Source organism: Neisseria sp. GT4A_CT1, assembly GCF_000227275.1.
Classification (GTDB): Bacteria; Pseudomonadota; Gammaproteobacteria; order Burkholderiales; family Neisseriaceae; genus Neisseria.
This window is the reverse complement of record NZ_JH164965.1, coordinates 295,821-353,491: the sequence shown is the minus strand read 5'-3', so window position 1 is coordinate 353,491 and position 57,671 is coordinate 295,821. Positions and strand designations below refer to the sequence as shown.

The window sequence follows — 57,671 nt, the reverse complement described above, 5'->3', positions numbered from 1 at the left end:
CGCTACATGCAGTCAAGACGAGGCCGATGAGTGCCGCCGCCATTGAAATTTTTTCATGGTTACAGTCCTTTTGTGGAAGGGGGAATTGTTGCAGCGGCGGCAGTCAGTCAAGCGCAGACTGTCCGCATACAAAAGGTTAACTGTGGGGGCGGCCGGCATATGCCTCGGGCCCTTGATTCAGCAGGTTCGCATTAAACGGCAAAATCCCTGTCGGCGCAATAGTTTAGATGGGAAAATTTCTTCGTTTTTTCATTGCTTTCCGCTATGGTTTTCTTCATAAACAAAAAAATATTCAGACGACCCGAAAAGGTCGTCTGAAAAAAGTTGCACTTGCCTTATTTTCAATCTTGAGGCAAGGGAAAAATAGGGATTGTGCCAACAAAATTGCAGAAAGGATGAATATTAAAGATTCCTACGATATCGTGTTGTTGAAATGCAAATTATATTTGAAATAAATAATAATTTTTCTCAAGATAAAAAGAGTTGTCTAATAATCCATAAATCATTATGATTGAGTTTGGTATTTTTACTCAATTTTAAAATTCGAGGAGGACTCATGAAGAAAATATTGATTACTTTAACCGCAGCAGCCCTACCTTTTGCAGCATCCGCCGAAGTTGTCCTGTACGGACAAGTCAAAAGCACCATCACCTCCGGACAGGTGAAAATCAAGGGTAGTGAAGGTACGGAAAAAAGCGCGACCGCAACCCGTATCAATGACAATACCTCGCGAATCGGCTTCAAAGGCAATGAAAAACTTTCAGACGACCTCAAAGCCATCTGGCAAATTGAACAGCGCACTTCCATTTTAGGCGAATCCAACAGCCAGCGTTTCGGCAACCGCGATTCCTTCATCGGCTTGGAAGGCAAGTTCGGTAAGGTACGCGTCGGCAATATGAACAATATGCTCAACGAGATGGATACCATCGACCCTTGGTTGTACAAAACCAACGCGATGGGTTTGGGCATCAACACCCGCACCGGTGTGCGCACCACATCCGTGCGCTACGACAGCCCTTCGTTCGGCGGGTTCAAGTTCAATGCGTCCTACGCGCCGCGCGACAACCGCAATCCGGATGACAAATATAAGCACGAACAACCCAGCAAAGAGCAATATACCGCCGGTTTGACTTATGAAAACAGCGGTTTCACCACCAATCTTGCCTATGGCCATTACAAAGGCGCATACACCGACAAGAACGGTAAAACCAAAGCCGCGCAAATCGCTAAAATCGAGAGTTACTACGACAAAAACAACCTGTTCGTCGGCGTAGGCGCGCAATATACCAAAGGCCATGAAAGCGCAAATAAATATCTGGGTTACTTTACCGATGATTTCAATACGTACAAAGGCACTGACATTACTGCCGATGCCGGTAAAAATGAAGCCGTCAAAGTCGCCGATGCAGCCGTTACCGTGGGTTATACCTTCGGCAACCTGACCCCGCGCCTCACTTACGCCCACGGCTGGGCGGCAAAAGGTGTGAACAGTGGCGAGAAACTGGTCGATAAGTTCGACCAAGTTGTAGTTGGTACCTCCTACAAATTCAGCAAACGTACTTTGATGCTTGCTCATGCCGGCTATATGAAACTGGGCAGCAAAACCCGCCTGACGCCGACTCAAACAGGTTCTGTTGAACAAAAAGCCGTTTCTTTGGGCATGGTTCATAAGTTCTAATGAAGCGGTACGGATAGTCAGAAAATAGAAGAGGTCGTCTGAAAACCTTTATTTTGAGGTTTTCAGACGACCTTATTTATTTTGGTCTTGGTTTCCCTGCATTCCGTTTCCCGATAAAATACATGCTTTCGATTTTGACTCTATCTGCCATGCCGACCGACCTTCAAGCCATCAACCGCCTGCTGCCGCAAACTCAGTGCCGAGAATGCGGCTATCAAGGCTGCCTGCCTTATGCACAAGCTTTGCTGAATGAGGATGCGCCTGTTAATTTGTGCGCGCCTGGAGGAGAGGCGGTGATGGTGGATATTGCCGCCTTATTGGGTAAGCCGCGCGTTGCACCGGTCAAAACGCAGCCCAAAGCCGTCGCCTTGATAGACGAAGCCGCCTGTATCGGCTGTACCGCCTGCATCCGCGCTTGCCCTGTCGATGCGATTATGGGCGCAAGCAAGTTTATGCACACTGTAATCAGCGACGAATGCACAGGCTGCGGACTCTGCCTTCCGCCTTGTCCGGTGGACTGTATCGACATGATACCTTCCGAACAGGAATACCTCCCTGCCGCGCGCAGCCTGAGCCGCTCTTCCGAGGCGCGTTTCGCCGCTGCCGAACACGCGCAAAGCCGCTTTGATTGGCATACCGAACGCAAAGCGCGCGACGAGGCGGAACGCAAAGCCATGCTTGCCGAGCGCGAAGCCGCCGTTAAAGCCAAGCAGGCGCAAATTCAAGCCGAAACCCAAGCTGCCGCCAAACCTGCCTTCAATCCCATGGATTTGATTGCCAAAGCCATGGCGAAAGCCCAATCCCAACAAGACAAGCTGGTTGCATCCGACAACCGCGAAGCATTCAAAAACCGACAAATCGAAGAGGCCAAAGAGCGCGCCGAATTGCGCCGCGCCCAACGCGATGTCAAATATGGCAACGAAGAAGAAAAAGCCGCCGCGCTTGCCTATCTGCGCCGTTACAAAGCAGAGCAAGAGGCAGCCAAAGAAATACGGTGAGGCTGGTGGAGAGACTTTGAAGGTCGTCTGAAATGGGTTTTCAGACGACCTTTAAGCTAAATCAAGTATGGGATTGATGGGGCGTTGAGGAATAACAAGCAACACCTTTTCTGCGAATACCCCAGTTGCTTGAGATGCTTCTTAAACATGTTATTTCCCGTATACAAAATCCCATTTGCGCCAAAGTCAGGGGCTGTCCGGTATGAAAACAGGCTGCACAAAACTGTTTTGTATGGTAAAGTCTGCTTTTAATAACTCGGCGGTTTAAAGCCGTCATTCAGGGGCTGTTTGAATTTAAAATCAGATTTGTTGGAAACGCTGCATCGTTTGCGCGGCGTATTTCGAGAAGCGGGCTGTGTGTCCGTCTGGTTTTAAATTCAAGCAGCCCTTTGCGTTTACAAAAACAGATAGAAGGTAGATTCCCATGCAATCTTGGCAGCTTCCCGAACATGTTGCCGATGTGTTGCCGACCAACGCCCGACAGTTGGAAAGCGCGCGAGAGCAGTTGTTGACTTTGTTCCGAGTGAACGGTTACGAGCTGGTACAGCCTCCGCTGATGGAATACAGCCATTCCCTGCTGACGCACATTGACGCGGGTTTGTCTTTAAAAACCATTTTGGTGGTCGATCAGCTGAGCGGTCGGCAGTTGGGCATCCGCGCCGACATTACGCCGCAAGTGGCGCGTATCGATGCGCATCTTTTGTCCGCCAATCAAGGGATTAACCGATTGTGTTACGCAGGTCCTGTGTTGCACGCGCGGCCGGAAGGTTTGCTCAATATGCGCGAACCTTTGCAGGCGGGGGCGGAGATGTATGGTTTCGCCGACATACGGGCGGATATCGAACTGATTGACCTGATGCTCAAAAGCATGAAGATTGCCGATATGGGCGAGGTTTTGCTGTCGCTGGGCCATATCGGCGTATTCCGCGCTTTGTCCGATGCGGCGCATTTGGATGCGGAGCAGTCCTCAACGCTGCTTGCTTTGATGCAGGATAAAGATACCGAAGCGGTCGAGGCGCAGGTTAAGGCTTGGAAGTTGGACGGTATGTGGGCGAAAGCATTTTCGCTGCTGCCGCGTCTGTATGGTGGACGGGAAGTGTTGTCTGCGGCGCGCGAACGATTGCCGGATCTGTCGGCAGTCGGCAGCGCGTTGGACGAATTGCAGGCAGTGTGCGATGCCTTCCCGAATCAGAAAGTCCATATCGACTTATCCGAACTGCGCGTCGACAATTACCACACGGGCTTGCTGTATGCCGCATACGGTTCCAATTTCCATGACGCGGTCGCTCGGGGCGGGCGTTATGACGGGTTGGGCGAATATTTCGGCCGTGCGCGTCCGGCAACGGGATTCAGTTTCGACTTGCGCAGCTTTATCGGACGGTTGCCCGCCATTGAGCGGCAGCCCGTCGTGTTGGTTGATGCGGACGATGCCGAAGCGGCTCGCGAAGCAGTCGAAGCCTTGCGTGAACAAGGGCAGTGTGTCGTTGTCGACTACGGTATCGGACACAATGCTTCGGAAGAGGTGACAGGTCGTCTGAAAAAGGCGGACGGCGTTTGGCAGGTTGAGAAAATTTAAATACCCATTCATAGCGGATTAAAGGCAAATCAGGGCAGGGCGCAAAGCCGTCTTGGTTTGAAGTTGATTCACGATAATTTTTTAATATTAATAGGTTATATGGCTATGGCTAAAAATGTTGTAGTAATCGGCGCCCAGTGGGGCGATGAAGGCAAAGGTAAAATCGTCGACTGGCTGGCGGAAGAAACCAGCGGTGTCGTGCGTTTCCAAGGCGGCCACAATGCGGGTCATACTCTGGTCGTCGGCGGCAAGAAAACCATTTTGCGCCTAATTCCGAGCGGCATCCTGCATGAAAACTTGGATTGCTTCATCGGTTCAGGCGTTGTCGTATCCCCCGAAGCATTGTTGGGCGAAATCGACGAGTTGAACGCAGCAGGCGTGAAAAACGTTGAAGGTCGTCTGAAAATCGCGCCGACCTGTCCGCTGATCCTGCCTTACCACATCGCGCTTGACCAAGCCCGCGAAGCATCGCGCGGCAAAGGCAAAATCGGCACGACCGGTCGCGGCATCGGCCCAGCCTACGAAGACAAAGTGGCACGCCGCGCCATCCGCGTCGTCGATTTGCTGCATCCTGAAAAACTGCGTGAAAAACTGGATGCCGTCCTTGCCTATTACAATGTCCAACTGCAACATCTGCACAATGCCGAGCCGGTGAAAGCGGAAGACGTGATGGCGGTCATCGAAAAAGTTGCGCCGCGTATTACGCCTATGATTACCGATGTATCCCGTGTGTTGAACGAGAAAAACAAAAACGGCGAAAAACTGCTGTTTGAAGGCGCACAAGGTACGCTGTTGGACATCGATTACGGCACTTACCCCTTCGTTACCTCGTCCAACTGCTTGGCAGGAGCCGCTTCCGCAGGCGCGGGCGTAGGTCCGCAAATGCTGGATTATGTTTTAGGCATCGTCAAGGCCTATACCACGCGCGTCGGTTCAGGCCCGTTTCCGACTGAATTGTTCGACGAAGTAGGCGCAGGTTTGGCGGAACGCGGACACGAATTCGGCTCCGTAACCGGCCGCGCACGCCGTTGCGGTTGGTTTGATGCCGCTGCGTTGAAACGCTCCATCCAAGTCAACGGCATTTCCGGTATGTGTATCACCAAACTGGACGTGATGGACGGCATTGAAACCATCAATATCTGCGTTGGCTACGAATTGCCCGACGGCAGCAAAACCGACATCCTGCCTTGCGGTTCCGATGCGGTAGAAACCTGCAAGCCGATTTACGAAACCATGCCCGGCTGGAGCGAATCGACTGTCGGCGTGAAAAGCTACGACGCATTGCCTGCCAATGCCAAAGCATATTTGAAACGCATCGAAGAAGTCTGCGGTGCGCCGGTAGCCATCGTCTCTACCGGTCCTGACCGCGAAGAAACCATCGTTTTGCATCATCCGTTCGCATAATGGTTTGATTGTAAAAGGTCGTCTGAACACTTGGGTTTTCAGACGACCTTTTTGTATAGGCCTGACGTCAATCGGCAGTCATGAAATGTGGTTTTCTTTGCCGATTATTTTCCTATATTCATGATTTCCTTAGTAATAAGCAGTATTGTTGATTTCGTAACGTTGATGGATTTCAGCATCTGGCAATACAAATTTTTGTCCATCTTTTTGAAGATATGCTTCGGTCAATTCAAAGTGATCATCAAATTTCAATTTCAACGTGGCAAACTGATTTATTGAAGGTGTACTGATATTATGCGCTCGAGTCCTTCCGGGGAACGCCTGTTGAAATATCTTGTATAACCCGTTTAGTCGAGCATCATCGTATATGATTTTATAATCATTCTGCTCTTGTTCTTCAGTCTTAAATGGATGCAATCTGATGCCCCACCGATTACCCGTTTCTTTGTCTATTAACCATATCTTGATGTAAGTTGGCATCGCCTTCATTGCCTTCTTCTCTTCTTCTACCCTCTCCTTACCGATAGCCGTCCAGCGCTCCGTATTAGCGAATTCCATATAGTATTCGCCGTTCCATTCCCCTCCATCGACTTCAACTTCCAAATTCCATGGATATTTCGTTTGCATCTGTTTGTACCACTCCGCACTCACCTTTTTGGGTCCATCTATATAAGTGTGATAGAAATTGGGGTGTTCTTTACGGACGCTGTCTAAGTATTCTTTCCGTTCTTCAAGATTGTGAAAACGTGCGACTCTGTAATACCATATTTCATTGAAATGATGTTTGGCAGCCTCTTCCACAGAAGGCATGATTTCTTTTGCCTGCCAGGACATCAATTCCTTGCGAATAAATACATTGGTAAGGTTCAGCGTCACCCAGCCGTCAGGAGCAACAGCCAATTCAAAATCATTGGGAGATTCATATTGCGGAGTTTCTGTGTCCTCTACTGCATTATTGAATACCCTGTAACTTTTTGCCATCATAGGACGTATCTTGTCGGTTGGAAGGGCTTCATCCAACTGATAAAATTTATTTTCAAACTGAGAGGAATAGGTAAAAGTCAGCCTTTCGGGAAGTAAATCAAACTCTGCCGTTCTTCCCAAATACCCTCCTCTTCCCCATATAGAACCCGTACCAAAGAAATTTCGCAATACTGTTCCGTTCTGCAAATAAAAATCAGAACTGTACTTATTTGATACATCTATTGCTTCTGCATCCAATGTTAAATATGAAGAATTTTCTGGTGTGGCGTTAACCAATATTGCATCTGCCATCGTAATTCCCCAAACCATGCCTTCTCCCTGTTCGGGATTGCTGTTGCCTTCAATCATTCTGTTTAATCCTGTATTTGCCAATGCAATACTGAGATAGCCTGCTGCTACTATTCCTAAAAGGATATTTGTTTTCTTGTGTTTCATTCAGACGACCTGTTGACTAATCTATTGATTCCAATATAGATAAGAGTTAATGATTTCCATCCAATATCTGTAAATTACCCAGCCATTGAGCAAAATAAAAATAACTGCGCAATATTTCCAATGATGGTTTTGATACATTCTGATGATGCAGTAGGCATTGATAATTAGAAAAAACGCATATTTGCCAATTTCTTCCCAAAATACTTGAAGCGCTAACACCCAATATCCCATATCTCCGCCCGTTTAAATTTTTTCAAGGTTTTCATTATCAAATTTAAAAATTATCTCCATGCTGCTGTTAGCAGTGATTGAACACTATGAGTGAGGTTGTCTGAAAACGATATTTCAGTTTTTCAGACGACCTTTTTCCATCATTTAGACCTGATTGACAGCGTTTGTATGAAAAATAGATGCATTATACATTATTAAACGAAAGGCGATTTCGTTCATATCTATATAAATACTTCATCCAACCCTCTGAAAAACTTTTCAGACGACCTGTAAACCTATATGATTGCACGGCAAGACAAACAAAGGAGCAAACACAATGTCAACAAACGAATACACGCAAATCGGCTGGATAGGCTTGGGTCAAATGGGTAATCCGATGGTAACGCGGCTTTTGAGCTCCGGTATCGAAGTCGGTGTTTATAACCGTTCGCCCGATAAAACCGCCGACCTTGCCAATAAAGGCGCGAAAGTGTACGCAAGCACTATCGATCTTATCCGCGCTTATCCCGTTATTTTTCTGATGGTTTCCGACTTCGCGGCTGTGCGCAATATTTTGAGTGAAGAGGTTCGCAAGGAGCTTGCGGGCAAAATTATTGTCAATATGAGCACTATTGCTCCTTCTGAAAATCTTGCCATTAAAGAATTGGTCGAAGCTGCGGGCGGTCAGTTTGCAGAAGCGCCTGTTTCCGGTTCGGTCGGTCCTGCTACCAACGGTACGTTGCTGATTTTGTTTGGCGGAGAAGAAAGTGTTTTAACGCCTCTGCAAAAAGTGTTTTCCATTGTCGGTAAGCAAACTTTCCATTTCGGTGGGGTAGGGAAAGGTTCGGGCGCAAAACTCGTGCTGAACTCCCTGCTGGGTATTTTCGGCGAAGCATACAGCGAGGCTATGCTGATGGCCCAACAGTTTGGTGTCGATACGGATACCATCATCGAAGCCATCGGTAATTCCGCTATGGATTCGCCTATGTTCCAAACCAAAAAATCGCTGTGGGCAAACCGTGAATTCCCACCTGCCTTCGCACTCAAACACGCTTCCAAAGACCTTAATCTGGCGGTCAAAGAGCTGGAGCAAGCCGGTAAGCCGCTGCCTGCCGTCGAAACCGTTGCTGAAAATTACCGCCAAGCGGTAACGGCAGGTTACGGAGAGCAAGACGTTGCCGGCGTTTATTTGAAATTGGCAGAACGTTAGAAATAGCGTTGTCTCAGAATATGGGCTCAAGGTCGTCTGAAAACAGTATAGAAGTTTTCAGACGACCTTGTTATCGCAGGCAATCATCCCACACTGCTTTAATCAGTTTTCAACTTCACACTAGCTGCACCTCTAAAAAGGATATTTCCCATGACGCAAAATGAAAAACAACACACTAAACCACAAGGCGAGCTTTTGCTGCGCACCGTTGCCATGCCGCGCGACACTAATCCCAATCAAGATATTTTCGGCGGCTGGATTATGTCGCAAATGGATTTGGGCGGCGGTATTTTGGCGGCGGAAATCGCACAAGGCCGTATTGTCACCGTAGCTGTTCAGGAAATGAATTTCATCCGTCCTGTGAAAGTGGGGAATGTCGTCTGTTGCTACGGCCGCTGCGTGAGCGTGGGTAATACTTCGTTGCAACTGAAAATCGAGGTTTGGGTAAAAACATTGATGAACGATCATCTTACTGAGGATCGTCAACTCGTGACAGAGGCTGTCTTCACTTATGTCGCCATTGATAGTGAAGGTAACAAACGCCCGATTCCGAAAGAGGGTAACCCAAAACTGGAAGGTTTGATTTAAGCAAAAGGTCGTCTGAAAACGGATTTCAGACGACCTTTTTAATTTGACATTGAGATGAAACGTTATAGTGGATTAAATTTAAATCAGGACAAGGCGACGAAGCCGCAGACAGTACAGATAGTACGGAACCGATTCACTTGGTGCTTCAGCACCTTAGAGAATCGTTCTCTTTGAGCTAAGGCGAGGCAACGCCGTACTGGTTTAAAGTTAATCCACTATATTATTCACTAAAAACTTTCTCTTTAAGGAGGCGTAGTGATGATGCGGGGAAAATTGAATTTTATGGCAAATAAAAAGTCGTCTGAAAATTTCAGACGACTTTTTCATGAAGAGTAATCTTAACTGCCGATTAATTTCAAACGTTGACCGGGTGTCACGCCATTGGTATTTCGATTCCAGCGGCGGATATCGTTTACATCTACGTTGAATCGGTTGGCGATGGTATTTAAAGTGTCGCCTCTGCGAACGGTATAAGAAACGTTTCGGATGCTGTTTCGAGTTTTGGCGGGCGCTGCGGTCACACGCAACAGCTGGCCTTTACGGATGTTATTGCCTTTGATGTTGTTGGCAATAATCAAGTCAGCAACGCTCAAATTGTAACGACGAGAGATATTAAACAGCGTATCGCCATCGGCTACACGGTGCATGCCCGCACCTGCGGTTTGAGATTGCTGCTGATTGCCCGCACGGGCCAAACGTGCCTCAGTGCGGCTTTGTTGTTTGGCGGTATTGGCGGCAATACGCTCGCTACGCGCTTTGACTGCGTCAGATGCGATATTGTGTTCGCTGGAGGCTTGCGCGACTGCTACATTTTCAGTTTGAGTACGAAGATTTGAATCTACCAACGCCATCAGTTCATCGGCTGTTTCAGCAGCTTGTGTCGGAGCAGCTTGAGCAGTAGTCAGCTCAGTAGTTGTATTTGCGACAGTTTGCTCGACAACGGCAGGCTTGCTTTCAGCTTGAGACAATTGGGCAAACACTTCAGGAATACGCTCTTCTTTGACATTTGCCGATGCCAAATCTGCTGAAGAGTTGGTTTGAACGGTGGTTGCAGGTGTGGTTGTGATGTCTGCTTTGGCAACGGTAGTAGGAGTTGCAGAGGCAATTTTGCTTTCTCCGCCAACAGGAGCTGATTGAGCGACAGCAGTTTCGGATACTGCTTTTTTGCCAAGGGCTACATAATCTGTTGGTACTGCTGCAACGGGTTTAATGTTGGCAAAATCCATTGTAGGAATATTTGCTTTTGCCGTTTTAATAGGTGCCATTTCCGGCATATTGGAACGGTAAGTATCCGGTCTGTTATCAACATCGATGAATGAGAGTGTATCAGGTGTCGCCGAATTCGCTGCTTTATTCTTGGCTACCAAAATACTGCGGTCGGAAGACAGGGAGTTATTTCCCAAGCCGTTCAGTCGTTTGATTTCGGCAACGCTCATACCGGTTTCTGCTGCGATGGCGTTCAAGCTGGTATTGTTTCGGGATGTGTATACGTTCCAAGACAACAAAGTATCGGGATTCGCGTTTCGGTAGTTTTTCTCGAAAGAAGCCACAGAATCAACAGGCAGCAACAGGCGACGATTGTTTTTCGGGATGAATACAGGCGCATTGAATCCCGGATTGAGTGTCAGCAATTCGCTTTCGCTGATGTTGGCGAAGCGGGCGATAGTGCTGTTGTCAATCGGCTTGTCGATGCTCAGGGATTTGAAATACGGCTGATTGTTGATTTCGGTGATATTCATGCCGAAAGTTTGTGGGTTGGCAACGATATTGCGTACGGCCAAGAGTTTGGGAACGTAATTCCGTGTTTCGTCAGGCATGCGCAGATTTTCGTAAATCGGCTCCAAACCTTGCGCGCGCGCACGATTGACGGCACGGCCGACATTACCTTCGCCCCAGTTGTAGGCAGCCAGTGCAAGGGACCAGTCGCCGAATAATCCGTGCAGGTATTGCAGGTAATTCAATGCTGCGTCAGTTGCTGCGTAGACATCGTGACGGCCATCATACAAAGGGGTTTTTTCCAAGCCGTAGTGGCGACCCGTTGCAGGCATAAACTGCCACAGACCGGATGCGCCGACATGTGATTTTGCTTTGGTAACGAATGCGCTTTCGATAAACGGCAGCAATGCGATTTCGGCAGGCATATTGCGTTTTCTGACTTCGTTGGCAATATGGTACATATAGGGTTTGCTGCGGGTAATGGTGCGGTCGAAGTAGGCACTATTGGCAGCGAATTTGCTCTCATGGCGGCGAACAAGTTCGGAATTGACCTCGTTCATACGGAAATCCTTGCGCAACGATGCCCAAAGGCTGCCCGTTCCGAAAGTTTGCGCTTTGGCTTGATCCAAAAGAGAGGAATTGAGGCGCATCATTGCCATACCTACTTGATCTGGTGTGGCATTTTGAGCGTATGCTGCGCCGGAAGCAGCGGATAAACTTGAAATGGTAAGTGCGATGGTTTTCAGTTTTGCCATGATGAATCAATAATTATCAATGATATAAGGTTAAATTTAGTCTACCCGATGGTACTGTTTGAAGATGTAGCCGTCAAGGTAAAGGGGGTGAAATTTACATATGCTTGGGTCTTAATGTTAAAATCTGTGGCATAAATACGGCGATTGCATTGTATTTTTCTATCGGACAGTAGAAATGAACGCATGAAACAGTTAATAGGGTAACGACTATGGATGTATGGTTTGAAGATACGGCTATGGGGCGTTATGTTGCTCAGAACGAAGCTGCTTTTTTTGAGCGGCATTTGCAATATTTTGACGGACAGACCGTTGTCCAACAAGGCGGTCAATGGTTAAGGTCGTCTGAAAACGTGGTTGCCGTACCCCGTGATGTATTGATGACGGCGGACGCTATGGCTTGGGAGAGTCATTCTATTGATGTGCTGCTGATGCCGCACAGTCATGAGACTGCCGCGCTGACGCAAGTGCTGCACGAAGCGTCTAGGGTGTTGAAACCTGAAGGGCGGTTGGTTTTGACGGGGTTTAATCCGAAATCTTTGTGGTTTTTCAGTAAGTGGTTTGATGGAGCGCGTTTGCCTAAAAAGGAGCATTGCCTGACTTTGCCTGCTTTGAAGCAGCGGTTGGCGGATTTGGATTTTGAGGTGGAATTCGGGAAGTTTATGGTGTACCTGCCTGCTGTGAATTCGCAAAAGGGGCTGCGGTTTTGGCGTTTTATGGAGAAGGCGGGGGACAGGTGGTGGCCGCAGTGCGCGGCGGTGTACGGTTTGGTTTTGGTCAAGCGTATGGCGGGGGTGACGCCCTTGCCGGAGTTTGAAAAAATATTGGGAACGCAGACGGTGGCTTTGGGCGCGGCGCGGATTTCGGATTGAGAAATTTTGTGTTGGGTAAAACCGGCATGACTGTTTTCAGACGACCTTTTGAGGCCGAACATTTGAAAACGAGAGGTTTGACTCCATAAAAATAGCCTCTTCTATATTTGTCATTCTGCCTTGAATTTGCTGCTTTCTGCCTGTAAAGCTGATTGGTTGCAAATTGTCAGGCCGCTTTGGCATCGGTAGAATCTTAGGTCGTCTGAAAAAGGCGATGTTGATTGTATTAGCTTGAGGATAAAGAAAAATGCCGGAATTGCCTGAAGTGGAAACGACGTTGCGCGGTATCAGCCCGCATATTCAAGGTAAAAAGGTGGCGGATGTCGTGTTGCGCCAAACCAAGCTGCGCTGGCAGGTCAATCCGCAGTTGGCGGAGCTTTTGGCGGGGCAGGAAGTATTGAGTTGTCGTCGGCGGGCGAAATATCTGATTATTGGTTTTGCAACGGGTATTTTATTGATTCATCTGGGCATGTCGGGCAGCTTGCGGATTTTTACGGACGGCGATGCGCGGATTGACCATCCCGACAAACACGACCATGCGGACATTGTGTTTGCGGACGGAACGGTATTGCGCTATCACGACCCGCGTAAGTTCGGCGCGATTTTGTGGTATGAAGGCATTGCCGAGCATCATCCGCTTCTTGAAAAACTGGGCCCCGAGCCGCTTTCAGACGACTTCTCCTCCGATTATCTGTACCAAAAATTTAAAACGCAAAAACGCGCGGTCAAGCTGGCTTTGATGGACAATGCCGTCGTGGTCGGCGTGGGCAATATTTATGCGAACGAAAGCTTGTTTAAATCGGGCATCTCGCCGCACCGCCCTGCGGACAAGGTTAAGAAAAAAGAATGCGCTGTCTTGGTGGAAACGATTAAAGCGGTATTGCAGCGCGCGATTGAAACCGGCGGCAGCACGTTGCGCGACTTCGTCAACAGCGACGGCAAAAGCGGCTATTTCCAGCAGGAATATACGGTGTACGGCAGGCACAACGAACCCTGCGTCCGTTGCGGCGGTTTGGTGCAGAAGGAAGTTTTGGGGCAGCGCGGGACGTTTTATTGTCCGAACTGCCAAAAATAATGTATGAACCTGTTTTCAGACGACCTCTTTGTCATCTGGGTCGTCTGAAAACGTTATTACTATGATTTGATACACATTTAAGACGAAAAGAAAAACAGTTATGCACTCACAAAAAGCCCCGTTTTTTACCCGTTTGGGCAGATTGTTCTGCTTGGCAGGATGGCTGTTCCGAACCGGCAGGCATTTGCGCCGTATCGATGCCGGCAATCCTGCCGAACGCGATTATGCGGTCATCACTCTGGGCAAAGGCGCGCTGGAAGCCTTGGATATCGAATTGGAAATCGGCACGCCACCTGCGGATAATGTGAAGGGTGTTTTGGTGGCGGCAAACCATGTGTCTTGGCTGGATATTTTTGCCATGAGCGCGGTGTATCCGAGCAGCTTTATCGCCAAGCAAGAGATTAAAAACTGGCCGGTCTTGGGCAAAATGGGGCAAAACGCAGGCACGGTGTTTATCAACCGCAATTCCCGCCGCGATGTCGAGCCGATTAACCAAGCCATTTGCGCCGCGTTGAAAGCCGGGCAGAATGTCAGCTTTTTCCCCGAAGCGCGGACTTCTTTGGGCTTGGATATTTTGTCGTTCAAAGCCGCGCTCTTCCAATCCGCCATTGATGCCGACGCGCCTGTTCAGGCGGTTACGCTGCGCTATTATGATGATGCCGGTAAAAGGACGACTGTGCCGTCTTATGCACAAGTCGATTTGGTGCGCTCGCTCTGGCGCATCGTTTCCATGAAAAAACTGCGCATCCGTATCGATTTTGCCGCCCCGATTCGCCCCGGCAAAGACGAAGACCGCTTTATGTTGAAAGACAAAGTAGAAAGCAGCATCCGTGAAGTCGTATTGTCCGACGCACACGATTCCAAAAAATAATTCCAGGCCAGGGGCTTGTTTTCTTTCAGACGACCTCTATTTAAATGAAACGTTCGCAGGTTGGGTTTCATAGCTTCAGATAATTAATATTATTTGAACTATAAATTATACAAATCAAACTCCCTGCGCTAGAATGCACACATTCACTCGTATCATTCCCTAAACCTAAAATTTCAAGGAGATCCAAAATGGCTTTGCAAGATCGTACCGGTCAAAAAGTACCTTCCGTCGTATTCCGTACCCGCGTGGGCGACACTTGGAAAGATGTTTCCACCGATGATTTGTTCAAAGGCAAAAAAGTAGTCGTATTCTCTCTGCCGGGCGCATTTACTCCGACTTGTTCTTCTTCCCACCTGCCACGCTACAACGAATTGTTCGGCGCGTTCAAAGAAAACGGCGTTGACGCAATTTACTGCGTATCTGTAAACGATACTTTCGTGATGAACGCTTGGGCTGCCGAAGAAGAAGCTGACAACATCTACATGATCCCTGATGGCAACGGCGAATTCACCGAAGGCATGGGCATGCTGGTCGGCAAAGAAGACTTGGGCTTCGGCAAACGCTCTTGGCGTTACTCCATGCTGGTTAACGACGGCGTGATTGAAAAAATGTTCATCGAGCCTGAAGAGCCGGGTGATCCTTTCAAAGTGTCTGACGCTGACACTATGTTGAAATTCATCGCTCCTGACTGGAAAGCTCAAGAATCTGTTGCCATCTTCACCAAACCCGGCTGCCAATTCTGCGCTAAAGCTAAAAAAGCTTTGCAAGACAAAGGCCTGTCTTACGAAGAAATCGTATTGGGCAAAGATGCGACCGTTACTTCCGTTCGCGCCATTACCGGCAAGATGACTGCTCCTCAAGTCTTCATCGGCGGCAAATACATCGGCGGCAGCGAAGATTTGGAAGCTTACTTGGCTAAAAACTAATTGCCTGATGCTTAAGACGGTTTGAAAAAGCTGTCTGAACAGAAAAATAGAGTTATTCAGACGATACGCTACACGGTCGTTCTGAATAGCTCTATATTTACAAGTAGAATTTGAGATTATTGTTTTAAATCGAGATTTTAAAAATAGTTATCGATTTTTTATTTTTGATAGTTTATTAAATAGATCGTCTGAAAACCTGATACGCTTCACGCTGATACCGCTTCGGACGCTCAACAAAAAAGGACAAAGATTATGAAAAAAATTCAAGCAGATGTCGTCGTGATTGGCGGCGGTACTGCCGGCATGGGCGCGTTTCGCAATGCCCGTTTACATTCGGATAATGTTTACCTGATTGAAAACAACGTGTTCGGCACGACCTGCGCGCGCGTGGGCTGTATGCCTTCCAAACTCTTGATTGCCGCCGCAGAGGCGCGCCATCACGCATTGCATACCGACCCGTTCGGCGTGCATTTGGACAAAGACAGCATCGTCGTCAACGGCGAAGAAGTGATGCAGCGCGTCAAATCCGAGCGTGACCGTTTTGTCGGCTTTGTTGTTGCCGATGTGGAAGAATGGCCTGCCGACAAGCGCATTATGGGTTCGGCTAAATTTATCGACGAGAATACCGTCCAAATCGACGACCATACCCAAATCACGGCAAAAAGCTTTGTGATTGCTACTGGCTCTCGTCCCGTTATCCTACCGCAGTGGCAGTCTTTGGGCGACCGTTTGATTATCAACGACGACGTTTTTTCATGGGATACGCTGCCTAAGAGCGTTGCCGTGTTCGGACCGGGCGTTATCGGTTTGGAACTGGGTCAGGCATTGCACCGTTTGGGCGTGAAAGTCGAAATTTTCGGCTTGGGCGGCATCATCGGCGGCATTTCCGACCCTGTCGTTTCAGACGAAGCGAAAGCCGTGTTCGGCGAAGAATTGAAACTGCATCTGGATGCTAAAACCGAGGTCAAACTCGATACGGACGGCAATGTAGAGGTTCATTGGGAGCAGGACGGCGAAAAAGGCGTATTTGTTGCCGAATATATGCTGGCAGCCGTAGGCCGCCGTCCGAACGTTGACAATATCGGTTTGGAAAACATCAATATCGAAAAAGACGCGCGCGGCGTACCCGTTGCCGATCCGCTGACCATGCAGACCAGCATTCCGCATATCTTCATCGCGGGCGACGCGTCCAACCAACTGCCGTTGCTGCACGAAGCTGCCGACCAAGGCAAGATTGCCGGCGACAATGCAGGCCGCTACCCGAATATCGGCGGCGGTTTGCGCCGCAGTACCATCGGCGTGGTGTTCACCAATCCGCAAATCGGTTTTATCGGTTTGAAATACGCGCAGGTTGCCGCGCAATACCAACCCGACGAATTTGTCATCGGTGAAGTATCGTTCAAAAACCAAGGCCGCAGCCGCGTGATGTTGGTAAACAAAGGCCATATGCGCCTGTATGCCGAAAAAGCCACCGGCCGCTTCATCGGCGCGGAAATCTTAGGCCCGGCCGCCGAACATTTGGCGCACCTGTTGGCATGGGCGCATCAAATGAAGATGACCGTTCCGCAAATGCTGGATATGCCGTTCTACCATCCCGTTATCGAGGAAGGTCTGCGCACCGCGTTGCGCGATGCCGATGCGAAGTTGAAACAGGCTTGATGGGTTGACTTAATCAGTCTGCTAGAGTGAAAGGTCGTCTGAAAACCTGATTTAAGGTTTTCAGACGACCTTTTTGTCTTTGCGTTGCGAAATAAAATCAGTTGCGGCGTCATTGCTGTGTAATGTGTAGTTCGGATATTTGTATCCGACGAATATTTGATGTTTCTGTTTTCTTTACGTGTTATGGCAGAGGGAGATGTCAGATTCGAGAATCTGACCTACGGCTTGTATCCGACGAATATTTGATGTTTCTATTTTCTTTACGCGTTGTTGCAGATGGAGATGTCAGATTCAAGAATCTGACCTACGGCAGATTTGGTTGCCGAAACGGGAGGTCGTCTGAAAACTCGAATTTGAAGGTAAGAATCCTTTAAATCTTGAGTATTCATTAAAACCTGTTCAGATGGTTGCTATCAGCTGGGTTCTGTATGTTACAGGGCTTGGCTTTTTTCATTTCAAACGGCATTGTCCGCAGTAATCAGGAAAGATTAAAAGGAAAGGGGGGTAATTTTAACCGGCTTTCTAAGCGTTTCTTAAAAATCCATTGCATTTTCGCTCAATCCATTAACATTTAACCTTGTTGGAAACGCAATTTGTTTGTTAGTATTAAGCCATTGCCGTTACGTCCGCATCACGGCGGCGACGGGCAACCTCCAAGACGGACAACCTCCAAATAGAAAGGACACATATCATGGCTAAATTATTGGTCGCTCCGGTATCCGCCGGTTTGGACGTGGCAGCAGCAAGCAAAGCCTTTGCCCAAGCTTTGGGCGCGCAAGTTTTCCAACCGCTCGACGCATCCGCCGAAACCCTGTTGGCGCAAGGCAAAAGCGACGACTGGTTTGACGCTGTGGTCGGCAAAGCCGTCGCACTCAATACCGACAAACTTGTTATCGAAGGCATTGCCCCCGATGCGGACAAACTCTTCCTCTCCGGCAAAAACGTCGAGCTGGCGCTGTCTTTGGATGCAGGCGTAGTCTTGGCATTGCAATCCGACAATGCCGACGCAGCCGAAGCGGCACACCGAATCAACCTTGCCAAACAGCTTTATACCAACGCACCGGGTCTTTTGGAAGGCTTCATTATTGAAGGCGCGGCAGCATCCGTAGGCGAAGAAGTCGCCCGCCTGACCGGACTGACGTTCTACGGCTCAAGCAGCGCGCTCAAAGACGTATCTGCGTTGGCAAAACGCGAAGCCTCCCGCCTTTCTCCCGCTCAATTCCGTTACAACCTGATTGATTTTGCCCGCAAAGCCGATATGCGCATCGTCCTGCCTGAAGGTGCAGAACCGCGTACCGTCGCCGCAGCCGCCATCTGCCACGAAAAAGGCATTGCCCGCTGCGTCTTGCTTGCCAAACGCGAAGAAGTTGAAGCCGTTGCCAAAGAACGCGGCATCAACCTGCCTGACTCTTTGGAAATCGTCGATCCCGCTACATTGATCGAACAATACGTCGAGCCGATGTGCGAATTGCGCAAATCCAAAGGTCTGACCCCTGAAGATGCCCGCAAACAACTGCAAGACACCGTCGTCCTCGGCACCATGATGATGGCGCAAAACGACGTGGACGGCTTGGTATCCGGCGCCGTTCATACTACCGCCAACACCATCCGCCCCGCTTTGCAACTGATTAAAACCGCACCGGGCGCCAGCCTCGTGTCCAGCGTATTCTTCATGCTGCTGCCCAACCAAGTCCTCGTCTTCGGCGACTGCGCGGTCAACCCGAATCCGACACCCGAACAGCTTGCCGATATCGCCATCCAATCCGCCGATACCGCCAAAGCCTTCGGTATTCCGCCAAAAGTTGCCATGATTTCTTACTCTACCATCAACTCAGGCAGCGGCCCTGATGTCGATGCCGTGATTGAAGCGACCAAACTGGCGAAAGAAAAACGCCCGGACTTGGAAATCGACGGCCCGCTGCAATACGATGCGGCTACCGTGCCTGAAATCGGCAAAACCAAAGCCCCTGAAAGCACCGTCGCCGGTCAGGCAACCGTCCTGATTTTCCCAAACCTCAACACCGGCAACTGCACCTACAAAGCCGTACAACGCAGCGCCAACGTCCTGAGCGTCGGCCCTCTGTTGCAAGGTTTGCGCAAACCGGTCAACGACCTCTCCCGCGGCGCATTGGTAGAAGACATCGTCTTCACCATCGCCCTGACAGCGGTTCAGGCAAAACAAATGGCTGGCTGATTACTTGAATTTTTAAAGTAAACACAGGTCGTCTGAAAACTTATCAATAAGGTTTCAGACGACCTTTTTATAGTGGATTAACTTTAAACCAGTACGGCGTCGCCTCGCCTTAGCTCAAAGAGAACGATTCTCTAAGGTGCTGAAGCACCAAGTGAATCGGTTCCGTACTATCTGTACTGTCTGCGGCTTCGGCGCCTTGTCCTGATTTAAAGTTAATCCACTATACATTTTGGCATAACCCAAACAGGTTAAACACAATTCCTTCGTCTGTCTCAATCTTCTTTTCAGCTTTCAAAACGCCGTCCCAAACTCCGTCCCCCGCTTTTCAGACGACCTCCTGCCCGCTATAATACGCTTGCAAATTATTTGCATTATCATTTAATTCAGGAGAAACGCATGAGCACCCGTACCGAACACGACACCATGGGCAATGTCGAAGTCCCGTCCGAAGCCTATTGGGGCGCGCAGACCCAGCGCAGCCGCAACAATTTCAAAATCGGCGGCGAAACCTTGCCGCAGCCGCTGATTTATGCTTTGGCGCTGGTGAAAAAAGCCGCAGCCGCCACCAATGTTTCCCTCGGCAGGATTAAGCCCGAACAGGCGGATTTGATTACGCAGGCGGCGGACGATGTGTTGAACGGCAAGCTCGACGGGCAGTTCCCCTTAGTGGTTTGGCAGACCGGCTCCGGCACGCAGTCCAATATGAACATGAACGAAGTGCTGGCGAACCGCGCCAACGAAATCGCCGGTACGGGTTTGGCGGCGTACCAGCCCGTCCATCCCAACGACCATGTGAACCACGCGCAATCGACCAACGACGCGTTCCCGACCGCCATCCACGTTGCCGCCGCGATTGAAATCAACCGCCACCTTATTCCGGCGGTAAAAGCCCTGCGCGACACGTTGGACAAAAAAGCCAAAGAATTCGCCCCCATCGTCAAAATCGGCCGCACCCATTTGCAGGACGCGACGCCGCTGACTTTGGGACAAGAGTTTTCCGGCTACGTTTCCCAACTCGACCACGGCTTAGGCCGTCTGAACGACGCGCTCAAAGGTTTATACGAACTCGCTTTGGGCGGCACGGCGGTCGGCACGGGTTTGAACAGCCATCCCGAATACGCCGAAAAAGCCGCCGCCAAACTCGCCGAACTGTCCGGCCTGCCGTTTGTCAGCGCGCCGAACAAATTTGAAGCCTTGGGCGGACGCGATGCCGCCGTTGCCGCTTCGGGCGCATTGAAAACGCTGGCGGCAAGCCTGAACAAAATCGCCAACGACATCCGCTGGCTGGCAAGCGGCCCGCGCTGCGGTTTGGGCGAAATCAAAATCCCCGAAAACGAGCCGGGTTCGTCCATCATGCCGGGCAAAGTCAACCCGACCCAATGCGAAGCGATGACCATGGTGTGCTGCCAAGTGTTCGGCAACGACGTCACCATCGGCATGGCGGGCGCGTCGGGTAATTTCGAGCTGAACGTCTATATGCCCGTTATCGCCTACAACCTCTTGCAATCCATCCGCCTGTTGGGCGATGCGTGCAACAGCTTCAACGAAAACTGCGCCGCCGGCATCGAACCCGTACCGGAAAAAATCGACTATTTCCTGCACCATTCCCTGATGCTCGTTACCGCGCTGAACCGCAAAATCGGCTACGAAAACGCCGCTAAAGTCGCCAAAACCGCCTATAAAAACGACAAATCGCTGCGCGAAACCGCCGTTGAGTTGGGCTTGCTGACAGGCGAGGAGTTTGACGAACTGGTCGTCCCCGCCGATATGGTTCATCCGCGCTGATTAAGGGTTTGAAATACGGCAAAGGTCGTCTGAAAATATTTCAGACGACCTTTTTTGATGTTTGAAACCGTCAAACGGCTTTTATTTGTCGTGGCGCACCATTTTCGGCGCGTAGCGTCCGGCGCGTTCTTTGAGGCGTTTGACCAGACCTTCGGTGGTGTTCGGTACGCCGTCGGTACAGAAGGCTTGGTAGAGGACGGCACGCATCTCGTCGTTTTTGTTGAAGGTTGAGCCTATGGGTTTCCATTCGGCTTTGCGCGGCTCGATCCAGCGGCGGTTGACGGTGTCGCCGTAGCCGAACACTTTATAAGACGAGCGTTTGTCTTTGCCGTATGTGAAGGAAGAGCGGGCGCAGAAGAGGCCTTCGACGGTCAGGTTGTCATGGCCTTTGTCGGAACGGACGTTGAGGATGTAGCGGATGCTGCCGTCCGGAGAGGGCATGATTTGCAGGCTGCTGAGGAGGATTTTGGGCTGCTTGCCGTAGTCTTCGCTGACGTAAAGGTCGAACCAGTCGCCGGATTGGGTGTCGGGCAGGGGCGGGAGCGCGGTTTTTTGTTCGGCGAACTCGCGGGCAGCGGCTTCTTCGGGGCTTTCTTTGTAGCGTGTGTTGAAGGGGGTATCTTTTTCGCTGAATCCGGCGGCGTTGACTGCCGTGGCGGCGAGGCAGAGGGTCAGGAGGGCGAGACGGCGCATGGTGTGCTCCAAAGTGAAAAACGGCTTTATTTTATGGGTTCGGCGGGGTGGGGTGCAAGTAAGTACGGTATAATTCATGTTAATCCTGTTAACGGAACATCGGAAAATATGAACGCACACACCTTAGACTTGAAGGGGCTCAGATGCCCTTTGCCGATTTTAAAAACCAAAAAAGCGTTGGCGCAAATGGAGGCAGGCGAAGTCCTGACCGTGTTGGCGACCGACGGCGGCGCGCCCGGCGATTTTGAGGCGTTTTGCCGCCAGACCGGGCATGTCTTGCTCGAATCGCGCGAAGAAGACGGCGTGTTCACGCTGGTCGTGAAACACAAATAGAGGTCGTCTGAAAATGGCGAAACGTCCGATTTCAAGGCTTTTTAACGCCTTCTTGTGAAGCTTGTAGTTTGATTTTATTAAGTTTTACAAGTGAATCATTATTAGATAAAGGAAAATGATGAAAAAGCAACTTTTTCTACTCTTTTCGGTTTTGCTGGGATATTCCGAACTTTCTTTTGCATACGACCCAACCCGCGGAGCGTTGCAGAATGCGCCGGAATTGCGTATTTACGGCTATAACCAGCAAGATATTTATAATAAATATCACCCATCGGTGAATGTCGGTAATTCTTATAACAATAACGGCAATTCCTATAACAATACCAATCCGGTTATTGTCAATCTGCCATCAAAGTACGGAGCGATAGTGTTAAATAACAAAACCGGATATATTACAGATTCCGTAAATGAGGATTCATTGGAGCAAGCTAAGCGTGTTGCCATCCAGAGATGTGAAAAAAGGGGGGATGGTAAATTTTGTAAAGTTCATGATTGGATTAAGGACGGCTGTCATGCGCTTGCTACAGGCTGGGACAATGGTGTACTTCATATTTTGAAAGGGTATTCTAGTACGGAAGGAAATTCAGAAAGGTTGGCTTTAGAAAATTGTAGTTCTCATAAATACAAAAAGTGTGTAATTCTTGTCCCTGAACGTTGTTCCCTTCCAAATGAGTGATTACAAAATTTACTTTGAACGCTGTTCCCTGCCTACCCCGCTTTTTTAAATCTATATGAAAGGTCGTCTGAAAATGGCGAAACGTCCGATTTCAAGGCTTTTGACGCTTGCCGCTTTCTCCGTTTTATTGGCGGCGTGCGGCAGGGAAGAAGTGCCGCCCGAGCAGATGGCGGATCGTGCGAACGCGGCAGCGGAATTGTTCCGTCAAGGCTGCGTCGCTTTTGACGGGGCTGCCGATAAAGTGCGCTCTTTTGCCGATAATGAAAAGCTGACGGCTTTGAACGCGGAAGAAATCGGCAGGCTGCCCGCAGGTTTCATCGAGCCGGATGCGCTTGCCGTTTGGAAGAAAACGCAGGACGGCGCGGATTATTATTTGAGCCTGACCGGCGACAGTTGCAGCGTGAAAACGGCGCGGGCGGACGAAAACTTGATACGCAAGCAGTTTATGGTGTTGGTGGAAAACCCGCCGAAGGGCTTGAACAACGAATTGCGCACCGATCAAGCCTCCGAATCGCCGATAGCGATCCGTCAGCTTTCTTATGCGTGGCGAGCTTCGGGCAGCCCGGAAGAAACCCTGCTGACCGTCAAAACCACCCCGTCCGACCAGTTGCCCGTGCAGGCGGTGTTTTACCTGACGCATCAGTCCTACAACGGCAAGCCTGTCCTTGTGCAATAGTTTTTTCAGACGAGCTTTGGGGCTGTCGCCATTCAATAGTTTCCGTGTCTTTTTATCCTCAAAGCGGCATCTTCCACGTTGGAAATCCTCACAAGGTGTCCAACCTTGTTGCGGTTTCCGCCTTGAATCTTCCGCTTTGTGAACAAAAATCCACTGGGAAAATTAAATGTTGACAGCCCCTAGGAAACATCAAGGGGTCGTCTGAAACCCAAAAATCTAAAAAGGAACACTCATGCAAACCCTGACCATAACCCGCCCCGACGATATGCACCTGCACCTGCGCGACGGCGGCGCGCTCCAAGCCGTTGCCACCTATACCGCCCGCCAGATGGGGCGCGCCGTCATCATGCCCAACCTCAAGCCGCCCGTCGTCAGTGTTGCCGACGCGCTTGCCTACAAAGCGCGCATCATGGCGGCGTTGCCCGAAGGCAGCGCGTTTGAGCCGTTGATGACGCTTTACCTGACCGACCAAGCCACGCCCGAGCTGGTGCGCGAAGCCAAAGCCGCCGGCATCGTCGCCTTCAAACTCTACCCCGCCGGCGCAACGACCAATTCCGATTCCGGCGTAACCGACCTGTTCAAACTCATCCCCGTTTTGGAAGAAATGGCAAAACAGGGCATTTTGTTCCTCGTTCACGGCGAAGTAACCGATCCCGAAATCGATATTTTCGACCGCGAAGCCGCCTTTATCGAGCGCGTGATGAAACCCGTTTTGGCGCAAGTGCCGAATCTCAAAGTCGTGTTCGAACACATCACCACCGCCGAAGCCGCACGCCTGGTTTTGGAAGCAGGCGACAACGTTGCCGCCTCCGTTACCCCGCAACATCTCCTGCTCAACCGCAACGACCTCTTGGTCGGCGGCGTGCGCCCCCATCATTTTTGCCTGCCCGTACTCAAGCGCGAAACCCACCGTCAGGCATTGGTCGCCGCCGTTACCGGCGAGAAGGCGCACAAATTCTTCCTCGGCACCGACTCCGCGCCGCACGCCAAATCTGCCAAAGAAAACGCCTGCGGCTGCGCCGGCATGTTCAGCGCCATGACCGCCATCGAGCTTTACGCCGAAGTGTTTGAAAAAGCAGGAGCGTTGGACAAACTTGAAGCCTTCGCCTCGAAAAACGGCGCAAGGTTCTACGGCATTCCCGAAAACGCCGACACGATCACCCTCGTCAAACAAAGCCAAACCGTCCCCGCAAGCGTCCCTTACGGCGACGGCGAACTCGTCCCGATGCGTGCGGGCGGCGAGATAGGCTGGACAGTCAAATACTGAGCCGCACATCATGACCGCATGAAAATGCCTGCCCGAAAAGGGGCAGGCATTTTGGTTTGATAAGGGAGCGGATAAGGGCATCCTGAGGCTGTTTCTTAAACCACTTATGTTCTGCAAGAAGACAGCGGCTTGATTACGTTTGATATTGTCAAAAAGGTCGTCTGAAAACGGGTATGGCGGATTTTGCGCCAACCTGTTTTCAGACGACCTTTTTGTTTTTTTAAATTTTAAACATCAATCTTTCAACAAAGCCCCCGCCAGCCAAATATTGAACACTACGCCGACCGTGACCGTAATGCCGAAGGCGGCGACGGCGGGCGTGCCGCTTAGGGCGAGCAGGGCGAAGGAGATGGCGGTGGTAGCGGCGGCAAGCAGCATCCCGCCCAGCCGCGCGGGTGCGCTGTGTCGCGCGGTGAGGGCATAGACGGCGTAATCGACGCCGATGGCGGACACCAAAAGCAGGCCGAACATGGCGAACAGGCTGACTGGGATGCCTGCCAGACCGAGTACGGCGACGGTGCAGACGGCGGCGGCAAGCGGTACGGCAAGGATTTTGGTGCCGCGCTTCATGCCGAACATGCGCCATAAAACCAGCAATGCCAGCGCGTAGGATGCCAGTTTCAACCATGCCGCCTGATTGCGCGTGTGGTGGAAAAGGTCGTTCAGGTGGGCGCGTTTGTCCGCCCAATGTACGCCCGCTACGCTTTGCGCGGCGGAGCGGACGGCGGTGTCGTCGGTCATGCCGTTCAGGCGCACGATGGCGGCGAAACGGCCTTTTTCGACTTCACCCAAATACAGCGGCCGCCAGGCTTCCGCCAAATCAGTTTTCAGCGCGTCGGCAAGCGTCAGCGGCGGCGCATCGGCGGCTTGCAGCAGCGCGTTGCGTAGGGTTTTGTGCGGAATGCCGATATCGACAAGCGGTTGGCGGCTTTCGGGCAGCTTGGACAGCTCGCGCAGGCGGTTTTGCAGTTTTTTCTGTTCGGATACGGGCATCAGGAGCTGGTCGGGAGATTGGAAGCTGACGAGCTTGCCTTGCGCGACTAAAGGTTGCAGCGCGCGGCCGAGTTCGGCGGTTTTCATCAACAAAGCGTCTTCGCTCGGCGCTTCGGCAACCAAGTATTTGCCGCCGAAATCCGCGCCGCTCAACTGTCCGATGCGTTGCACTTCCGCCAGCATTTCAGACGGCATGTTGACCCACTGGCGGATGTCGTCGCGCCAGTCGCTGCGCCACAGCCCGACCGCCAGCAACACGCCGCCGACCATCAGCCAGCCGCGTTTGTGCAGACGGATTTTCAGACGACCCGACAGCGCGTAGAGCCGTTCGGTCAGCGCGGCAAACGGCACGGTTTTGGCGCGGTAACGCTGAAACAGCGGCGGCAGCCACAACACCGTCGCGCCAAACGCGCCAGCCAGCGCAAATCCTGAAAACACGGCGGTCTGCCGCAATACGGGCAGCGGCGTGAACCACAAGAGCGCGTAGCCCAATACCGTAATCAGCAGGCTGACGGTAAAGCTCGGCAAGACGTGTTTCATGGCGGGTTCGGCCTGCCAGACGGGGTCGTCTGAAAAAGCCGTTTTGCCGTTTTTCGCTCGTGTGCCGAATACCGAAGGCGCGAGCCAGTGCAGCGGGAAATCCACCAACATCCCGACCAGACTCGTGCCGATGACGATGGTCAGGATATGCACTTCGCCGAAGACCAGCAAAGCCGCCGCCAGACCGGTCAGCATACCCGCCGCCAAAGGCAGCGTCAGCCAGAACACGCGGACGCTGCGGAATACCCACAACAGCAGCGCGAACGTCAGCAACATCCCCACCGTACTCATCGTCCGGCTTTCCTGCTCCGCTTCGGTTTTAGACGCGGCGGCAAACAGCGCGCCGCCTGCTGTCAGCGTGTCCGCGCCTTTGACTTTTGCCAGTTTGCGGCTTTCCGCTATCAGCGGCAGAAGGGCGTTGTTGCCTGAAAAATTGTCGCCCGCCGCCAGTTTTCCGCGCAGCCAGACCCAAGTTTTCCCGTCATCGCCTTCGGTGAACAGCATGCCGTTGTCCATGTTCCACTGCAAACGGCTTTGCGGATTCGCCTTGCCGGCGACAAAACGCCCGAAGCCCAGCCAGTCTTGTTCCAAAGACAAAGGTGAGGGCGCGGCAAACGGGTTGACTGCCGCTTCCGCACGCGCCTGAAAGTAGGCTTGCGGATGCTCAAACAGCAGGCGCACCTGTTCGTTCGGCAGCAGGGCGAGTCCCAGCTTGCCGATGTCCTTGCGCACCTTGCCCAAGTCGGGCGTCACGCTGCTGTCCACTTGCTCGAACACGCCGCTTTTACGCCACAAAGCCGCAATCTCGGAGGTCGTCTGAAACGCCGTTTCCGCGTCTTTGCTGCCCGCCAGCAAAATCACCTGCGTGTTCAACTGTTCTTCGCCCGCCTTGTCCGCCGCCGTCAAAAGCGCGTCAGGCTGCTGTTCGCTCGGCAGCAGCGCGGTCAGGTCGGTTTGCAGCCAATTTTGCGTGGAGACGGTGTAGATGAGGAACAGGGTCAGCAGGGCGGTGAGGACGGTGTAGGCGCGGCGGTAGGTAGTCATCATTTTTCAAATGGGTTTGAAGTGTGTCTACGGCATTTTATGGGGAAGTCGGGTGCATTGACAATCCGAATGGATAATCGGCAGGGGAAAGAAACAGGTCGTCTGAAAATGTGTTTGAAACAGAAGACAGTTTCGGATTTTCAGACGACCTGTCGGCGCGGAGGCAGCGGCGTATTTCGGAACACGTTTCGCGTGTGCAAACTCACAGGATTTCTGCGCGCGCCATCATGATTGGGTTGGGTTTGCCGGATGATAAACCGTCGGCAAGGCACAATGTTTCTAAAAAATCGGCGATGTCCTGCCAATAATATCCTTGCGTTTCAGAGTGCGCAGCCTCTTGAAGGGACAGCCTTTCCGCTTCCTCGGCTTCCGTATTTAAGGTAACGGGAACGCCGTGTTCCGCGCCGTGTTCGAGCAAAATCCAAATGCTGCCTTCGCGCGTATCGGCGTGGGTGGCTTGGTGTTCGTATGCCCAGCCGACTGCGGCCTGTCCGCCGCTTTGCAAGGATTGTGCGGCGAGCAGCAGGGGATGGAAACGGGTTTCCAAATGGCGTTCGGTGGCAACCGCCAACGTCGCGCCGTGCGTGCCTAGGGTTTGTGCGGCATGAAAAACGGGTGCGTTGTGCAGGTTGGCGATGAAGTCGAAAGGCATTGCGGCATGGTGGTTGAGCACGTTGTCCGCCATTTTTTCAAACACGGAAGGGGAGGAAAACGGCGTGCCGAGGAAGACGGCGCAATCGGGGCGGATTTCGCCTTGTCCGCGCAGCAAGCCTGCGCCGAGTGCGGCAATCAGGCTTAGGCGGCTGAGGCGGCGGGCGTCCGTGCCGCTTTGCTGTTGCAAGGTTTGTTTGAGGATTTTGTTGCCGACGGCGGCTTCGGTATCGAAACGCGCGGCGGCAATGATGCGGATGTCGGGATTTATGATTGCCATTGCCATACCATAGCTGTGTTGCTGCCGCCGAAACCGAAATGGTTGGCGAGACAGAAAACGTCATCTGAAAAACGGATTTCGCGTCCTTGATAATCGGTGCTGCCGCCTTGTTTCAGGGCGGACAAGAGCAACGCGGTTTCGAGGGCGGCAGTTGCGCCGAGGGTGTGGCCGATTTGCGCTTTGAACGCCATCAGCGGCGGCAGGGTGCCGAACACGTTTTCCAGCGCAGCCAGTTCGGCGGCGTCGCTGTCGGCGGTGCCGATGCCGTGGGTTTTGACGGCGGCGATGTTTTCGGGTGCAACGGCGGCGATGTTTAAGGCGCGGCGGATAACCTGTTCCAATGCCTTACTGTTGCTTTGAATCAGGTCGTTGCCGGTATTGGCGGCGTGGCCGACGAGTTTCAGACGGCCTGCACAGTCGGGCGGCGTAGCAGAGAGGGCGAGTGCGGCGACACCTTCGCCCAAAATCAGACCGTTGCCGCCGAAGGGCCGATAGCGTTCGGTAAACAAACCCAAGCTGTGAAAATGCAGCAGGGTCAGGCGGTTGAGGTTTTCGATACCGAGGACGAAGGCGCGTTCCGCCCCGCCGCGCAAACAATTGTCTGCCTGAATCAGCGCATGGGCGGACGAGGTGCAGGCGGTCGCCAAACTGAAAATCTGCCGGTTGCCGCTGCGTTTGCGCAAATCTTCGGCAAGATAGAGCAGGCCGTGTTCCCCAATGTCCGTATTGCCCGCGCGGCGGCGGTTTTCGTATTCGGCGATGGCGTAGGAACTCGAACCGATAAAAACCGGCGCGTCGTGCCAGCTTTCAGACGGCCACCCTGCATCTTCGGCGGCGCGGCGCAAATGTTGTTCGGCAATATCTGCAAAAGCGGTGCTCCCCAAGCTGTCGTCGGCAAAAGCGCGGAAATAAGCGGCCTGCTGCGGCTGGTTTAAAAACGTATAAGACACCGCATCGGGTCGTCTGAAATCCGCCTGCGGATTCAGCGCGGAGGTGGCCGCCGTACCGCAAACCCAGCTCACGCCCCATGCTCCGCGCGGACGAACGCCGCCAAATCGCGCACGCACATCATATGCTTGCGCACCATACGGTCGCCTTGCAGCCGCACTTGGAAATACTGTTGCAGCGCGACGCAGATTTGCAGCGCGTCGAGCGAATCCAAATCAACAGGGCTGCCGTCGCCGAACAACGGCGCATCGTCGGTAAAGTCTTCAGCAGCAACATCATCGGTCTTGTCGGCTTCTTGCAGAATCAGCTTTTTCAATTCCGCTTCCAGCGCGTGTTCTGCCAAGGTAAAGGTGTAGGACATTTTTTGCTTTCGTGTTTGGGGTGGGGATGGATGTCGGCTTGTGTTTTAGTGCAACCCGCCACACTCGTTTTTCAGACGACCTAAAACCGCACCTGCGTCTGCAACTGCCTGCGGTAAACCAGCGCGGCGGCGGTCAGGGTGGTGGCGGAGAAGGCGGACAGCAGGATGAGGTAGCGGCCGATTCCGTCCAGTCCGCTGCGGTTGAGCAGCAGCTCTTGAAAAGCTTTCAAGCCCCATGCCATCGGGGACATCCAAGTGAGTTGCTGCATGGTTTCGGGCATGACGTGGGCGGGGACCATAATGCCGCCGATTGCCGCCATCAGGATGATGCCGCCGCCGCCGAGGACGACGGCGTGTTCGGTGGATTTGGCGCAGACGCTGATTAGAAGCGCGTAGCCGAGTGCGGCGGCGCTGACGGCGGCGGACAGCAGCGCGTAGGGAACAAGGCTGCCGTTGAGTATGAGGGCGGGCACGCCGATTTCGGGCAGAAGGTAGCGGCCGAGCAGCAGCATTCCGGCAAATTGGAGCTGGTTAATCAGGAAATAGGGGACGAGTTTGGCGGCAATCAGGCCGGACGCGGAGGCGCGGGCGAGACGCAGGCGGGTGATGGTGTTGGTTTGGCGTTCCAGAGCCATGACGTTCGACAGCGGTATCATAATGAAAAACATACCGAAAATCAGCCATGCGGGTACGCTGTGCTGTACGGCGTTGGGTTTTTCCACCGTGCCGCTGCCTGCGCTCAGATAGTGTTCTTCCAGCATTTTTTTATCTAAAAAGGTTTGCACTGCGGCGAATTGTTCGTCGTTTTTTTCATCGACTTTTTTCTGGATGTCTTTGCGGATGGAACGGGGCAGTTTTTTATTGTCGATTTTGATGCCGTCGTTGCTGTCGAAATAGGCGTCCAGCCGCGTTTGGGTGTAATGCTGCTGCAAAACGCCTTTGACCGCCGCCAGCCATGAAGGCTCGGTATCGGGCGGTACATAGATTTGCAAGGCTTTGTTGTCGGCGATTTTGCCGGAAGCGGGGTTCGGGTTGTGCAGCACCAGTTGGAAACGCTTGTCGTGCAGGCCGTTTTGCGCGTCAATCAGTTTTTCAGACGACATCCGCGTGACATGAATCTGCTCTTTTTCCAGCGCGGCGGCCAGCGCGGTATTGACGCTGTCGTTTGCCGCGCCGACCAGCGCGATGCGGCTGTCGGTGTGTGGATCTTGGTCGCGGCTCAGCGCCAACGACATAATCAGCATGAAGGCGATGGGCATCACAAACAACACCGCCAAACCGTGCAGGTCGCGGCAGAGCAGTTTGAGTTCTTTGAGGAGGGAGGAAGTCGTCATTGTGGGTTTTGCTTATCTGTTGCTGGCTCGTCTTTGCGCAGGAAATCAAGGTAAAACGTTTCCAGCGAGCCGTGTCCCTGCTGGAAGTAGCGGATTTGCGCGCCACTTTGTTGCAGGGCGGCGTAAACGGCGGCAGCATCGTGCGCCGTTTCCATCATGCCGCGGCTGTCCACTTGCTTTGCACCCAAAGCGGCCAGCGTTTGAGGCGGCAGCGGCGGTTCGACGGTAAAACGCACGACACCGGTTTGTGTACTCAGAAGCTCGTCCAAACCGCCGTGGTACACCAGCTTGCCGTGTTGCAGCAGCGCGATTTTGCCGCAAAGCTGCTCGATTTCCGACAGATAGTGCGAGGTGTAAACCACCGTTACCCCCTGCCGTGTCAAATCTGCCACGCTGTCGAGGATAAAGCGGCGCGACTGCGGGTCGATGCCGACCGTGATTTCGTCGAGGAACACCAGTTGCGGTGTGTTAATCAGGCCGATGGCAAAATTCAGACGACGTTTAAGCCCACCCGAAAGATGCTTTGCCGCTTTGTTTTTGTGGGCGGTCAGGTCGGTCTGTTCCAACAGCGCGTTCAGACGGCCTTTGTCGCGTACTTTGTAAAGCGAGGCGAAAAACAGCAGGTTGTCCCACACAGAAAGCTGCGGATAAAACGCGAAATCCTGCGGCACCAAACCGATTTTCTGCCGCTCGCTGCGGCTTAACAGGCGCAACGGCTTGCCGTCGAACAAAATTTCGCCCTGCCGCACTTCCTGCAAGCCGGCCAAAAGCGACATCAGCGTTGTTTTCCCCGCACCGTTGTGGCCGAGCAGCCCCAAACATTCGCCGTCGGCAATATCAAACGACACATCGTCCAGCACGGCAGTTTCGGCCTTGGGATAACGGTGGGAGAGGGATTGGATTTGAATCATGGTTTCAGACGGCCTTAGTATGGGTGGAGCATAGTGAAATCGCTACGGCATCGGTTTACCTGCGCGCAAACGTTTACAGAAAATTTATCGATACCGCATGATTCCCCATTATTTCAACAATCCCCGCCACAACGCTTCTTCATCATCCGCAATCTTGCGCAAAAATGCGGCGATTTCGCGGCAGCCGTTTTCGGACGGCTTTTTGCACTGCTTCACGCACATCGCTGCAAACTGCCGCCATTGGTCGCCGATGGCGGTCATTTGTTCCGAGGCCGTCTGAAACGCGGGGTTGTCGCAGATACGGGCGGCCTGTTCGAGGAAATAGGCGTAGATATAGCGGAAACCTGCGCCGCCGGTGCCGATTTCTTCCTGCATCCGCACGAGATGGCCGAGGAACAGCTTTTGGTATTTTTCATTTCGTTTGGCGGGCAGGGCTTCGATGTTTTTTGCCAACGTGCGGATGCCTTTTACGCCGACGAAAAAAACGGGTGGGAGCATTTGTTTGGCGTTTTTGCGTATGGCCTTGCGGATGATGGCGGGTAAATCGGCCTTAACTTTTTCAGACGACCTGTCGTTTTCCAGCGTGTACATCATGCCTTTGGCGGCCAATACGCCTTTGGCGAAACGCGCCCGCTGCAAATCTTCGGCGGCGCAGCGCTGCACCGTTTCAAATACGGGGTCGCTGATAAGGTAGTCGCCGCCGTCTTTGCCGTATACCAAGAGATTGTGTGCGTTGAAATGGAAACGCATTTGCGGCGGGAAATACGGCAGCCAGAATACGGAGGTCTGCAAACCCGCCAGTTTGCCCGATGAAAGCGCGGCATCCAGCGCGTCCTGTCCCTTTTGGGCATTGGAAAATTTGCGGGCGGACAATTTCAGCCCCAATGCCTTGCAGGTGTTTTTGATGATGCCGCGCGGTGCGATGCGGTAGGAAACCAGCGGCATGCCGCCCAGTTTGACGACGGGTAGCCAGACAAAGGTCAGCGCATGGGCGATGCCGAAAATCATGGCTTCGTCCAAATCGTGGCCGTGGTATTTGAGCAGCGTGGACATTACGCCGCTTTCGCAGTGGGCGGTATGCTGGTGTGGGAATTCGGTCATGGGGTTATCAATCAGATATCTGTTTAGAAGTATTTTTATAATTAGGCGGCTGCGTTTCAAACACAGACGAGGTCGTCTGAAAAAACAAATCAGGGCAGCTTGCCGCCGTCAGTAAGGGCCGGTTCGCCTTAATCCGCGTCCGTCCGCTTCAATTCGTCTATGCTGATTTGCAGCGCGTCGGCGTATTTTTGCAGGGTTTTGTCTGGCAGCTTGGCGAAGATTTCGGGACGCAGGTGGCGGCGGAGTTGCCATTTCCATACGCCCGCGGCCATTGCCAAACCGGCTTCGTCGTGGCGGAAGCGGAACATATGGTAATACAGCGGCGAATATTCGCCCCGTGCCACCGCTTCGCGGGCGGCGCGGGTTTGTTCGTCGAGTTCGGCGACCGCCATTTCGGTGGCGTAGGCTTCGTCCTGCCAGCCGCTGCTGGTACCGGCTTCGTAACGCCCGTCGCGCGTGCCGTAAATGACTTTCAGATGTCCGTGGTAGCTTTCGCTGTCATCTTGCGGGATGTCTTTGATTTCCATAGTTTCAGACGACCTTTTTTCAGTTTGCTATACCGCTTCCAAAAGCATAAAGCAAGTTGAGAAACGCCCGCTTTCGGGAACGTAGCACAAAACTTTTTGACCGCGCTCCAATGGGAAAGTGCGCATAAATTCTTCAAGGATGATGTAAATCGATGCCGAGCCGGTGTTGCCTTTGGTGTAGAGGTTGGTAAACCATTTTTCCTGCGGGATTTCAAAGCCGATGTTTTTCAGGCCGTCTGAAAGACGGTCGCGGAAAAAGCCGGAAGAATAGTGCGGCAGGAACCAGTCGATTTCGTCGGTGCGGATGCCGTGTTTGGCGGCGATTTGTGCGAGCGGTTTTTCCACCGTGTAGCGGACGATGTTTTCGTTCAATAGTTTTACGTCCTGCTTGACCGCCATCAGGCTGTGGCGGCGGCTGTATTCGGGGTCGGCGTGTTTCCAGCCTTCGAACACGCCGTCGCGGAATTCTGCGCCGGCATACATGCAGGGCGGCATTTCGTTGGCGTAGGAGAGCAGCTCTATCCAGCGGATTTTCAGGCTGAGGCCGTCTGAATTGGGGCGGTCGGACAAGTATGCCGCGCCCGCGCCATCCGACAGCATCCAGCGCAAAAAGTCTTTTTCAAAACCGATTTCGGGGGAGGCGTTTTCCAGCTTTTTATGGTCGGTTTCGTGTTGGAACACTTCGCCGCGCATCACCGCCGAAGCGTTTTCCGACGCGGCGGCGACGGCGTGGGCGTGTTCGCCGGTGCGTACGGCGTTGTAGGCGTGTTTCATCGCCGCCATGCCTGCCGCGCACACGCCCGCCATGCTCAACACTTCGCAGGAGGGCATATCCAAAAGGCCGTGTACCATCACGCCGTGTCCGGGCATGGTTTGGTCGGGGTAGGACGTGGCGCAGGACAGGCTGGTGATGTCTTCGGGCTTGATGCCTTGTGCGAACAGCCGGCGGACTGCTTCGGCGGCAAGTTCGGCATTGGTATGCGTGGCGCGGCGGCTGTCGGGGTCTATGGCGTAGTGCCGCGTTTGGATGCCGTTGGAACGCAAAATCATGCGTCGCACGCGCGAGGGCAGTTCGCCCGCCATGCCGAGTACGGCTTCTATCGCATCATTGCCGACGGGCGTGTTGGGCAGGAAGGCGGCGGTACGGTTGAGGTAAACGTTTTTGAGTGTGTTATTTGGAATCATGGTTCTTTGTTATATGGCGAAACAAAATATGGATACTACGGCGTTGCCTTGCCTTATTTTGTCTCACTATGATAAGTGGTCAGCCGATAAACCGCGCCGCGTAATCGCAGCTTGCGGTGAGCGGGATGCCGTGTGCTTCGGCATATGCCGTTAACGCATCCACCAGCATTCGGGCGATGCCCTGATTGCGGAAATTGGGCGAAACTTCGGTATGGTCCACGTCCCAGCCTCCGTTGTGTTCGGTATAACTGATGTAGCCTGCTTCCAAACCGTTGATGTCGATTTGGAAGCGGCGGCGTTCGGGGTAATGGATCACTTCGGGCATGGAGTGCTTTCTGTATTTGAGGCCGTCTGAAAAGCAAAACTGTCGTCGGCCGTTGCTGTAAAACATTTTGGTCGTTTTCAGACGGCCTCTGCCAACGTCGGTGCGGCTTCCGGCGTCAAGCCTTAACCGCTTTGGCGAGTGCCGAAGCGGTCAGCATCTGCGTGCCGAACCAGCCCCAATAAATGCGGTGGTGCTTGATTTTGCCGCTTTCCAGCCGCATCACTTCCAAAATATCCACCTGATCGCCGTCGGGCGTCTGGCGCGGGTATTCCCACACCAGCGTATCGCCCGTAACGAAATAGCGGCCGTCCCGATACCAGCGCACCAAATCGTTGGGACGGCGGCGCGTGCCTTCCTGTAAGAAACGCAGGATTTCGGCCTTGCCGCACAGGATGCCGCTGTCGGTATCCATAATCGCGGGCACCAGCGGGCTTTCAAATACGGCGTCGTCGGCATACAGCGCAATCAGCGCGTCGGTGTCGCGGTTTTTGGCATATTCGTGCCAGTCGCGGTAAATGCGTTCAAAATCGTCCATATACAGTCTCCTTACAGGTTGCCGCCCGCAATCCGGTTCATCCGCCGGAAGGTTGGCCGTAATAATCCGCCAGTTTTTTCAGACGGCCTTTGAGCAGCGGATGCAGCAGTTTTTTCACCAATACGCTTACCGGTACCAACACCAGAATCATCGCCAGCAGAAACAGGATATAAAAACACAGCAGGGCGCGGCGCAGCAAGGGGGACACACGTCCGGCGGCCATCAGCAGCCTGCCCCACAGGAAAAAGCTGCGTCCGGCGGCTTTTTCGCTGAAAATCAGTTTTTCGTTCACCTTGGCCGCACCCATGTTTTGAAACAGGGTTTCGTCCAAGGTTTTGTTTTGCAACAGGGTATCCCGCATTTTCGCGCCGAAGCGCGCCGCGTCGGCCAGCTCTCCGTCTGCGATGCCGGCGGAAGGCAGGGCGCGGAAGTATTGTTTGTCGCCTGACAGTAGCCATGCGGGGGTGGTGATGAAGCTGGCGGCGCTGTTGCATGCGTCGATTTTAACGATGTTGCCGATGAGTTTCGCGCCGTTGCGCGCTAAAAGCGACTTCATTTTTTCCTGCGCGCCCAACCACATATTGCGGCAGCCGATAAGCGTTACCACGGGTTTGCCATTGAGCAGGCAGCGGGTTTCTTCCCGTTGCAGAAAGGCGGTAATCGGCTGCGCGGGCGAGAGGAACCAGACGGTATAGGCGATAACCACTGCGTCGTAATCGTCGGCGGGAATGGCGGGCGGCAGAATCGGCGCGGGTTTCAGGTGGACGGTTTCGGGAAAGGTGTTGAAAAACCGCCAAAACGACCACGGAAACGGATACGGCTCTTGCGGCTCAAGGTTCACGCAATCCACATGGACGCCGCCCTGCTGTAAAGGCTCGGCGAAATTCCGCACCAGTTCCGCCAGCTGTCCGGTTTGCGAGTAATACACCAGCAGCACTTTTTTCACGTCGTTTCCCTTTATGTATTAACAAAAATTATTTGATGATTGGTTATTATAGCTTTTTTGTAAAATTATTTAAAGAACAATAGGGTGGGATAAATGGAGGTCGTCTGAAAAGGGCGGTAGGCGTGAAAGTGGAGGCAAATGGCATATCCTGAAATCACTGGGCTTAGGGCAAAAATATCTGCCTGATAAAATGCAAACCTGCGGCTTACCGCCCTCGCTCAACCTCTCATGCGGAGAGGAAAAACGCGGGCGGCAAGCCGACAGGTAAGTTCTTCAAAAGTGGACAGAATGACTTTGCAGGTCTGTCGGATGATGCCGCTTACAGGGCTTTTTTGGCAAAGTCGTCCAGCGGTTTGCCGGTTTGCACTTCTCTGAACTGCATCACGGTTTTGTCGCCTTGTTTTTCGTCCAACTCGATTTTGCGCACCACGCTGTCGCCGCTGATGGCGATGCGGTTGAAAATTTGGCGGGTAACGGCGGTTTTCGGCGTCAAATTCAGCGTCCATTGCTTTTCAGTGCCGGAGAGGGCGAGGTTGAATTGTTTTTCCAAGCCTTGCGTGTTGCCGCCGAGCAGGTCGAGGAAGAGCTTGATTTGCTGACTTTGTCCAACCTTGCCTTGGTTGGGGTTGGTCCATGCGCTGCCGTTCCACTGCATGATGCCGTCCGAGCGCACGCGCAGGGTGGTTTCAAACGGTTTCTGCATTTGCCACAACAGGCCTTTTTTCGGAATCAGGACAAATTTCCCGCCGGTAACCATCGGTTTGTTCAGGGATTTCAACTGCCGCTGCTGGGTAAACGCGCCCTGTACGTTGGACGGTTTTTGCAGGGTTTGGGCGAGTTCGGCGGTGGAAAACGCCCACAAGGCGGGGCTGGCAAGGGTCAGGAAGAGGGCGGTAAGTGTTTTTTTCATGTTGTTCCTTTTCAGGTTTGTTTTTCAGACGACCTTAAGGGTCGGGGTCGTCTGAAAACGGGAAGGTCAGGCGGGGGTAAAGGTCGGATGGGTTTGCACGGCATCCAACCAGCTTTGCGGGGTCTGAAACTGCATCAGGCCGTCTGCCAGCGAAACGGCGGCTTGGGTGGTCGAAGCGCGGTTGAGCTTTTCGTTGGTTTGCGCATCATAAATCGTATAGTCGATGCGCAGGCAGCTTTCGATTTCGACGATGTCCATATCGACGCGGATTTTCTGACCGAAGCGGGCGGGGCGGATGTATTTGAGGTTCATCTGCACAATCGGCCAACTGTATCCCTGCCGCGCCATTTCATTGTAGTCGTAGCCGATGGCGGACAAAAAGGCGCAGCGGGCGGTTTCGAGGTATTTCACATAGTTGCCGTGCCAGACGATGTGCATGGCGTCCACATCGAAAAACTGGACTTCGATTTCAAAGCTGTGGCGGCAGTAGATGTGTTTTTTCATGAGGTTCCTTGTGTGGGGCGCAAGCGGCATAGATTATATAGCGGATTTGCCGCCAAACGGTAAGGCGTTGTTTGCGCGGATGCAATGTGGTGCGATGTTTGAGGTGTGTTTTATAGTGGATTAACTTTAAACCAGTACGGCGTTGCCTCGCCTTGTCCTGATTTAAAGTTAATCCACTATATTTTACTACACTATGACGATATGGTTCGGCATCTGCTTTAAGCCGGGAGTGCCTGGGGTATGGTTGGTTTGCAAAAAGGTCGTCTGAAACTTTTCAGACGACCTTTGGCGATAAACGGATTTATTGGGTGCTGATAATCCGGTTGATCTGCCATTCAAGAAACGGCGTATATGCCGAGGCGCGGCGGATGATGGCTTGGTCTTCGTTATCCGGCGTGCTTGGGCGGCTTTCGGTAGTTTGGATGTTTTTGTTGTCCCATTTGTGGAATGCTTTGCTGTGTTGATGATAGAAACCGCGTTCGGTGATGATGACTTCGGGGTTGTAGCCGTAGCCACACCATGCGGAATCGGGTTGCGGGGCGGTGAGGTTGCAGCCGGTTTGGTAGTAGCGCGATTTGGACAGGCTTAAGTTGTAGAGGGTCGGCAGGATGTCTTTGTGCGAACCTGCGCGTTCGGGATGGTATTCGGCGCTGCCGCGGTAGGCTTGCGGAACGTAAAGGTAGAAGGGGACGCTGTGGCCGAGTGCGGCATCGGCGGATTCGGGATAGCCGATGGCGCGCATATTGTGGTCGCCGGTGGCGGCGATAATGGTGTCGGGCGCGATGGTTTTCACTTTGCCGATAAAGCGGCCGAGTTGGTCGTTGCTGTATCGGAAGGTGTTGAAAATTTCATTCAGCTCTTTGCCTGAGGCGAGGTTGGCAAGGCGTTTTTGCTCTTGTTCGTCCAAACGGAAGTTTTTCGCCTGATGCGGCGCGGGCAGGCGGTAGGGCGGGTGGTTGGTCACGGACATCATCATGATGAATACGGGCGTGCCGCTTTTTTCGGCGCGCGCGAGTTCTTCTTCGGCATAGCGGAACATGAATTCGTCGGGTACGCCCCATGTGTCGGATTTTGCTTCGGGATAGTGGGTTTTGAGGGTGTTTTCATCGATGATTTCGTTGACGCCCAAGTGCCGCAGGAAGGTGTCGAAATCGCGCCAGCCGCCGTTGCCCGCCGTAATATAGACGACGCGGTAGCCGGCATCGAGATAGGGTTTGAACATATTGCCGGGGAAGGTTTGTTTTTAGCAAGGGATTGGCTGAGGTTGAGGCGCGGGCTGCGGACGAAGAAGCGGTGCAGGGTGTCGCTGGTGCCGTCTCCCTCGGAAACGAATTTGCGGTACACCCAGTCTTGCTGCCAGTGTTTGCCCAGTTCGCCCAAGAGGTCCCGTTCGGGATTGTCCATGTTCAAGAGATGTGCGCTCATGCTTTCCATGACGGTGAGAACGACGTTGGGACGGTGTTTTTCGACGGCGGCGTTTGCGGCGGTTTGGGCAAAGAGCTGCGTCAAGTCGGCGTCGGTTTTTTTATCGAGCAGGGTACTGATGAGCCGGCTGCCGTCTTCGTCGGAGACGGGATGGAAGTCGTTGCTGTTGCGGTATTCGTTGACTGCCCAGCTTAGGGAGGTCAGGGCGTTGGGAACGAGTTTGTTGATTTGCGGTGCGGCAGAAATCTGCATGGCGGTCTGACGCAGGGGGAATTTGCCGAACGAACCGCGTATGCCTGCGGCAAGCGCGAGGATGGGTAAGAGGATGGCGGCAATCCAAGCGGTTTTCCCCCATGAGGTCGTCTGAAAGCGGGTGCGGCGGCGGATGAGGCTGAAGATTTTGCCGAAAACGAAAGCTGCGGCAATCAAGGCGACAAGACAGGGGATGACGGGATAGTCCGACCAGACGGTTTTCAGGACAGCGCGGGTATCTTCGTCCGCCAGCCCGAAGACGAAGACGTCAAATTGACGGTCGTAAACGCTGTAATAGAACCAGTTGCCCAGCGCGGCGGCAAAGACGGTCAGGAAAAGGACGGTTGCGACGGTAGGTAGAAGACGTAGGGTAAAGGCGGCGGTTTTCTGCGTAGCCAGTCCGAACAGCCCGATCAGGAAGGGGAAGGCGGTGGCAACGGAGGTGATTTTGATGTCGAACAACAGCCCTTTGGCAAACAAAGCCGCCAAATCGCCCGCATAACGGCTGCGGATGTCGTCTGAAACGAAATGGTGCAGCATGAAGAAACGTTCGGCGGAGAAAACGGCGACGATGGATACCCATAAAATCAGGCAGATGAGGAGGGTTTTCCGATAGGCGGCAAGGCGGGTCATCATAATTGGCGGGTAAGATGGGTTGGATGTAAATTTATATCAAATTTAGTAAGGTTTAATTTTACGGTTTAGCGGTGCGGCTTTCAAGATATGGCAAAAGATTATTTGGAATGAAGGGGGCTCAGCTTGCTAAAACGGTAAAACGCACACAGTCAACACTGCACCTTATCTATAAAATTAGTGTTTTAGGCTACGGTTCGTTATAGTATTTAAATGAATGAATTAAAAAAGAAATATCAGATACTTCGTACAAATATGTTTGGATTTTATACAAGCAATTTTTATGAGTAAACTTTATTTCTATACTATCTTCTTTATCCTTAAAGGTGAAAGCACTATCAAATATAACCCATTCAATACCATTAATAAAAATTGATATTTCTTCTAATGGCTGATATTTATGATGACCATCTACTATATTTTTATATGAGAGTCAATGTGTGATTCATCATTAATCCAATAATTTCTGAATATAAAAATCTCACTAGCATCTTGTTTATGTACCGCAAAAGTTGGTAAAGGTTCATCTCCTAAAATAATAGTTTGTACACCTTCCACAGATAAAACAGATAAATAGTTATGCTGAGAACAAGCTAAAGAATAATGCTCTTCTGGTTTTAAATCTACACAGCCCTGCCATATATTGGCATCTGATTTTGGTAACATGACTAATGGGCCACCATAAGTGCTAATATTATGCGTTTTAAAAAAATTCATTAAAAAACCTTTATGTATTAAAAATTTAAATTTTATCTAGCTAAAGTTACTTCAAGCAAAAACTATATTCGAGACTTTTGTAATAATATAAGTTACATAAGTTTATGCTCAATGCCATTTCCAAAATGAAAAATTTCTCTTACTTTTCCTAATGTTGGCTCAATATCAGAAGGTTTTTATTCGATTAAAAATTTTTTAGCAAATTTTTATGTGTCAAATTTCGTTAACAGACTATTTTTGCAAAGGTCTCAGGTGATGTCTTAACAAAATTTCTGTGTTATTTCGTCTGCGTAAGAAGGGCTGCATAGCTGTATGGATATTTGGATTTATTCGTTAAGCCGATTTTGGCAGTTTTGAATGAAAAAGGTCGTCTGAAAACCTTATCTTCCGTTTTCAGACGACCTTTGATGCGATGGCTGCCGCTTACAGCACTGATTTCACAGCATTCACCACATTTTCCACGGTAAAGCCGAATTCTTTGAACAGCAGTTCGGCAGGGGCGGATTCGCCGAAGCGGTTGATGCCGACGACTGCGCCGTTCAGTCCGACGTATTTGTACCAGCCGTCGGCGTGTCCGGCTTCTACGGCGATGCGCGGCAGGCCTTCGGGCAGGATGGCGGCTTGATAGGCGGTGTCTTGGCGGTCGAATACGTTGGTGGACGGCATGGACACGACGCGCACGGCGATGTTTTGCGCGGCGAGGGCTTTTTGCGCTTCCAAAGCCAGTTCGACTTCGGAACCGGTGGCAATGATGACGGCTTGGGCGTTGCCTTGGGATTCGCTGATGACGTAGCCGCCGCGTTTGATGTCGTTCAGTTGTTGTTCGTTGCGCGCTTGGAATTTCAGGTTTTGACGGCTGAAAATCAGGCAGGACGGATGGTCTTCGGCTTTTACCGCTTCCGCCCATGCCAACAGCGATTCGGCGGTGTCGCACGGACGCCATACGTCCATGTTCGGAATCAGGCGCAGGGTGGCGGTTTGCTCGATGGGTTGGTGGGTCGGGCCGTCTTCGCCGAGGCCGATGGAATCGTGGGTGAAGACGAAGACGGGGTTGATTTTCATCAGCGCCGCCATGCGCAGGGCGTTGCGTTCGTATTCGCTGAACATCAGGAAAGTCGCGCCGAAGGGTTTCACGCCGCCATGCAGGGCAAGGCCGTTCATGATGGCACCCATGCCGAACTCGCGCACACCGTAGTGGATGTAGTTGCCGCCTTTGTCGCGGGTAACGGAGACGCTGCCCGACCAGTCGGTCAGGTTGGACGGAGTCAGGTCGGCTGAACCGCCCACCAGTTCGGGCAGCTCTTTAGCGAGGATTTCGATGCTGTTTTGGCTGGCTTTGCGGGTGGCGATGGTTTCGGCTTTGGCGCACACTTCTTTCAATGCGGCTTGAACGTATGCATCGAAATTGTCCGGCAGTTTTTTATCCATGCGGCGCACGAATTCTGCGGCTTCGGCAGGATATTTGGCTTGGTATTGCGCGAACAGCTCGTTCCATTCCTCTTCCAATTTTGCGCCTTGTTCTTTCGCGCTCCATGCGTCGTAGATTTCTTGCGGAATTTCAAAGGCGGGGTAAGCCCAGCCCAGATGTTTGCGCGTGGCTTCGATTTCGTCCGCGCCCAAAGGTGCGCCATGGGTTTTGTGGCTACCTTCTTTGTTGGCGCTGCCTTTGCCGATTAAGGTTTTGCAGCAGATGAGGGACGGTTTGCCGGTTTCTGCACGGGCGGCTTCGATGGCGGCTTGAATGGCGGCGGTGTCGTGGCCGTTTACGTTGGGAACAACGTGCCAGCCGTAGCTTTCAAAGCGTTGCGGGATGTTTTCGGTAAACCAGCCGTCCACTTTGCCGTCGATGGAAATATTGTTGTCATCATATAAAACAATCAGTTTGCCCAAGCCCAAAGTGCCGGCGAGCGAACAGGCTTCGTGCGATACGCCTTCCATCAGGCAGCCGTCGCCCATGAAGACGTAAGTGTAGTGATCGACGATGTTCAAACCGTCTTTATTAAATTCGGCGGCCAGGATTTTTTCCGCCAATGCCATACCCACCGCGTTGGCAATGCCTTGTCCCAACGGGCCGGTCGTGGTTTCCACGCCATCGGTGTAGCCGTATTCGGGGTGGCCGGGGGTTTTGCTGTGCAGTTGGCGGAAGTTTTTCAAGTCTTCAATGCTCAGGTTGTAGCCGGTCAGGTGCAGCAGGCTGTACAACAGCATGGACGCGTGGCCGTTGGAGAGGATGAAGCGGTCGCGGTTGTAGAATTTGGGGTTGGCAGGGTTGTGACGCAGGAATTTCGTCCACAATACTTCCGCCATTTCCGCCATACCCATGGGTGCGCCGGGGTGGCCGGAATTTGCTTTTTGAACGGCATCGGCCGAGAGGAAACGGATTGCGTTTGCCAGTTGAGACATTTTGTACCTTCCTTGCTGTATTGGTTTGAAACGGTAACGGTAAAGAAAATCCCGTTGATTATCGCCCGATTCGGGCAGGCTTTCAAGGATGCGGGCGTCTTTCAGACGACCTTTCCGCCTATCGGAAGGACAACTTCAAACCGGTACGGCATCGGTTTCGCGTTGTCCTGTTTTAAAAGTTGTCCGCATAAGGGGTCGTCTGAAACAGGCAAAGCAGATGAGATTAACTGTTATTCCGTTTTGAAACAGTAGTTTATAAATTTTTATCAGAGATATAGCGATTCGCTATAAGCATAGCGTCATCGGTTATATGCAACTGCTTGAATATCGCCGATTTCGGACTCGGACAACAGAAAAATCAAAACGGGTGGCATATAAAAGCCAAGTAGGGCTTTTTGCTTTGGTCAAGTTCAAATGATATGATTCCGACGCATATAAAAGGTCGTCTGAAAAACCAATCAAACCAGTAATCAGAATAAAAGACCTGCGCGCAAACACACGAAGGAACACTGAAAAATGTCAACAGAAAACCAAGCCGAAAACGCTGTGTCAGAAGAAAAAAACGCTGCCTCGAAAGAGCAGTCCGAGAAACCGGCAAAAACCGCTCCTCCCAAACCCTCAAAACCCAAATCCAGCGTCATCCAAATCCATCCCGAAGGCGAACGCATCCATCCGAAAAAAGCGGAAGGGCGGTTCGCCAAATTGCGTATAGCCGCCGTATTGGCGACGCAGTTTGTGTTTTATGTGATTCCGTGGTTCAACTGGAGCGACCGTCAGGCGGTACTCTTCAATATCCCGGACCGGCATTTCTTCATTTTCGGGCTGTCGTTGGGTATGGGCGACTTGATTTACCTTGCCCTGCTGCTGATGATTTGCGCCTTCGGGCTGTTTTGGTGGACGACGATTGCCGGACGCTTGTGGTGCGGTTATTCCTGCCCACAGACGGTTTACACCGAAATCATGCTGTGGATCGACAACTTGGTCGAAGGCGACCGCAACAAACGCCTGAAGCTGGAAAAATCGCCGTGGAATTTCACTAAAATCCGCATTAAGGCAACTAAAGCCCTGCTGATTTTCCTTGTCTGCGCGTGGACAGGCATTACCTTTGCGGGCTGGTTTGTCCCGATCCGCCAGTTCGTTCCCGATTTGTTTGCCGGAGCGGCGGGCGGCGGCGCGATGCTTGCCGCAGCGTTTTACGGCTTCATGACCTTCTTCTTTGCCCACGTTATGCGTGAGAAAGTGTGCCTGCATATGTGTCCGTATGCACGCTTCCAAAGCGCGATGTTCGATAAAGACACGCTGATTATTTCTTACGATACCGAACGCGGCGAACCGCGCGGCGCACGCAAGAAAACCGCCAATAAAGAAGACAGCGGGTTGGGTGACTGCATCAACTGCACCATGTGCGTACAGGTCTGTCCCGTCGGTATCGATATCCGCGACGGTTTGCAATACCAATGTATCGGCTGTGCGGCGTGTATTGATGCCTGCGACGAAATCATGGATAAAATGGGTTATCCACGAGGACTGATACGCTATACGACCGAAGGCGCGTTGGAACACGAATATCCTGAAAGCGACATCAAAAAACGCTTGAAACGTCCGCGTGTGGCGGGATACGGCGCTGTTTTGCTGGTGGTTATTATTGCTTTCTTGGTCGGACTTTCCACCCGTAAAATGGTCGAAGTCGATATTTTGAAAGACCGCGGCGTGATGGTGCGCGAAAACAGCAAAGGTTGGCTGGAAAACGCATACAACCTGCGCATTATCAACAATAGTGAAAACGAACAAGTGATGACTGCGGCAGTCAAAGGCTTTGAAGAAATTGCCCTGACCGGATTGCCGGAAGGCGGCGTGAAAATCGCACCGCGCCAAACGTTGACCATCCCTGTCCAAGTTTCCACCATTCCCGAATACGCCGACAAGGGCAGCCATCCGATTGAGTTTACCTTCACTTATCGCGAAACCGGCAAAGCAGATGGCAAACCCACTATCTTGGAAGAAGAAGCAACCTTTATCGGAGAATAAAACGTGTCCGAGCAAAAACAAGTCAAACCTTGGTACAAACACATTTGGCCGTGGGTGTTGATGGCGGGGCCTATTTTCGTCGTGATTGCCAGTGTCGCCATGTTCTTCGTCGCCAAAGAACATGCAACCGATTTGGTAACGGACGACTATTACAAAGACGGCAAACACATCGACATTCAGCTTCACCGAGATGAAGAGGCAGTGAAGCGGCATATGCAGGTGCAAGTGCTGATCAGTCCGGATAAGGATGCGGCCAAAGTGTTTGTCAGCGGGGAATTCGATCCCAAACAGCCTTTGAATCTCCTTTTGATGCACCCGACTAAAAAATCGGAAGACCAAACCGTCAAACTGCACCCCGTCAGTGCGGAAATCCAAAACGGCCGTATGGAGTATGAAGCGACTTTCAAACCCCTGCCGCCGACCAACCACTGGTATCTGCGCGTGGAAGATACCTCGGGCGTTTGGCGGGTGGAGGATAAATGGATAGTCAGTCAAGGCAATGCAATCAATCTGACCCCTATGAACAAACTGTTTGAGAACGCCAATCAGAAGCCGAAAGATTCAGGACAATAGTTTGACAGGCTCAAAAGGTCGTCTGAAAAATTTCAGACGACCTTCATGCTGTAAGGTTTGTGATGATGTTGGTGCAAATAAAGCGGGTAGGATAGGGCAATATCGGTTTAAACGTAGCTGCATGACTGATAAGGCAGAATAACCGCTTTCAGACGACCCCGGTCGTCATGAAAGTAACAAGGACAAGGTATGAGCAAACGCTGGCGTAGGCTGACGGACAATGAAATCAAAATGGCAAAGCTGATTTTTGCCGACAGCATTGATTACGCCCGCGTCAAAATCTATCAAGGCATTCCTTGCCTGCCGACCATGCAGGTTGCCGTTTCGCCCAACGGGAACATCTATTTCCCGCGCAATAACTGCCCTGACGACTTCGTCCTCGCTTCCGAGTCCCATCAAATATGGATGATTCATGAATTGACCCATGTTTGGCAGTACCAGCAAGGATTTAAAACCTGGTTGGGCGGATTGTTTTTGTTCGTCAGCGGAGGCTACCGCCGCCGCCGTGCCTATCTCTATCCCAATCTGTCCGATATTTATCATTTTGGTATGCTGAATATGGAGCAGCAGGCGGATTTATTGGCGCATTATTACGCGTCGTGTTATCTAAAAGGCAACATATACAACGCCCAAAATCAAACCTTTCAAAAGATTTTAAAGTCGTTTATCGACGACCCGTGCCAAAAAGAATGGCTGCCTCAATGCAGGTTTTATCGAAAAAACAAACGGACTTGAAGGCTTTTGCTGTCTGAAAGATGGTTAAAACATATGCTTTCAGACAGACAAGTCCGTTATAATAGGCAAATTAACTATCATAACCACATCAAAGGTAAATCATGCCTTGGAACATACCGATTTTTCTGACTTGGATGCGCGTTTTGCTGATTCCGGTCTTTACTTTGCTGTTTTTCCTGCCAAAAGGGTGGATTGCACCGGAAACCGTCAATTGGACTGCCGCTATCATTTTCGCACTCGCAGCCGTAACCGATTGGTTTGACGGATTTTTAGCAAGGCTTTGGAAGCAAACCTCCGATTTCGGCGCATTCCTCGATCCCGTTGCGGATAAATTGATGGTAGCGACCGCATTATTGCTGCTGGTCAGCCTTGGCCGTACTTATGTTATTTTTGCCATTATCATCATCGGCAGGGAAATTACCATTTCCGCCTTGAGGGAATGGATGGCGCAAATGGGCAGACGCAGCAGCGTTGCCGTTGCCACGATCGGCAAATTTAAAACCGCCGCGCAAATGGTTGCCATATTTTTATTGCTCTTAGCCTCCAATCGATTTGACAATATTTTTTACCTGACAGGTAACATATTGATGTTTATCGCATCTGTATTAACCCTCTGGTCAATGTTTTATTATCTGAAAATGGCGTGGCAGGAAATCAAATAAAAAATAAAACAAACCCCTTGACGACAAGTTTTAAATCCATAATAATTGCGTCTTCTTCAGAAACAGCAGCAAGAAACAGACATTCGGCGGGAATAGCTCAGTTGGTAGAGCGCAACCTTGCCAAGGTTGAGGTCGCGAGTTCGAGACTCGTTTCCCGCTCCAAACGAATCCTGTCTTAAGTTGCTATAAAGTTTCTCCGATGCGGGAATAGCTCAGTTGGTAGAGCGCAACCTTGCCAAGGTTGAGGTCGCGAGTTCGAGACTCGTTTCCCGCTCCACAGTTTAATTTCAGATGTGTCCCATGCGGGAATAGCTCAGTTGGTAGAGCGCAACCTTGCCAAGGTTGAGGTCGCGAGTTCGAGACTCGTTTCCCGCTCCATCCTTCAGGCATATTTGGATATGCGGGAATAGCTCAGTTGGTAGAGCGCAACCTTGCCAAGGTTGAGGTCGCGAGTTCGAGACTCGTTTCCCGCTCCAGTTTGAACACTACCTGGTAGTTTGTTTGGCGAGATAGCAAAGTGGTAATGCAGCGGATTGCAAATCCGTGGACGCCGGTTCGATTCCGACTCTCGCCTCCACTCATTTCATGGCGGGGTGGCAGAGTGTTTATGCTATAAGGGGTGCAACCCTTATATAGGCCGGTTCAAATCCGCGCCCCCGCCTCCAAATTTCAATATAAAACAGTCTGCGCCCGGATGGTGAAATAGGTAGACACAACGGACTTAAAATCCGTCGGCCCTAAACCGGCCGTGCCGGTTCGATTCCGGCTCCGGGCACCAATAAATCTATGAATTTATTGAATAATCTAAGACTCTAAATTACCAAAAGACAGCTTATAATTCAGGCTGTCTTTTTGCTTTGTGTCCAATTTGTGTCCAACTTGCGATCTTTACACAATGTAATTGCATGAAATCAAATACCTAAGGAAAAGCCCTGAAAACCGGATAAGTTTTCAGGGCTTAATTTTATATTCTACACTTGTTTACACGCTAAAGGCTTGAAAAATAAAATGTAGTTTTAAGTAATAACTGTTCTCATTGATGTAAGTCAAAAAAATATCGGGTAAACGTTCACATCTTCGCCAATCGTTACACTTCATAGAGCTAAAGTGCTATTCTGCAAAGGTAAATTTCTTCTACCTATAAATTCTATCTGACAAATTAGGAGCTTGATATGTCAACCGATGTACAGCAACGCCCTGCCGCTTGGGAAGGTTTTGTCGGCGGTAATTGGGAAACCAATGTCGACGTGCGCGATTTTATTCAGAAAAACTACACGCCTTATGAAGGCGATGCGTCTTTCCTCGCGCCTGCGACCGAGGCGACGACCAAACTGTGGGCGGAAGTGATGGAAGGCATCAAAGTCGAAAACCGCACACACGAACCTTACAAAATCGACGCGCAAGTCGTGTCCGGCATTACCAGCCATGCACCGGGCTATATCGATAAAGATTTGGAAACCATCGTCGGCCTGCAAACAGACGAGCCTCTGAAACGCTCGATCATGCCGTTCGGCGGTTTGAAAATGGTACAAGACGCGTGCAAAGTGTACAACGTCGAGTTGAACCCCGAAGTCAGCGAAATCTTTACCAAATACCGTAAAACCCACAACCAAGGCGTGTTTGACGTTTATACGCCCGACATCCGCCGTTGCCGCAAATCCGGTGTGATCACCGGTTTGCCGGATGCTTACGGTCGTGGTCGCATCATCGGCGACTACCGCCGTGTGGCATTGTACGGTATCGACTTCTTGATGAAAGACAAACTCAACCAGTTCAACTCGCTGCAAGCCGATTTGGAAAACGGCGTGGATTTGGAAGAAGTTATCCGCCGCCGCGAAGAAATCAACGAACAATACAAAGCCTTGGGTCAAATGAAAGAAATGGCAGCCTCTTACGGCTACGACATTTCCGGTCCTGCGAGAAATGCACAAGAAGCCATCCAATGGACTTACTTCGGCTACCTTGCCGCCGTTAAATCGCAAAACGGCGCCGCCATGTCGTTCGGTCGCGTGTCTTCATTCTTGGATATCTACATCGAGCGCGACCTGAAAAACGGCGTAATTACCGAAACCCAAGCGCAAGAATTTATCGACCATTTGGTGATGAAACTGCGTATGGTTCGTTTCCTGCGTACGCCCGAATACGACCAACTCTTCTCCGGCGACCCGATTTGGGCAACCGAATCCATCGGCGGTATGGGTTTAGACGGCCGCACGCTGGTAACCCGCACCAACTTCCGCGTGCTGCACACCCTGTACAACATGGGTCCATCTCCCGAACCGAATATCACCGTGTTGTGGTCCGAACAACTGCCGCAAGGCTTTAAAGAATTTTGCGCCAAAGTGTCCATCGACACCTCGTCCATCCAATACGAAAACGACGATTTGATGCGTCCGGACTTCAACAGCGACGACTACGCCATTGCCTGCTGTGTCAGCCCGATGGTGGTCGGTAAACAAATGCAGTTCTTCGGCGCACGCGCCAACTTGGCGAAAACCCTGCTGTACGCAATCAACGGCGGCGTGGACGAAAAATCCAAAGACCAAGTCGGTCCGAAAACCGAACCGATTATGGACGAAGTCTTGGACTACGACACTGTCTTTGCGCGCATGGACAAATTCATGGATTGGCTGGCAACCCAATACGTTACCGCGCTGAACATCATCCATTACATGCACGACAAATACAGCTACGAAGCCGCGCTGATGGCGCTGCACGACCGCGACGTGAAACGCACTATGGCCTGCGGTATCGCCGGTTTGTCTGTGGCCGCCGACTCACTGTCCGCCATCAAATACGCCAAAGTCAAACCGATTCGCGATGAAAACGGTATTGCCGTCGACTTTGAAATCGAAGGCGAATATCCGCAGTTCGGTAACAACGACGACCGCGTGGACGATATTGCCTGCGACTTGGTAGAACGCTTCATGAAAAAAGTGGCAACCCACAAAACTTACCGCAACGCAACGCCGACCCAGTCCGTGTTGACCATTACCTCCAACGTCGTGTACGGCAAAAAAACTGGCAACACGCCGGACGGCCGCCGCGCAGGCGCACCGTTCGGTCCGGGTGCCAACCCGATGCACGGCCGCGATGTCAACGGCGCCGTCGCTTCGCTGACCTCCGTAGCCAAACTGCCGTTCGAGTTTGCCAAAGACGGTATTTCCTACACCTTCTCCATCGTGCCGGGCGCATTGGGCAAAGACGAAAACTCCCGCGAACGCAACCTCGCAGGCCTGATGGACGGCTACTTCCACCACGAAGAAGGAGAGGTGGAAGGCGGCCAACACCTGAACGTCAACGTATTGACCCGCGAAACGCTGGAAGACGCGATGAACAATCCGGACAAATATCCGCAACTGACCATCCGCGTGTCCGGTTACGCCGTACGCTTCAACTCGCTGACCCGCGAACAGCAGCTTGACGTGATTACCCGTACCTTTACACAAACCATGTAAAGCAAAGGGTTTACAGTAAACCAAGCCGGGGGACGGATTATCCGGAACCCGGCTTGATTTTGCCTGAAGCAATGGTTTGATAATATCAAAATCCAGTGGATTAACTTTAAATCAAGACGACCGAAAACAGTACAATAGAGCTATCACTAAAACGCGTTTACCTATTCCAAAACAGCCCATAAACTTCTCACAACAGGGAACGCAATGCCCGCATATTAATCCAATAAGAAGAACCCTCTGCAACACAAAAACAAGTTTTCAGACGACCCCAATATCCGGTACATCAGACACCATGCAGACATCCATCGCCATCAACCCCGAAACACCCGCCCCCGCCAAAGACCTCGGACACCGCCATTACAACGGCAAAGGCATCGTCCATTCCGTAGAATCCTGCGGCGCGGTGGACGGTCCCGGATTGCGCTACGTCCTCTTCCTGCAAGGCTGCCTCATGCGCTGCCTCTACTGCCACAACCGCGACACATGGGACTTGCACACCGAACAAGCCCAAGAAATGACCGTGCCCGAAGTCATGAAGCAAGTCATGTCCTACCGCCACTACCTGCGCGCCACAGGCGGCGGCGTTACCGCCACAGGCGGCGAACCGCTCCTGCAATACGAATTCGTGCGCGACTGGTTCACCGCCTGCCGCGAACACGACATCCACACCTGCCTCGACAGCAACGGCTACGCCCTGCATTACGATTCCATCCTCGACGACCTGCTCGACCATACCAACCTCGTCATGCTCGATTTAAAACAAATCGACCCCGAAATCCACAAAGTCCTCGTCGGCATCCCCAACACCAAAACCCTCAAATTTGCCCACTACCTCGCCGAACGCAAACAGCCCGCACGCGTCCGCTACGTCGTCGTCCCAGGCTATACCGACGACGACCGTTCCGCCCACCTGCTCGGCGAATTTATCGCCGATATGGACAATATCGAAATGGTCGAACTCCTTCCTTATCACGAACTGGGCGTGCACAAATGGGCATTGTGCGGCGACACCTACAAACTCACCGGCGTACATCCGCCTCCCAAAGAAACCATCCTCAAAATCAAATCGATTTTGGAAAGCTACGGCAAAAACATTATTTATTGAGTTCCAATCCAAAAAGGTCGTCTGAAAATGAAATATTCGCTTTCAGACGACCTTTTCGCCGTTCATCCCATTTGTTGCAGCCCATTGCATCAATCAGTTACCATATAAATCTATTGTCATTTTAAACCTTCAGTCGCAATCTTTGGGCTACGTTGAGACAACGCGGTACGGGTTCAAACTTGGGCTGTTAGACCATTCTTAATCTTTAAAAATTAACTTAGAAAAGAGCAGTATGATGAAAAAGTTTTTATCTGTGTTTTTACTTTTTATACCCTTGTCAGCCTATTCAGGGACATATCGAGTAAACAAAACAGGTCTATTGCTTCAGACAAAGCATTTGAAAAATGGAAATATACAGTTTGATATATATAACCCGCGGAATTCAGGGAAAAATTCTTTGGTGCAGGGCGTGGCAAAATTAAAATCAGGGGATTCGGAAATTAATACAGATGAAGAAACGGGTGTGGGTTATGATGTAGATGAATATATTCATGATAAAAATCAATGCTTCATATCGATACGCCTAGATGTAGAAAAAGGTAAGAAAGGCTCGTTAAAGACCTCATGTCCGAAACAAAATGAATTAAGACATCTTAATCTTCCAATTTTGAAAATTAAGTAGGCGTAACCAGTGGCAGGGTTGAAACCCACCATTTAAAAAGGTCGTCTGAAAACCTGAAAACCCTGTTTCAGGTTTTCAGACGACCTTTCGTCTTTATTTTTCGTTTTGTTTGTACCAGTTGATGAATTCGTCCGGTTTGGCGAAACCGAGCAAGGGGTCGCTGCGGCGGCCATCGGCGTGGATGGCGAATATGCCCGGCGGGCCGTAGATTCCGTATTCTTTGTAGAGTGCCTGATGTTCGGGCGTGTTGGCGGTTACGTCGATTTGGAAGAAGCGGTCCATATCGACGGCTTCATGCACTTGCGGCTGGTTGAGCGTGTAGTTTGCCATTTCTTTGCAGGAAATACACCAGTCGGCGTAGAAATCCAAAACGACGGGTTTGTCGGGGTTGGCTTTCAATGCGGCGTCCATGGCGGCTTTGAGTTCGGCGACGTCGGTGAACATTTTGCCGTGGTCGGTGGTTTTGCCTGCTTCGGACGGGGGAGAGAGCGTCAGGAAGTGGTGCAGGGCGGTGGTTTGTTTGTTTGCGCTTTGCCAGCCGAACCATGCGCCGCCGATGATGAGCAGGAAGCCTAAAACGGAGGAGGCGGTTTTCAGACGACCTTTTTGTTTGCCGGATTTAACCAGCAACATGACGGCAGGGACGATCATGAGCAGGGTGTAAAGCGCGACAACGAGGTAGTAGGGCAGGTGCGGTGTGGCGAGATAGACGGCTACGGCAAGCAGGATGAAGCCGAAGGCGTATTTGATGCCGTTCATCCAGTCGCCTGCTTTGGGCAGGACGTGGCCGCCGAATGTGCCGATGAGGATCAGTGGAACGCCGGTGCCGAGTGCCAAGACATACAACGCCAGTCCGCCCAAAACGGCATCGCCGGTTTGTCCGATATAGCCCAAGGCGAATCCGAGCGGTGGGGCGACGCAGGGGCCGACGATCAGCGCGGAGAGTATGCCCATGACGAAGACGGAGAAGATTTTGCCGCCGGAGAGTTTGCTGCTTTGGTTTTGGAAATAGGATTGGACGGCGTTGGGCAGTTGGATGTTGAAGAGTCCGAACATGGAAAGCGCGAGGACGACCATCAGGCCTGCGGCGGCAAGGACGACCCATGCCTGTTGCAGCCATACGGTCAGTAGCGCACCCGTCAGGCCTGCGATGACGCCGACCAGCGTGTAGGTCAGTGCCAAACCTTGCACATACGCTACGGACAGCGCGAAGGCGCGGCCTTTGCCGGCGGTTTTATCGCCGACGATGATGCTGGAAACAATCGGCAAAAGCGGATACATACAGGCGGTAAAGCTCAAGAATACCCCTGCGGTAAAAAACGCCAACAGGTTGGCGTTTAATGTGTCCCACGATAATTTGAAGCGGCTGCTGTCGTCGTTTTGCGAGGCTTTAGGCGTGGCGGCGGGGGATGGTTTGGCGGAATCGGGTTGCAGGAAGCGGTCTTTGGCGGATATGGGTCCGTCGCTTTGCGGCTGGTACAGGCCGTTGCCATTAATCTCGAAAGACGTGTCCACGGGCGGGTAACATACGCCGGCTTCGGCACAACCTTGATAAGTCAGCGTCAGCTTGTAGGTCGGCGCGGATTTTTTGTAAGGCCAGTTGACCTGAGCAGCGCGGTGGAACACGGTTTGTTTGCCAAAAAACTCATCTTCTTTGGCTTCGCCTTTGCTGAAAACCGGTTCGCCCAATACGCCTTCAGGCGCAGTGGCGGCGACGATTTTCGATTGGTACATATAGTAGCCGTCGGCGATTTTGAATTCGACGTTGATGCCTTTGTCGGTAACGTTCACTTGCGGCACAAACGCTTTTTCAGGCGGCAGCAAATCGTCGGCATTCACAGCAAACGCGCTGGAACACAGGGCAAAAAAGGCGGTAAAGAAGTAAAGGAGTTTTTTCATGGCGTCTTCTCGGTGGAAGGGTTGAACAGGCGCATTATAAACGCAGCAGCCGTTTATAGGCCTTAATTTATATTAAAAGCAGCGATTGTTTTTTATAGTGGATTAACTTTAAACCAGTACGGCGTTGCCTCGCCTTAGCTCAAAGAGAACGATTCTCTAAGGTGCTGAAGCACCAAGTGAATCGGTTCCGTACTATCTGTACTGTCTGCGGCTTCGTCGCCTTGTCCTGATTTAAAGTTAATCCACTATATCGTTGCGAGGGGGGATTATCGGACTGCTTGATAGATGATGCCCGTCGGATTGTCTCTTTTTCATAGTCGATTGGAACGGGAAAGGTCGTCTGAAAACTGATTTTCCGGTTTTCAGACGACCTTTTCGATTTTTTGCTTGTTTAAGGATAAGCAATATAAGCGTAAGCCGAGTGGTTGTGTATCGATTCGAAGTTTTCGCTTTCGATGATGAAGCTTTCGATGCGTCCGTCCGCAATCAGCGCAGTGGCTACGTCGCGCACCATGTCTTCCACGAATTTCGGGTTTTCATAGGCTTTTTCGGTAACGTATTTTTCGTCGGGGCGTTTGAGCAGGCCGTAAAGCTGGCAGCTTGCCTGCGCTTCCACGCAGTCGATGATTTCCTCGATACCGACTTCGGCGTTGGCGGTCAGGCTGACGGTAACGTGTGAACGTTGGTTGTGCGCGCCGTATTGGGAAATTTCTTTGGAACACGGACACAAAGAGGTTACGGGCACCATGACTTTCAAATTATGGCTGTATGCGCCGTTTTTGATTTCGCCCGTCAGGGTAACGTCGTAGTCCAGCAGGGATTGGATGCCGGAAACAGGTGCGGATTTTTTGCGGAAGAAGGGGAAGGAAACGCTGATTTTGCCGGAATGAGAGTTTAAAAGGGCAACCATTTCGGCAGTCAGTTTGTGCAGCCTGTCGAAATCCAAAGCCTCGGTTTGTTGCTCCATCAACGCCACGAAGCGCGACATATGCGTGCCTTTTTGGTCGGCGGGCAGGAAAACCGTCATGGTCAGGCGGGCGACGGTGGATTGGCTGCCTTCGGCGGTATTTAAAGTAATCGGAAAGCGCAGGTCTTTAATACCGACCTGGTTAATCGGCAGATTGCGTAAATCTCGGCTGGATTGCACGTCTGCAATGGCGTTCATGCGTTGTTTGTCCTTAATTGTCGGATTGTTGGGGTGTGTGTCGTTTGGAAACGGATTCATGCCGTCCGTTTTGCAAATGCGAGATTATATCACTTGCAAACCGTGTCCGCATTGATTGTTTCTATTTTTCGGATAGTGATAAAATCCTGAATTATTCATATCTTTATAAGGTTGAACCGAGATGAAATTCGCCACCAAAGCCATCCATTCCAGCTACGATTGCGACGAACACAACCGCGCGCTGATGCCGCCGATTTATCAGAACAGTATGTTCGCGCTGCACGAAATCGGCGAGCAGGTTCCCTACCGCTATTCGCGCCTGAGCAATCCGACCCGTCAGGTTTTGGAAGACACGGTTGCCGATTTGGAACGCGGGGCGGCGGGTTTTGCCTTTTCCAGCGGCATGGCGGGCATTGATGCCGTGTGGCGTACCTTCCTGCGTCCGGGCGATACCATCGTTGCCGTCGCCGATATTTACGGCGGCGCGTATGACTTGCTGGTTGACGTATATAAAGCGTGGGGCGTAAACGTCGTCTTTGCCGATTTGGGCAACCCCGACCGCTTGGACGAACTGCTTGCCGCGCACAAGGTGAAACTGGTTTGGCTGGAGACCCCGTCCAATCCGCTTTTGAGATTGGTAGACATCAAAGCGCTTGCCGCCAAAGCCCACGCCGCCGGCGCATTAGTCGGTATCGACAACACCTTCGCCACGCCGTATCTGCAACAGCCGTTGGAAATGGGCTGCGACATCGTGTTCCACTCCGCCACCAAATACCTTTGCGGACACTCCGACGTATTGATGGGCATCGTCGCTGTCAAAACCAAAGAACTGGCGAAACCTCTGCACGACATGATGGTGCATACCGGCGCGATTGCCGGCCCGATGGACTGCTGGCTGGTGTTGCGCGGCATCAAAACGCTCGCCTTGCGCATGGAAGCGCACTGCAAAAACGCGCTCGACATCGCCCGCCGCCTCGAAGCCCATCCCGCCGTAGAAAAAGTGTTCTACCCCGGCTTACCGTCGCACGAACATTACGAACTGGCGAAAACCCAAATGCCCAAAGGCATAGGCGGCGTGGTAACGGTTTACCTCAAAAACGACACGCGCGAAGCGGCAAACAGCGTGATTAAAAACATGAAACTGGTCAAAATGGCGTCCAGCCTCGGCGGTGTCGAAAGTCTGATCAACCATTGCTATTCCCAGTCCCACAGCGGCGTACCACACGACGTGAAAATGGAAATGGGCATCAAAGTCGGCCTGCTGCGCTTCTCCATCGGCATCGAAGACGCGGACGATATTTGGAACGATATTTCCAAGGCTTTGGATTCGACGCTGTAAGATAAAGAGGTCGTCTGAAAAGTGCGTAGCGGGTTTCGCTGAAGCGGTTTCAGACGACCTTTTAGCTGATCCCACGTTAGAAAGGCAAAATCATGAAAACCCTGATCCCCACCCTTATGACCGCAATCATTCTGACCGCCTGTACTTCGCCTGCTGAAAAACCGCAGCCGTCCCAACCTGTCACGTCGTCTGAAAAACCATCCGAACCCCGTCAAGCGTCAACGCCGGCTTTGGCAGCGAAATGGTTTGTGGTTTCTTTCGACAAATTCACCGAAAAAGATTTGGCGGGCAGAACCGCTTTTTTTGGATTTGAGCAAAATGCCCAAGGCGCATGGCAAGATGGGTTGCAATCATTTGACGCTTCAAGCGAAGGAAGCCGGAGCGGGCAAAATTGATTTTGGTCCGATTGCCACGACGATGATGCTGTGTGAAGACATGAAGCTGGAAGAGGCTTTCTTGAACATGAAAAGCGTGTGGAACTATCGTTTCGACGGCAATGATTTGATTTTGGAGCAAAACGGCAAAACCATGCGCCTGCGCCGTCAGCCGTAAAATTTGAATTTCAGTTCCGCTTCAAGGTCGTCTGAAAACCGGACAATCAGGTTTTCAGACGACCTTTCGTCAAGCGAACGGGTATAATATAGTGGATTAAATTTAAATCAGGACAAGGCGACGAAGCCGCAGACAGTACAGATAGTACGGAACCGATTCACTTGGTGCTTCAGCACCTTAGAGAATCGTTCTCTTTGAGCTAAGGCGAGGTAACGCCGTACTGGTTTAAAGTTAATCTACTATACCTTCCATTTTCCATCCCGCACACACAAGGAATCCCATTATGGCAGCCTCGCCCGAAGCCAAGTTTACCGAAGAAAAAGTCTTGTGGATTAAACACTATACGCCCAAACTGATGACTTTTGCCATCAGCCGCCCTGAATCCTACCGCTTCTCGGCGGGGCAGTTTTCGCGGCTCGGTTTTCGCGAC

General features: G+C 51.7%; 47 protein-coding genes, 7 tRNA genes and 4 pseudogenes (1 of these 58 only partly in view). 34 read left to right on the top strand and 24 right to left on the bottom strand.

Going from position 1 to position 57,671, the window contains the following annotated elements:
* Positions 1-43 carry the beginning of a polyamine ABC transporter substrate-binding protein gene (locus HMPREF1028_RS04315; RefSeq protein WP_009311588.1) on the bottom strand. It extends 1,079 nt beyond the left edge of the window, so only the first 43 of its 1,122 coding nucleotides appear in the window; its start codon is at positions 41-43; its stop codon lies beyond the left edge, outside the window.
* A gap of 513 nt (positions 44-556) precedes the next feature.
* Here HMPREF1028_RS04315 and HMPREF1028_RS04305 point away from each other — a divergent pair.
* The 4 genes from HMPREF1028_RS04305 to HMPREF1028_RS04290 all read left to right on the top strand — a co-directional run bounded on the left by HMPREF1028_RS04305 (position 557) and on the right by HMPREF1028_RS04290 (position 5,656).
* Positions 557-1,678, top strand: a complete 1,122-nt coding sequence (locus HMPREF1028_RS04305) for a porin (protein ID WP_009311587.1) — start codon at positions 557-559, stop codon at positions 1,676-1,678.
* Between the two features lie 149 nt (positions 1,679-1,827).
* Positions 1,828-2,676, top strand: coding sequence for an RnfABCDGE type electron transport complex subunit B (locus HMPREF1028_RS04300; RefSeq protein WP_009311586.1), 849 nt, complete (start codon positions 1,828-1,830; stop codon positions 2,674-2,676).
* Between the two features lie 424 nt (positions 2,677-3,100).
* Positions 3,101-4,252 (top strand): ATP phosphoribosyltransferase regulatory subunit, encoded by a 1,152-nt coding sequence (locus HMPREF1028_RS04295; protein WP_009311585.1) that lies wholly within the window; start codon positions 3,101-3,103, stop codon positions 4,250-4,252.
* 105 nt (positions 4,253-4,357) lie between these two features.
* Complete coding sequence (locus HMPREF1028_RS04290; protein WP_009311584.1) at positions 4,358-5,656, top strand: adenylosuccinate synthase; 1,299 nt, start codon at positions 4,358-4,360, stop codon at positions 5,654-5,656.
* A 129-nt stretch (positions 5,657-5,785) separates the two neighbouring features.
* On the opposite strand, the gene HMPREF1028_RS04285 is transcribed toward HMPREF1028_RS04290, so the two are convergent.
* Entirely contained in the window at positions 5,786-7,075 is a 1,290-nt protein-coding gene (locus HMPREF1028_RS04285) for a DUF2931 family protein (protein ID WP_036529079.1), read from the bottom strand.
* 547 nt (positions 7,076-7,622) lie between these two features.
* Here HMPREF1028_RS04285 and HMPREF1028_RS04275 point away from each other — a divergent pair.
* Together HMPREF1028_RS04275 and yciA are read left to right on the top strand one after the other, a co-directional pair.
* Positions 7,623-8,495, top strand: a complete 873-nt coding sequence (locus HMPREF1028_RS04275; protein WP_009311581.1) for an NAD(P)-dependent oxidoreductase — start codon at positions 7,623-7,625, stop codon at positions 8,493-8,495.
* A gap of 150 nt (positions 8,496-8,645) precedes the next feature.
* Entirely contained in the window at positions 8,646-9,083 is a 438-nt protein-coding gene (yciA, locus tag HMPREF1028_RS04270; protein WP_003759083.1) for an acyl-CoA thioester hydrolase YciA, read from the top strand.
* 338 nt (positions 9,084-9,421) lie between these two features.
* Here the strand turns inward: yciA and HMPREF1028_RS04265 are convergent, their stop codons facing one another.
* Positions 9,422-11,554 (bottom strand): LysM peptidoglycan-binding domain-containing protein, encoded by a 2,133-nt coding sequence (locus tag HMPREF1028_RS04265; RefSeq protein ID WP_009311580.1) that lies wholly within the window; start codon positions 11,552-11,554, stop codon positions 9,422-9,424.
* Positions 11,555-11,763: 209 nt separating this feature from the next.
* Here HMPREF1028_RS04265 and HMPREF1028_RS04260 point away from each other — a divergent pair, with 209 nt between their 5' ends.
* The 7 genes from HMPREF1028_RS04260 (at position 11,764) to fumC (ending at position 20,933) form a co-directional block, all read left to right on the top strand.
* Entirely contained in the window at positions 11,764-12,423 is a 660-nt protein-coding gene (locus tag HMPREF1028_RS04260; protein WP_036529076.1) for a methyltransferase domain-containing protein, read from the top strand.
* 247 nt (positions 12,424-12,670) lie between these two features.
* Positions 12,671-13,498 (top strand): bifunctional DNA-formamidopyrimidine glycosylase/DNA-(apurinic or apyrimidinic site) lyase, encoded by an 828-nt coding sequence (gene mutM / locus HMPREF1028_RS04255; RefSeq protein WP_009311578.1) that lies wholly within the window; start codon positions 12,671-12,673, stop codon positions 13,496-13,498.
* Between the two features lie 100 nt (positions 13,499-13,598).
* Complete coding sequence (locus HMPREF1028_RS04250) at positions 13,599-14,369, top strand: 1-acylglycerol-3-phosphate O-acyltransferase (protein ID WP_009311577.1); 771 nt, start codon at positions 13,599-13,601, stop codon at positions 14,367-14,369.
* 188 nt (positions 14,370-14,557) lie between these two features.
* Positions 14,558-15,295, top strand: coding sequence for a redoxin family protein (locus HMPREF1028_RS04245; RefSeq protein ID WP_003759091.1), 738 nt, complete (start codon positions 14,558-14,560; stop codon positions 15,293-15,295).
* Between the two features lie 252 nt (positions 15,296-15,547).
* Positions 15,548-16,954, top strand: a complete 1,407-nt coding sequence (locus HMPREF1028_RS04240; RefSeq protein WP_009311576.1) for a dihydrolipoyl dehydrogenase — start codon at positions 15,548-15,550, stop codon at positions 16,952-16,954.
* 691 nt (positions 16,955-17,645) lie between these two features.
* Positions 17,646-19,148, top strand: coding sequence for a phosphate acetyltransferase (gene pta / locus HMPREF1028_RS04235; RefSeq protein WP_009311575.1), 1,503 nt, complete (start codon positions 17,646-17,648; stop codon positions 19,146-19,148).
* A 396-nt stretch (positions 19,149-19,544) separates the two neighbouring features.
* Positions 19,545-20,933 carry a class II fumarate hydratase gene (gene fumC / locus HMPREF1028_RS04230; protein WP_009311574.1) on the top strand — a complete coding sequence of 463 codons (1,389 nt, stop codon included), beginning with the start codon at positions 19,545-19,547 and terminating at the stop codon, positions 20,931-20,933.
* 81 nt (positions 20,934-21,014) lie between these two features.
* Here the strand turns inward: fumC and HMPREF1028_RS04225 are convergent, their stop codons facing one another.
* Positions 21,015-21,626, bottom strand: a complete 612-nt coding sequence (locus tag HMPREF1028_RS04225; protein ID WP_036529159.1) for a CNP1-like family protein — start codon at positions 21,624-21,626, stop codon at positions 21,015-21,017.
* Positions 21,627-21,734: 108 nt separating this feature from the next.
* Between HMPREF1028_RS04225 and HMPREF1028_RS04220 the strand changes: the two genes are divergently transcribed.
* The 4 genes from HMPREF1028_RS04220 (at position 21,735) to pyrC (ending at position 24,578) form a co-directional block, all read left to right on the top strand.
* Positions 21,735-21,959 (top strand): sulfurtransferase TusA family protein, encoded by a 225-nt coding sequence (locus tag HMPREF1028_RS04220; RefSeq protein WP_009311572.1) that lies wholly within the window; start codon positions 21,735-21,737, stop codon positions 21,957-21,959.
* A 118-nt stretch (positions 21,960-22,077) separates the two neighbouring features.
* Positions 22,078-22,635 carry a DUF4189 domain-containing protein gene (locus HMPREF1028_RS04215; protein ID WP_009311571.1) on the top strand — a complete coding sequence of 186 codons (558 nt, stop codon included), beginning with the start codon at positions 22,078-22,080 and terminating at the stop codon, positions 22,633-22,635.
* Positions 22,636-22,708: 73 nt separating this feature from the next.
* The gene (locus tag HMPREF1028_RS04210) at positions 22,709-23,311 is read left to right on the top strand and encodes a hypothetical protein (protein ID WP_009311570.1); all 603 of its coding nucleotides are present in this window, start codon (positions 22,709-22,711) and stop codon (positions 23,309-23,311) included.
* Between the two features lie 232 nt (positions 23,312-23,543).
* Positions 23,544-24,578 (top strand): dihydroorotase, encoded by a 1,035-nt coding sequence (pyrC, locus tag HMPREF1028_RS04205; protein WP_009311569.1) that lies wholly within the window; start codon positions 23,544-23,546, stop codon positions 24,576-24,578.
* A gap of 234 nt (positions 24,579-24,812) precedes the next feature.
* On the opposite strand, the gene HMPREF1028_RS04200 is transcribed toward pyrC, so the two are convergent.
* From HMPREF1028_RS04200 to tkt, 17 genes and pseudogenes are all read right to left on the bottom strand, one after another.
* The gene (locus HMPREF1028_RS04200) at positions 24,813-27,158 is read right to left on the bottom strand and encodes a membrane protein (protein ID WP_009311568.1); all 2,346 of its coding nucleotides are present in this window, start codon (positions 27,156-27,158) and stop codon (positions 24,813-24,815) included.
* Positions 27,159-27,357: 199 nt separating this feature from the next.
* On the bottom strand, positions 27,358-28,092 hold the full coding sequence (locus HMPREF1028_RS04195) for a hypothetical protein (protein WP_036529073.1): 735 nt from the start codon (positions 28,090-28,092) through the stop codon (positions 27,358-27,360).
* On the bottom strand, positions 28,074-29,108 hold the full coding sequence (locus tag HMPREF1028_RS04190) for a beta-ketoacyl synthase N-terminal-like domain-containing protein (protein WP_009311566.1): 1,035 nt from the start codon (positions 29,106-29,108) through the stop codon (positions 28,074-28,076). The genes HMPREF1028_RS04195 and HMPREF1028_RS04190 overlap by 19 nt, the downstream gene beginning before the upstream one ends.
* Positions 29,105-29,395, bottom strand: a complete 291-nt coding sequence (locus HMPREF1028_RS04185) for a phosphopantetheine-binding protein (RefSeq protein ID WP_003763573.1) — start codon at positions 29,393-29,395, stop codon at positions 29,105-29,107. Before HMPREF1028_RS04185 ends, HMPREF1028_RS04190 begins: the two co-directional genes overlap by 4 nt.
* An 80-nt stretch (positions 29,396-29,475) precedes the next feature.
* The gene (locus HMPREF1028_RS04180; protein ID WP_009311565.1) at positions 29,476-30,729 is read right to left on the bottom strand and encodes an ABC transporter permease; all 1,254 of its coding nucleotides are present in this window, start codon (positions 30,727-30,729) and stop codon (positions 29,476-29,478) included.
* Positions 30,726-31,640 carry an ABC transporter ATP-binding protein gene (locus HMPREF1028_RS04175; RefSeq protein WP_009311564.1) on the bottom strand — a complete coding sequence of 305 codons (915 nt, stop codon included), beginning with the start codon at positions 31,638-31,640 and terminating at the stop codon, positions 30,726-30,728. Before HMPREF1028_RS04175 ends, HMPREF1028_RS04180 begins: the two co-directional genes overlap by 4 nt.
* 108 nt (positions 31,641-31,748) lie before the next feature.
* Positions 31,749-32,741, bottom strand: coding sequence for a BtrH N-terminal domain-containing protein (locus HMPREF1028_RS04170; protein WP_003759123.1), 993 nt, complete (start codon positions 32,739-32,741; stop codon positions 31,749-31,751).
* Positions 32,742-32,869: 128 nt separating this feature from the next.
* Positions 32,870-33,268 (bottom strand): hypothetical protein, encoded by a 399-nt coding sequence (locus HMPREF1028_RS04165; protein ID WP_003777636.1) that lies wholly within the window; start codon positions 33,266-33,268, stop codon positions 32,870-32,872.
* Positions 33,269-33,295: 27 nt separating this feature from the next.
* On the bottom strand, positions 33,296-34,453 hold the full coding sequence (locus HMPREF1028_RS04160; protein WP_009311563.1) for a beta-ketoacyl-ACP synthase III: 1,158 nt from the start codon (positions 34,451-34,453) through the stop codon (positions 33,296-33,298).
* 79 nt (positions 34,454-34,532) lie between these two features.
* A complete protein-coding gene (locus tag HMPREF1028_RS04155) occupies positions 34,533-34,778 on the bottom strand; it encodes a GNAT family N-acetyltransferase (protein ID WP_003759129.1) in 246 nt (81 codons plus the stop codon).
* Between the two features lie 115 nt (positions 34,779-34,893).
* The gene (locus tag HMPREF1028_RS04150) at positions 34,894-35,313 is read right to left on the bottom strand and encodes a nuclear transport factor 2 family protein (RefSeq protein ID WP_003777642.1); all 420 of its coding nucleotides are present in this window, start codon (positions 35,311-35,313) and stop codon (positions 34,894-34,896) included.
* A gap of 37 nt (positions 35,314-35,350) precedes the next feature.
* Positions 35,351-36,259: a hypothetical protein gene (locus HMPREF1028_RS04145; protein WP_009311562.1), complete on the bottom strand. Its 909-nt coding sequence runs from the start codon at positions 36,257-36,259 to the stop codon at positions 35,351-35,353.
* A 319-nt stretch (positions 36,260-36,578) separates the two neighbouring features.
* Entirely contained in the window at positions 36,579-37,169 is a 591-nt protein-coding gene (locus HMPREF1028_RS04140) for an outer membrane lipoprotein carrier protein LolA (RefSeq protein ID WP_009311561.1), read from the bottom strand.
* A 66-nt stretch (positions 37,170-37,235) separates the two neighbouring features.
* Positions 37,236-37,673, bottom strand: a complete 438-nt coding sequence (locus tag HMPREF1028_RS04135; protein WP_009311560.1) for an acyl-CoA thioesterase — start codon at positions 37,671-37,673, stop codon at positions 37,236-37,238.
* Positions 37,674-37,974: 301 nt separating this feature from the next.
* Positions 37,975-39,986: pseudogene (locus HMPREF1028_RS15790) on the bottom strand (LTA synthase family protein).
* A gap of 411 nt (positions 39,987-40,397) precedes the next feature.
* Positions 40,398-40,700, bottom strand: a complete 303-nt coding sequence (locus tag HMPREF1028_RS15120) for an Imm21 family immunity protein (protein WP_009311557.1) — start codon at positions 40,698-40,700, stop codon at positions 40,398-40,400.
* A 423-nt stretch (positions 40,701-41,123) separates the two neighbouring features.
* Positions 41,124-43,103, bottom strand: coding sequence for a transketolase (tkt, locus tag HMPREF1028_RS04120; RefSeq protein ID WP_009311556.1), 1,980 nt, complete (start codon positions 43,101-43,103; stop codon positions 41,124-41,126).
* 516 nt (positions 43,104-43,619) lie between these two features.
* On the opposite strand from tkt, the gene ccoG reads away from it, so the two are divergent.
* The 14 genes from ccoG (at position 43,620) to HMPREF1028_RS04055 (ending at position 52,286) form a co-directional block, all read left to right on the top strand.
* Positions 43,620-45,131 carry a cytochrome c oxidase accessory protein CcoG gene (ccoG, locus tag HMPREF1028_RS04115; protein WP_009311555.1) on the top strand — a complete coding sequence of 504 codons (1,512 nt, stop codon included), beginning with the start codon at positions 43,620-43,622 and terminating at the stop codon, positions 45,129-45,131.
* 3 nt (positions 45,132-45,134) lie between these two features.
* Positions 45,135-45,704 carry a FixH family protein gene (locus HMPREF1028_RS04110; RefSeq protein WP_003744335.1) on the top strand — a complete coding sequence of 190 codons (570 nt, stop codon included), beginning with the start codon at positions 45,135-45,137 and terminating at the stop codon, positions 45,702-45,704.
* A 189-nt stretch (positions 45,705-45,893) separates the two neighbouring features.
* Positions 45,894-46,439 (top strand): hypothetical protein, encoded by a 546-nt coding sequence (locus tag HMPREF1028_RS04105; RefSeq protein ID WP_009311554.1) that lies wholly within the window; start codon positions 45,894-45,896, stop codon positions 46,437-46,439.
* A gap of 101 nt (positions 46,440-46,540) precedes the next feature.
* Entirely contained in the window at positions 46,541-47,101 is a 561-nt protein-coding gene (gene pgsA, locus HMPREF1028_RS04100; protein WP_003744331.1) for a CDP-diacylglycerol--glycerol-3-phosphate 3-phosphatidyltransferase, read from the top strand.
* 86 nt (positions 47,102-47,187) lie between these two features.
* Positions 47,188-47,263, top strand: a tRNA-Gly gene (locus HMPREF1028_RS04095).
* A gap of 39 nt (positions 47,264-47,302) precedes the next feature.
* Positions 47,303-47,378, top strand: a tRNA-Gly gene (locus HMPREF1028_RS04090).
* A 25-nt stretch (positions 47,379-47,403) separates the two neighbouring features.
* Positions 47,404-47,479, top strand: a tRNA-Gly gene (locus HMPREF1028_RS04085).
* 22 nt (positions 47,480-47,501) lie between these two features.
* A tRNA-Gly gene (locus tag HMPREF1028_RS04080) sits at positions 47,502-47,577 on the top strand.
* Positions 47,578-47,604: 27 nt separating this feature from the next.
* Positions 47,605-47,678, top strand: a tRNA-Cys gene (locus HMPREF1028_RS04075).
* Positions 47,679-47,688: 10 nt separating this feature from the next.
* Positions 47,689-47,766, top strand: a tRNA-Cys gene (locus HMPREF1028_RS14510).
* Between the two features lie 23 nt (positions 47,767-47,789).
* Positions 47,790-47,879 (top strand) — tRNA-Leu (locus HMPREF1028_RS04070).
* A 394-nt stretch (positions 47,880-48,273) separates the two neighbouring features.
* Complete coding sequence (pflB, locus tag HMPREF1028_RS04065) at positions 48,274-50,559, top strand: formate C-acetyltransferase (RefSeq protein ID WP_009311551.1); 2,286 nt, start codon at positions 48,274-48,276, stop codon at positions 50,557-50,559.
* Positions 50,560-50,851: 292 nt separating this feature from the next.
* A complete protein-coding gene (pflA, locus tag HMPREF1028_RS04060) occupies positions 50,852-51,664 on the top strand; it encodes a pyruvate formate lyase 1-activating protein (RefSeq protein WP_009311550.1) in 813 nt (270 codons plus the stop codon).
* Positions 51,665-51,896: 232 nt separating this feature from the next.
* Complete coding sequence (locus HMPREF1028_RS04055) at positions 51,897-52,286, top strand: hypothetical protein (RefSeq protein ID WP_036529069.1); 390 nt, start codon at positions 51,897-51,899, stop codon at positions 52,284-52,286.
* 93 nt (positions 52,287-52,379) lie between these two features.
* Here the strand turns inward: HMPREF1028_RS04055 and dsbD are convergent, their stop codons facing one another.
* The 3 genes and pseudogenes from dsbD to folE2 all read right to left on the bottom strand — a co-directional run bounded on the left by dsbD (position 52,380) and on the right by folE2 (position 55,350).
* Entirely contained in the window at positions 52,380-54,185 is a 1,806-nt protein-coding gene (gene dsbD / locus HMPREF1028_RS04050; RefSeq protein WP_009311548.1) for a protein-disulfide reductase DsbD, read from the bottom strand.
* 187 nt (positions 54,186-54,372) lie between these two features.
* Positions 54,373-54,438, bottom strand: a pseudogene (locus HMPREF1028_RS15365) (transposase); the annotation flags it as partial.
* A gap of 138 nt (positions 54,439-54,576) precedes the next feature.
* Complete coding sequence (gene folE2, locus HMPREF1028_RS04045) at positions 54,577-55,350, bottom strand: GTP cyclohydrolase FolE2 (RefSeq protein WP_009311546.1); 774 nt, start codon at positions 55,348-55,350, stop codon at positions 54,577-54,579.
* Positions 55,351-55,531: 181 nt separating this feature from the next.
* Here folE2 and HMPREF1028_RS04040 point away from each other — a divergent pair, with 181 nt between their 5' ends.
* From HMPREF1028_RS04040 to HMPREF1028_RS04030, 3 genes and pseudogenes are all read left to right on the top strand, one after another.
* The gene (locus HMPREF1028_RS04040; protein ID WP_009311544.1) at positions 55,532-56,689 is read left to right on the top strand and encodes a PLP-dependent aspartate aminotransferase family protein; all 1,158 of its coding nucleotides are present in this window, start codon (positions 55,532-55,534) and stop codon (positions 56,687-56,689) included.
* A gap of 92 nt (positions 56,690-56,781) precedes the next feature.
* Positions 56,782-57,241 (top strand): annotated as a pseudogene (locus HMPREF1028_RS15785) (META domain-containing protein).
* Positions 57,242-57,524: 283 nt separating this feature from the next.
* Positions 57,525-57,671: pseudogene (locus HMPREF1028_RS04030) on the top strand (ferredoxin--NADP reductase); the annotation flags it as partial.

Bases quoted from the DNA above. Each gene is read 5' to 3' on its own strand.
- HMPREF1028_RS04175 (WP_009311564.1), bottom strand. From the start codon at position 31,640: ATGATTCAAATCCAATCCCTCTCCCACCGTTATCCCAAGGCCGAAACT.
- HMPREF1028_RS04185 (WP_003763573.1), bottom strand. From the start codon at position 29,395: ATGTCCTACACCTTTACCTTGGCAGAACACGCGCTGGAAGCGGAATTG.
- HMPREF1028_RS04040 (WP_009311544.1), top strand. From the start codon at position 55,532: ATGAAATTCGCCACCAAAGCCATCCATTCCAGCTACGATTGCGACGAA.
- HMPREF1028_RS04290 (WP_009311584.1), top strand. From the start codon at position 4,358: ATGGCTAAAAATGTTGTAGTAATCGGCGCCCAGTGGGGCGATGAAGGC.
- HMPREF1028_RS04210 (WP_009311570.1), top strand. From the start codon at position 22,709: ATGGCGAAACGTCCGATTTCAAGGCTTTTGACGCTTGCCGCTTTCTCC.
- pgsA (WP_003744331.1), top strand. From the start codon at position 46,541: ATGCCTTGGAACATACCGATTTTTCTGACTTGGATGCGCGTTTTGCTG.
- pta (WP_009311575.1), top strand. From the start codon at position 17,646: ATGGCTAAATTATTGGTCGCTCCGGTATCCGCCGGTTTGGACGTGGCA.
- HMPREF1028_RS04265 (WP_009311580.1), bottom strand. From the start codon at position 11,554: ATGGCAAAACTGAAAACCATCGCACTTACCATTTCAAGTTTATCCGCT.
- HMPREF1028_RS04140 (WP_009311561.1), bottom strand. From the start codon at position 37,169: ATGAAAAAAACACTTACCGCCCTCTTCCTGACCCTTGCCAGCCCCGCC.
- dsbD (WP_009311548.1), bottom strand. From the start codon at position 54,185: ATGAAAAAACTCCTTTACTTCTTTACCGCCTTTTTTGCCCTGTGTTCC.
- folE2 (WP_009311546.1), bottom strand. From the start codon at position 55,350: ATGAACGCCATTGCAGACGTGCAATCCAGCCGAGATTTACGCAATCTG.
- HMPREF1028_RS04220 (WP_009311572.1), top strand. From the start codon at position 21,735: ATGAACGCACACACCTTAGACTTGAAGGGGCTCAGATGCCCTTTGCCG.
- HMPREF1028_RS04170 (WP_003759123.1), bottom strand. From the start codon at position 32,741: ATGACCGAATTCCCACACCAGCATACCGCCCACTGCGAAAGCGGCGTA.
- pflA (WP_009311550.1), top strand. From the start codon at position 50,852: ATGCAGACATCCATCGCCATCAACCCCGAAACACCCGCCCCCGCCAAA.
- HMPREF1028_RS04250 (WP_009311577.1), top strand. From the start codon at position 13,599: ATGCACTCACAAAAAGCCCCGTTTTTTACCCGTTTGGGCAGATTGTTC.
- HMPREF1028_RS04195 (WP_036529073.1), bottom strand. From the start codon at position 28,092: ATGGCAATGGCAATCATAAATCCCGACATCCGCATCATTGCCGCCGCG.
- fumC (WP_009311574.1), top strand. From the start codon at position 19,545: ATGAGCACCCGTACCGAACACGACACCATGGGCAATGTCGAAGTCCCG.
- pyrC (WP_009311569.1), top strand. From the start codon at position 23,544: ATGCAAACCCTGACCATAACCCGCCCCGACGATATGCACCTGCACCTG.
- mutM (WP_009311578.1), top strand. From the start codon at position 12,671: ATGCCGGAATTGCCTGAAGTGGAAACGACGTTGCGCGGTATCAGCCCG.
- HMPREF1028_RS04165 (WP_003777636.1), bottom strand. From the start codon at position 33,268: ATGGAAATCAAAGACATCCCGCAAGATGACAGCGAAAGCTACCACGGA.
- tkt (WP_009311556.1), bottom strand. From the start codon at position 43,103: ATGTCTCAACTGGCAAACGCAATCCGTTTCCTCTCGGCCGATGCCGTT.
- HMPREF1028_RS04200 (WP_009311568.1), bottom strand. From the start codon at position 27,158: ATGATGACTACCTACCGCCGCGCCTACACCGTCCTCACCGCCCTGCTG.
- HMPREF1028_RS04150 (WP_003777642.1), bottom strand. From the start codon at position 35,313: ATGGACGATTTTGAACGCATTTACCGCGACTGGCACGAATATGCCAAA.
- HMPREF1028_RS04295 (WP_009311585.1), top strand. From the start codon at position 3,101: ATGCAATCTTGGCAGCTTCCCGAACATGTTGCCGATGTGTTGCCGACC.
- yciA (WP_003759083.1), top strand. From the start codon at position 8,646: ATGACGCAAAATGAAAAACAACACACTAAACCACAAGGCGAGCTTTTG.
- HMPREF1028_RS04275 (WP_009311581.1), top strand. From the start codon at position 7,623: ATGTCAACAAACGAATACACGCAAATCGGCTGGATAGGCTTGGGTCAA.
- HMPREF1028_RS04055 (WP_036529069.1), top strand. From the start codon at position 51,897: ATGATGAAAAAGTTTTTATCTGTGTTTTTACTTTTTATACCCTTGTCA.
- HMPREF1028_RS04180 (WP_009311565.1), bottom strand. From the start codon at position 30,729: ATGACGACTTCCTCCCTCCTCAAAGAACTCAAACTGCTCTGCCGCGAC.
- ccoG (WP_009311555.1), top strand. From the start codon at position 43,620: ATGTCAACAGAAAACCAAGCCGAAAACGCTGTGTCAGAAGAAAAAAAC.
- HMPREF1028_RS15120 (WP_009311557.1), bottom strand. From the start codon at position 40,700: ATGAATTTTTTTAAAACGCATAATATTAGCACTTATGGTGGCCCATTA.
- HMPREF1028_RS04215 (WP_009311571.1), top strand. From the start codon at position 22,078: ATGAAAAAGCAACTTTTTCTACTCTTTTCGGTTTTGCTGGGATATTCC.
- HMPREF1028_RS04135 (WP_009311560.1), bottom strand. From the start codon at position 37,673: ATGAAAAAACACATCTACTGCCGCCACAGCTTTGAAATCGAAGTCCAG.
- HMPREF1028_RS04240 (WP_009311576.1), top strand. From the start codon at position 15,548: ATGAAAAAAATTCAAGCAGATGTCGTCGTGATTGGCGGCGGTACTGCC.
- HMPREF1028_RS04245 (WP_003759091.1), top strand. From the start codon at position 14,558: ATGGCTTTGCAAGATCGTACCGGTCAAAAAGTACCTTCCGTCGTATTC.
- HMPREF1028_RS04305 (WP_009311587.1), top strand. From the start codon at position 557: ATGAAGAAAATATTGATTACTTTAACCGCAGCAGCCCTACCTTTTGCA.
- HMPREF1028_RS04155 (WP_003759129.1), bottom strand. From the start codon at position 34,778: ATGCCCGAAGTGATCCATTACCCCGAACGCCGCCGCTTCCAAATCGAC.
- pflB (WP_009311551.1), top strand. From the start codon at position 48,274: ATGTCAACCGATGTACAGCAACGCCCTGCCGCTTGGGAAGGTTTTGTC.
- HMPREF1028_RS04105 (WP_009311554.1), top strand. From the start codon at position 45,894: ATGAGCAAACGCTGGCGTAGGCTGACGGACAATGAAATCAAAATGGCA.
- HMPREF1028_RS04225 (WP_036529159.1), bottom strand. From the start codon at position 21,626: ATGCGCCGTCTCGCCCTCCTGACCCTCTGCCTCGCCGCCACGGCAGTC.
- HMPREF1028_RS04160 (WP_009311563.1), bottom strand. From the start codon at position 34,453: ATGATTCCAAATAACACACTCAAAAACGTTTACCTCAACCGTACCGCC.
- HMPREF1028_RS04300 (WP_009311586.1), top strand. From the start codon at position 1,828: ATGCCGACCGACCTTCAAGCCATCAACCGCCTGCTGCCGCAAACTCAG.
- HMPREF1028_RS04260 (WP_036529076.1), top strand. From the start codon at position 11,764: ATGGATGTATGGTTTGAAGATACGGCTATGGGGCGTTATGTTGCTCAG.
- HMPREF1028_RS04285 (WP_036529079.1), bottom strand. From the start codon at position 7,075: ATGAAACACAAGAAAACAAATATCCTTTTAGGAATAGTAGCAGCAGGC.